Origin of the sequence: Streptomyces sp. NPDC048288 (genome assembly GCF_043201555.1) — a bacterium.
GTDB lineage: Bacteria > Actinomycetota > Actinomycetes > Streptomycetales > Streptomycetaceae > Streptomyces.
This window is the reverse complement of sequence record NZ_JBICZD010000026.1, coordinates 1-57,671: the sequence shown is the minus strand read 5'-3', so window position 1 is coordinate 57,671 and position 57,671 is coordinate 1. Positions and strand designations below refer to the sequence as shown.

Here is a 57,671-nt window from a genome sequence, read left to right as displayed (position 1 = left end):
TACATCGCGCCGAGAAAGCCGGCGCCTATCGCGGCGGAACTCGTGACCAGCGCGGAGACGGCGGACAGCAGGCCGCGCCGGTGCAACGGGACGCGCTCGGCGATGACCGGGCCTAGCGCGGCCTGGAGCGCGGCGACACAGGCCTGCACGAGGCACCAGACGACCAGGATCGACCAGGGCCCGGTGGCCAGGCCGAGCACCGTCATCGCCCCGGCGACTCCGAGGGCGCCGCCGAGGACCCACGGTGCGCGGCGGCCGAGGCGGCTGCGGGTCCGGTCGGAGAGGATTCCCGTGGCCATGCTCACGAAGAGGGCGACCACGGCCGCTGCCGAGGTGACGACGCCGTACCAGCTCTCCTTGCCCGACTCCCCCGCGCTGTCGGCGATGACCGTCGGCAGGAGCACACTGCCCATCGCGTTGATGAGAACGAAGGTGCCCAGGTTGGCGGCGGTGAGACCGATCCCGTTGCGGACGAGGCCGACCCTCGGGGACGGCACCCCGATGTCCTCCCTGTCGGGAGCGGGCGCCAGCAGCGACGCATTCACGGTGACCTCCTTGTCACGCCGTGAAGACCGGCGAGCGACACCGGCAGAACTCAGCGAAGTTCGAGCATCATATGGATTTGGCCCCTCACTTTGAAGATCCCGAGCGAAACAATTGGGTCCAAAATCAAGGGTCACTCAACATTTGAGGGCCGGCGCTCCTCAAGGTGTCCGCAGGACCGCGAGCCGCTCAGCGCGGCGTTCGCGCTGCCTCTTCGGGTCGGCGACCGGGGCCGCCATCTGGAGACGGCGTGTGTACGGATGGACCGGCGCCGTGGCAACCTGTGCGGCGTCCCCCAGCTCGACGATCCTGCCGTCGTTCAGAACGGCTGTGCGGTCGCTGATGTCGTTGACGACGCCGAGGTCGTGACTGATGAAGACATACGCGACGCCGGTCTCGCGCTGGATGTCCTTGAGCAGGGTGAGCACCTTGGCCTGGGTGGTGACGTCCAGGGCGCTGGTCGGCTCGTCGCAGACGATGACCGCCGGGGACAGGGCCAGGGCGCGGGCGATGGCGACGCGCTGACGCTGACCGCCGGAGAATTCGCGCGGGAAGCGTCGGGCGGCGTCCGCGGGGAGGCCGACCGCGTCGAGGAGCTCGCGGATACGCGCGGCGGCGCCCTCGACGCCGGCCGCGTCGAGGGGTTCGACCAGGATGCTGCCCACGGTCATGGAGGGGTTGAGCGACGAGTAGGGGTCCTGGAAGACGACCTGGATGTCGCTGGCGGTCTTCCGCCGGTGGGCGCGGGAGACATTGCTGATGGTCTCGCCACGGAAGGTGATCACGCCGCCGCTGACCGGGGCGAGGCCCAGGATCGCGCGGCCGATGGTGGTCTTGCCGGAGCCGGACTCGCCGACCAGGCCAAGCGTCTCACCAGGGGCGAGGTCGAAGCTGACGCCGTCGATGACGGTCTTGCCGCGGCCCCGGCGTTCGGCGAAGCGAACCACCAGGTTCTCGACCTTGAGCAGCGGGGCGGCGACGGATACGGGTTCGGTCACGGGGTCTCGATCTCCATCAGCTCGACGCGGCGGGAGGCGGAAAGCAGTTCCTTGGTGTACGGCTCGCGCGGTGCGTCGAACAGGTCGTCCACCGCGGCCCGCTCGACGATCCGGCCGTCCTTCATGACGCTGACGGTGTCGCACAGGTCGGCGACCACGCCCAGGTTGTGGGTGACGATGATCATGGCGAGGCCGCGTTCCCGGGCCAGTTCACGCATCAGTTCCAGGACTTCGGCCTGCACCGTGACGTCGAGGGCGGTGGTCGGCTCGTCGGCGACGATCACGTCGGGGTCGGAGGCGACCGCGCCGCAGATCAGGACACGCTGCGCCATACCGCCGGATATCTGGTGCGGGTAGAGCCCCATGACACGCTCGGGGTCCTTGATGCCGACCCGGGTGAGCAGGGCGACGATGCGCTCCCTGGCCCCGTCGGGCCCGAGGTCGGTGGTGGCCCGCAGCCCGTACAGGAGCTGGCGGCCGATGGTGAAGCAGGGGTCGAGGTTGGACATCGGCTCCTGGGGGACATACGCGATACGGCGCCCTCGGGCGGCGCGCATCAGGCGCTCGTCGGCGAGCAGGTCGGCTCCGTCGAGGTGGACGCTGCCCGCCAGGGTGAGGGCCTCACGGGGCAGGATGCCGAGGACCGAGAAGACGATCTGGGACTTGCCCGACCCGGACTCGCCGACCAGGCCGTGGATCTCTCCGCGTCGCACGTCCAGGTCGACTCCGTGGACCACCTCACGCATCTCCTCGCCCTGGGGGTAGGCGATGCGCAGTCCCCGCAGGGAGAGGATGGCCTCCTGTGCGGCGGGGGCCGGCTGCTTCCCCTCGGCAGCCACGCGGGCGAGCGCCGCCCTGCGCTGCCTGGCGGTCACCGGCTTGCTGCGGGCGGATGCCTGCAGGACATCGCTGAGGGCATTGCCGAGCAGGATCAGCGACAGGATGGTGAGGCTGATCACCAGGGCCGGCCAGACGATCCCCACCGGATTGTTGTAGACGTTCTCGAAGGCCTGCTGCAGCACCACACCCCAGGAGCCGGCGTTGGCGTCGCCGAGGCCGAGGAAGGTGACACCGGCCTCGATGCCGATACCGGCGGCGAGGACGAAGGAGCTCTGGATGACGACCGGGACGCGTACCGCCCACAGCACATGGCGCCCGACGATGCGCAGGTCGGAGAGGCCGACGACGCGAGCCGCGTCCACGTACAGCTCGCCGCGCACGCCGACCACGACGCCGCGCACGAGGCGGTAGTAGCCAGGGGCCACCAGGAGGCCGAACACGCTCATGGCGACGGGGATGTCGGGACCGGTCAGGGAATAGAGGGCGATGAGGAGGACGACGCCGGGCAGCGACATCACGACATCGGTGGCGAAGCCGGAGACGGCCTCGAAGCGGCCCCGGTAGAAGCCCGCCACCAGGCCGCTGACGGCACCGACGGCCAGGGAGACACCGAGGACGATGAGGCTGGCGAGCGCACTCTGCCGAGTTCCCCAGATGAGGCGGGAGAGCACATCGCGGCCGGAGGCGTCACCGCCGAGGAGGTGCCCGGAGGAGAACACGGGGGCGTCCACGGCCTTGAGGTCCGTGAAGGTGGCGCTGTACGGGGCGAGGAGCGGCGCGAAGATCGCGACGAGCCCGACGAAGGTCACGAACACCAGACAGATCGCGGCTTGCGGGTTGTGCAACAACCTCACGAGCAGGGGTCGTTCGGTCGAAGAAGCCGAAGCTGCCGCGGCTGCCGCGGCTGCCGGCTCCGGATCGGGCGCGGTCATCGGATTCTCGCCTTCGGGTTGAGGAACATGGTGGCCAGGTCGCCGAGGATGTTCACGACGATCACGATCACGATGGTGACGAGGACCGTTCCCATCACCATGGGCACGTCTCCGGACTGGGCGGAGAGGTTGCCGAGCTGGCCCATGCCCGGCAGGGCGAAGATCTGCTCGACGAAGACGGCGCCGCCCAGCGTGCCGATGAGTTGCAGATTGAGCACGGTGAGGCCGGGACCACCCGCGTTGCGCAGGACGTGCCGGAAGATCACCTGCCGCTCGGGGATACCACGGGAGCGCAGCGTACGGACGTAGTCCCGCCCCAGGTTGTCGAGCACCGCCGCCCGGAACTGGACGGCGGCACCGGCCACGGAGCCGATGAGCAGAGCCAGCACCGGCAGGGTCACGGAGGAGATCCAGGCGCCCATGCCGACCTCGGGTGAGGTGTATCCGGTGGCCGGGAAAGCCCTGAAGTGCACAGCGAAGGCGAAGACCAGGGCGATCGCGACGATGAAGGAGGGGACCGCGGTGCCGAGCACGGAGAGGAACTGCACCACCCGGTCCACCCAGCCACCGCGCACCGCCGCCGTGACGCCGAGGACGACGCTGAGGACGGCGGTGAGGACGAGGGTGAGCAGGGTCAGCGCGAGAGTCACCGGGACTCGGACCTCCAGCGCCCCGGCCACGGACTGGCCGGAGAGGTAGGAGTGTCCGAGGTCTCCGGTGAAGACCCCGTGGAGCCAGTCACCGAACTGGACCAACAGCGGTCGGTCCAGGCCGAGTTCAACCATCCGGTGGCGCACGTCCGAGGCGGACGCGCTCATGCCGAGCGTGGTTCTCGCGACGCCTTCGCCATTCCCGTACATCAGGCAGAAGGTGGAGAAGGTCACCAGCAGGAAGATCCCGGCGGCGCGCGTCAGGTGTCTCAGGAGCAGTGCGGGCATGACAGGGTCCGTTCCTCGTCTTCTTCGGGTTCTGTTCGGCCGCTTCGGATGGGCGCAGTTCGTCGGGTACGGAAAGCCGACGTCTACTGGAAGTCGCGCAGGAGCGGGTGCGCGTCGTTCGGGTCGGTGGACTTGGGGATCTTGACGCTGTCGCTGTACGCGTAGAAGACCTGCGGGTTGACCAGCGGGACGTACCACGCGTTGTCGAGGACGTACCTGCCGATGGCCTGCTGAGCCGTCCTGGACTCGCTGTCGCTGCCCGTGAGGATGGTCTTCCAGTTCTTCTCGACGGTGGCGTCGGACTGGTGGGAGACGTTCCAGTAGCCGGCCGGGATCACACCGATCGAGATGTCCTGGATGGAGTCCGCGCTGGCGCCGACGGTCCACAGCGGGGCCGGGTAGTCACCGCTGAGGAGCTTGCTGATGGCGTCGGCGCCGGTCAGGGTCTTGGTCTTCACCGTGATGTTCAGCTCGGCGAGCTGCTGGGTGACGTACGGCAGCAGCACCGTCCACGCCTGGCCCTCCATGGTGGGCAGGGTGAGGGTGAAGCCCTTCTCGTAACCGGCCTGCTTCATCAGCTTCTTGGCTTGGGCAACGTTGTACGGGTAGGCGTCGCCCGCGTCCTTGACGTAGGCCGCACCCTTCTTGTTGAAGAACTGGTACGTCGGTGACGCGAGGCCCTTGTAGAGATTCTTGGCGATGAGGTCACGGTCGAAGACCATGTTCATGGCCTTGCGGACGCGGACGTCCTTGAGGGCGGGGATCTTCTTGCCTTCGTGGTCGGTGAGCATCATCGCGGTGACGCCGGACTCGATCGCCATGACGTTGACGTTCGCCGACTGCTTGGCCTCGTTGTAGGTGTCGGCGGTGACGACGGTGCCGTCGATCTGCCCCGTCTTCAGTGCGTTGAGAGCAGCGGTGGCGCTGCTCAGGACGCGCAGTTCAAGGGTCTTGTACGGGTACTTCTTGGCGTCGTAGAAGTCGGGGTTCTTCTTGAGGACGTACACCGAGCCGGCGGTGGACGCCTTGGCGTCGTAGGTGTACGGGCCCGAGCCGACCGGGGCGGTGTTCTTGTCCTTGGAGGCGAGGTACTTGGCGGAGGCGAGCTTGGGGTTGCAGACCCGGCTGTTCATCAGCGGCTGCGGGTCGGGCCAGGTGATGGTGACGGTGTGCGCGTCGGGGATGTCGAACTTGATGCCGCCGTAGCGGTCCGAGGCCGTCTTGGCCAGCGGCGCGAAGGTCTCCTTCACGGTCTGGGCGGTCACCGGGGTGCCGTCGGAGAACTTCATGCCCGAGCGCAGATGGGCGGTGAAGGACTTCTTGTCGGCGCTGATCTCCCAGCTCTTGGCGGCGGCCGGAGCAAGGCTCCAGTCCTTGTTGCAGCTCACCAGGGTGTCATAGGCCGCCTCGAAACCCCATGCCTGGTAGGCGGGCTGAGCGGAGGGGTCCCAGCCGGTGATGTCGGCGGTCATGCCGAGGACCAGCTTGTCCTTGGTGGAGCCGCCCGCCGCGCCGGCACCCGAGCCATCGGCGCCCTGGCCCGTGCAGGCGGTGAGCAGGAGGGCCGCCGCGGACAGCGGGGCGACGGCCTTGGCCGCCAGGGGAAGTGCGCGTCTCATCATGACTCCTTAGAAGGAAGTGACGCGAGAGGGAGAACCGCGAGAGGGAAGACGTCACCTTCGCAGCGTGTGTAACGTTTTACGAACGGGACCGTAACTCCGGGCCTCCCGAGCGTCAATAGACTGTGTCGTTCGGAGAAGTCACGGTTCGGGCACGAGGATGCGTGCGCGGGGCTTTCGTGCGTGCGTGCACCGGCCGCCGCGGACGGCCGTGCGGGGCCGGTCGGTGTTCCACTTCCGGGCAGCCTTGAGAGCGGGTCCGCGTCCCAGGTGCGGGTGGTGACACGAACACCGACTGGATTGGATACCTTGCCGGTTCGGTGAGGACGATGGAGCGCCAGAAGGCGTGGCGCCCCCGGCCGGATACTCAGAAGTCCGGCCTGCCTCGGCATCGGTGTGGCCTCCGCTGTCGAGGCCCGCGCCGCGGGGCTCCGGGAAGGGCAAGGTGGGGCAGTGACCTGCCGGCCGGCTTCAGAACGCCTCCGGCCCCGGCGGGGCTCGCACGGACGGGTACGGAGGGCGGGTGCCTGTCAGGGGTGCGGTCGTCGCACACGTGGTCTCCCGGATCCAACGTCGTTGTTGGCAGTGGCCCGGCCCGTCGGAACGGGCCGGGTGATGCGGGGATGGTGCTCGATGAGGGGGTGAAGAGGCGAAGGGGCGAAGGTAGGGGCGGCTGTCAGCCGCCGAGGATGTCCGCGATCCGCTCCTCCAGGGCACCGCCCGGCCGGAAGCTCTCCGGCGGGACGAGCGCCTTCGCGATGAACGCGGCCGGGGCATCGAGGTACGGCTTGACCATGCCCGCCACCTCGGCCTCGCCCCGCGGCGCGACCCCGGTGGCCGCGGCCGCTTCGACGATCGCCGGCCAGCGCTGGGCGTCGTCCAACAGGTCACGGACGGTGACCGGTTCTGGCCGGCCGGCGGATACGACGGGGTCGGCCGACTCCCAGTGGTACGCGCCGTGCCCGACCACGATGGGTTCGTCCCCGCCGGGCAGATGGATCTCGGCACTGGCCCCGACCGGCACCTCCACATCGAGCCGGTATCGCCCGTCCCGACGCGTCCAGGACACGGCGGCCGGTCCGTACGGCGTGACGTGACGGGTGGCGGCATGCGTGAGCGCAGCGGTCGGCAGCGGTCGGACGGTGATGGTCCGGTAGCCGGGCGCCGCCGGTGCGAGCCCGGCCACGGTGCGGTGCAGCCAGTCGGCGACCGCGCCGAGGGCGTAGTGGTTGAAGGAGGTCATGCCGCTGCCGTTGACCCGCCCGTCCGGCAGCATCGAGTCCCAGCGCTCCCAGATGGTGGTCGCGCCCATGGTCAGCGGGTACAGCCAGGACGGGCAGCCGGTCTGCAGGAGCAGCCGGTACGCCACCTCGGTGTGACCGGTCGCGGTCAGCGCGTCGCATACGATCGGCGTGCCGACGAACCCGGTGCCGATCCGGAACCCGCCGGTGCGCACCAGGTCCGCGAGCCGTCGGCCGGCGAGCCTGCGCTGGTGTTCCTCGGGCAGCAGGTCCCAGGCGATGGCCAGCGCGTAGGCGGTCTGGGTGTCGGAGTGCACGATGCCCGCGCCCGTCACGAAGGTGCGGGCGAAGGCGGCCCGCACCTCCTGGGCCAACGCCCGGTACTTCTCGGCGACGCCCGGCTCGTCCAGCAGCGCGGCGGCCTCGGCGAGGATCTGGGCCGAGCGCGCGAAATACGCCGTGGCCACGAGGTCGGGGTCGGTCCGCGCCTCGTACGGATTGGCCTCGGGGGCGGTCGGGTCCAGCCAGTCACCGAACTGGAATCCACCTCCCCACACCCGGTCGGGACCGGCCAGTTCGGTCACCTTGTCCACCCAGGCGCACATGCTCCGCAGTTGACGGCGCAGGATGCCGCGGTCGCCGGTGCGCTCGTACAGGGCCCAGGGGACGAGGACGGCGGCGTCGGCCCAGGCAGCCGTGGCGCAGGTGGGGGTGCACAGGACATCGGGGATGACGAAGGGGACGGAGCCGTCCGGATACTGTTCCGCGGCCAGGTCGGCCAGCCAGGACGTGAGGAAGCCGGCCGCGTCGTGGAGGTAGGTGGCGGTCGGGGCGAAGACCTGGATGTCACCGGTCCAGCCGAGGCGCTCGTCGCGCTGCGGGCAGTCGGTGGGGACGTCGAGGAAGTTGCCGCGCATGCCCCAGACGACGTTCTCGTGCAGGCGGTCGAGCAGCGGGTCCGAGGAGGAGAACCAACCGGAGCGGGGCAGGTCGGAGCCGAGCACCACGGCGTCGAGGTCAGCCGCGTCGAGTCCCGCCACGCCCTGCACCTCGGCGTATCGGAAGCCGTGGAAGGTGAAGGTGGGTTCGAGGGTCTGCTCGGCCACGTCGTCGGCGAGGTAGTAGGTGTCGGCCGCCTTCGCGCCACGCAGCGGAGCGGTCGCCGGCTCGCCGTTCTCCAGGACCTCGGCGTGACGGACCGTCACCTCGGCACCGGCGGCCCCACGCACCCGAAGCCGGACCCAGCCGACCAGGTTCTGGCCGAAGTCGACCAAGGTCCGGCCCATCGGGGAGGTCCACACCTTCTGAGCGGGAACGGTCTCGGTGACACGGATCGGCGGCCCGTCGGGGGCGACCAGGCCGCCCAGATCCGCGTCGACCACCTCGACCGAACCGGTGCGGTGCGGGAAGGCGGGGCCCGCGCGGCGCAGATCGGTGATCTGGCCGTCGTAGAGGTCGTCGGCGAGGATCTCGCTCTCCCGTGCCGTCCAGGAGCCGTCCGCGCCGGTCGTGAACCGATGCATGCTCCCGTCGTCGGTCGTGACCTCCAGCTGGGCGAGCAGGGCGAGCCGGTCCCCGTAGAAGCCCCGCTGCTCGAAGAATCCGATACGGCCGCGGAACCAGCCGTTGCCGAGCGGCACTTCGAGGATGTTCTCCCCTTCCGTCACCAGGCCGGTGACGTCGTGGGTCTGGTAGCGCAGCCGGTGCTGGTACGCGGTCCAGCCGGGCGCGAGGAACTCGTCGCCGACCCGCGTCCCGTTGAGGACCGGCACGTACAGGCCGTGCGCGGTGATGTACAGGCGGGCCTTGCGGATCCGGCCGGGCAGGGTGAACCGTCCGGTGAGCACCGGGGCGGGGTCGCCCTGTCCGCCGAGGCCGTCCGCGGCGGCCGGGGTGATGAACCGCGCGCTCCAGTCCCCCGGTTCGAGCAGGCCGCACTCGGCGACGGCCGGTTCGCTCCACGGACTCCAGTCGCCCCCGTGGGCGACCCGGACCCGCACCGCGGCGGCTTCCCGCGAGCCGAGCGGGGTGGCCGGCCACGGCACGAGCACCTGCTCCCCGCTCTCCACCCGGTAGGCGGCGACGCCGGTCTCCCGGCGCACCTCCACCTCGTACGCGGTCTGTCTGAAATCGGCAGCGGCCGAGGGGAGCGTCCAGCTGAGGCGCGGGGACGGGTTCCCGAGGCCCAGCACCGGGCCGGACTCGGTGCGGTGCTCGAACCGCGGCTGGGCAGGGGCGGCGGCCATCGCCATGCGGGGTACTCCATGGGGTGTCGAGGCCGACCTGCTCGAAGGGGAGGGGCCGACCGGGTCAGATCGGTGAACTGCCGGACGGGGCCAGGATTCCGCCCGGGGCTGGGAGCTCTCGGTCAGGGCCGCCGCCGGCCTCATGCATCGTTATACGGAAGGGGGTGGGTCACCAGGCTGGTGCCCTGGAGCCGGTTGCCGGCCCCGGCCCGTCGGTCGTCACTGGAGGTCGCCGTCGAGTGTCCACTCGTCGCGCCAGTCGATCACCGGCATCCCGTCCTCCGCCCGGAAACGGATCGGGAGCCACACGTAGTCGGCCACCGAGGTGTCCGCCTCGGGCTCGGTGAAGTCCGGCCCGGGCAGGCCCCTTTCCTGCGCGGAGAACATCTCGTCGAAGATCTGATTCTGGTCCGACTCCTCGGGAGACAGATGCGGAAGCCAGCGGTCGGCGAGCGCGATGTAGAGGTCGGGGCGCTCCGGATGCCGGAAGACCGAGCTGACCTGGGTGCGGTAGGAGGTCCCGGCGGGGTCGCCCGGGTGCGGATCGCCGAGGACGGTCCACGGACCGTGCCAGGTGTCGGCCACGGCGACCTGGGAGCGGTTCGGGTAGTAGCTGGTGGTTCCCGACGTGATGAGGTAGTGCCGCCCGTCGCGCTGGAAGTGGGCGGGGGCCTCACGGACGAACGGGGGTCGGCGGAGCGGGAAGTGGGTGGAGTAGTAGCCGGTCACGCCGGTGTAGTCGTCCGTCAGGTCGGCGCAGATCAGCTCGGAGTGGACGCGCTCGAAGTAGTAGTAGCCCTTGCCGTCCCACGGGTCCACGGCCAGGTCGAAGTCACCGGCACTCATCCCGAGCGGCTGCAGCCCGGTGCGGACCACGTCGTAGGGGCCGAGGATCGAGTCGGCGGTGAGGACGGTGGAGCGCTGGACCCCGTCCGCTCCCATGATCTTGATCCAGCAGACGTACTTGCCCGTGCGGGGGTTGCGCAGGATGTGCGGGCGGTCGACCTTCTGGGCGGGGTGCAGGGGGTGGTCCCGGTCGTCGAGGACGGGCGGGACGATCAGGCCGCGGTCCTCCCAGTTGTAGAGGTCGGTGGAGGAGTAGCAGCGGATGCCCGAGGTCCACACGCCGCTGCCCGGCTTGGTGTGCTCCTTGTTCTCGCCGTACCAGTAGCAGACGCCACCCTCGTACAGGACCGAACCGCCGTGGGCCTGGATGCGCTCTCCCTTGGTGTCGAGCCAGGTCTGGCCCGGGCGGAAGGACTTGTACATCACGACTCCTGATGTGTAACGTTCTACGACCATGCGACAGGCGGACGTTAGACGCGAGGTCCCATGGCCGTCAAGAGCCGACCCGCGTCCCGGACAGACCTCCGCTCCTCGCCCGCCCAGCGCCTGCCTCCTGGAACGAGGACCATGCCCGTGCCCCCTTCTCCCGCTGCCCCCGGCACCACGCCCCTGCCCCACCTCGACGCCTCCCTGTCCGCGTCCGAGCGCGCCGAGCTACTGCTGCGGCAGATGACCCTGGAGGAGAAGTGCGGGCAGCTCAGCTCCTTCCTGCCCTGGACCTTCGTCAACCCTGACGGCTCCGTGCTCCCCGGATCCGCTCAGGAACTGCTCGCAAGCTGCCCGCCGGGACACATCGCCCAGCTGATCACCGACGACCCCGCGCAGCTGGCACGCCTGGTCGGCGCGGTACAGCGGCAGTTCCTGACCCGCACCCGCCTCGGCATCCCGGCCCTGTTCCACGCCGAGGCCCTCAACGGCCCGCTGGCCGGCGGTCACATGGTGTACCCGACGGCGATCGGCCTCGGCGCCACCTTCAGCCCCGACCTCGTCCGGGCGATGAGCGACCTGACCCGCCGGCAGCTGCGCCGCGCCGGCATCGCGCATGTCCTCTCCCCGGTGATGGACATCGCCCTCGACCCCCGCTGGGGCCGCGTCCACGAGACGTACGGCGAGGACCCCTACCTCGCCGCCGCGCTCTCCGTCGCTTACACCCAGGGCATGCAGGGCGACGACCTGCGCGAGGGTGTCATCGCCACGGCGAAGCACTTCCTCGGATACGCGGCCTCGCTCGGCGGCCGTAACCAGGCGTCGGTGGATCTCGGTCCGCGCCGCCTGCGCGACCTCTACGCCTATCCCTTCGAGGCGGCCATCCACCTGGCCGGACTCGGCTCGGTGATGAACTCCTACGCCGCCATGGACGGCGTACCCGTGAGTCTCGACCGCTCCGTCCTCACCACCCTGCTCCGGGACGTCCTGGGCTTCGACGGCTTCGTCTCCTCCGACTACGACTCCCTGCCCCTTGCGGTGGACGTCCAGAAGGCCGCCGCCACACCGGCCGAGGCGGCGCGGCTCGCCCTCACCGCGGGCCTCGACGTCGAGTTCCCCGCCCCGTACGGCTACGGGGAGGGACTCGCGGAGCTGGTGCGGAACAAGGAGCTGGACGAGAGTGTCGTCGACACCTCGGTCCTGCGGGTGCTGCGGGCGAAGTTCGCGCTCGGCCTGTTCGAGAACCCGTACCCCCACGAGACGATCGACGTGCGGGCCACCGCCACCGAGGGGCGCGAGCTGTCCCGTGAACTCGCCCGGCGGGCCGTCGTCCTCGCGGCCAACGACACCCGCCTGCTGCCGCTGCCCGCGGACCGGTCCTTGCACGTGGCCGTGCTCGGCCCGCACGCGGACACCGTGCTGCGCCAGTTCCCCGCCTACACCTTCCCGGCCTGGCGGGAGGCGGTCAACGGCGTCATGGAGGGGGCCGCCGGCACCATGGCCGGGGCCCAGACCCCGGAGGCCTCCTGGTTCACCACCGTCCTGGAGGCCGCCGACCCCGAGCAACTCGCCCGAACCCGCTACGGAGCCAGGCCCCTGGGCGAGGAGATCGGCGAGTTCGCGCGGTCGGTGACGGTCGAGCCGGGGTGCGGACTGATCCGCGAGCTGGACGACGAGGCGGCGGCGGTCGCGGCCGCGGTGCGTGCCGCCGAGGACTGCGATGTGGTGGTCCTCGCGCTGGGCGGGGCCAGCCTGTGGTTCACCGGTGACCGGACGGAGGGCGAGGACTCCGACACCGCGGACATCAGCCTGCCCGGCGTGCAGACACGTCTCGCGGAGGCGGTCGCGGCGACCGGGAAGCCGCTGGTCGTCGTCCTCTTCCAGGGCCGCCCGTACACCCTGCCCGACGTGGTGCGCTCGGCGCAGGCCCTGGTGATCGCCCCGTTCGGCGGTCCGTTCGGGACGAGCGCGGTGGCCGAGGTGCTGTTCGGCGCGGTCGACCCGAGCGGCAAGCTGCCGTACAGCGTCCCCCGCCACACCGGCCAGATCCCGGTGTACCACCACCAGCCCGCCGGCACCGGGTACCGCAAGCCGGTCGCCCCGCACAACCCCCACCACTACCTGGACATGACCGCCGCTCCCCTCTACCCCTTCGGACACGGTCTCGGCTACACCTCCTTCGAGCTGAGCGAGCTGTCGTACGAGGCCGAAGTGGCCACGGACGGACGGCTCACCGTCTCGGCCGTCGCCGCCAACTCCGGTGCTCGGTCCGGCGCGACGGTGGTCCAGTTGTACGTGGGACTGCGCACGGCGGGACTGACCCGGCCGGCCCAGCAGCTCGCCGGGTTCGAGCGCGTCGAGCTGGCGCCGGGCGAGCGACGGCGGGTCACGTTCACGGTGGACGCCTCCCAGCTGGGGTGCACCGGGACCGACGGGGCGTTCGCGGTGCGGCCGAGCGCGGGTGAGCTGTTCCTCGGGCTCGACTCGGACGACAAGCGGCTCACCGGGGAGTTCACCCTGGCGGGACCGGTGCGGACGCTGCGCAGTGCGGAGCGGGCGTTCCTGTCCGAGACGGGGTCGACGGCGGTGACGACGGGCTGATCCTCGCTGGAGCCGGAACGCCCTGGGGCCCGTGCACATCGCGTGCGCGGGCCCCGAAGCGTTCCACGGCCGGCTATCACGTCAGCTCATAGGTGCCGCCCCGGAGTTCGACCGGTTCGTGCCCCGGCAGCCGTACGGTGGCGAGCGTGCCCTCGGGGACGGTGACGTGAACCGTCCACCGCTCCCCCGCCCGCTGCCAAGCGGCACGGATCTCGCCGTACGGGGTGCGGTGGGTGGTGTCGGCCCGGGTGACGCGGTCGTCGTGCGGCGGGCTCACGTCGAAGGTCCGCCACCCCGGGGCGGTGGCTGACAGGCCTCCGACGCGCTGCTGGATCCAGGCGGAGACCGATCCCAGGAAGAAGTGGCTGCGGGAGCGGGCATCGAGGCCCCACGCCTCCCACAGGGTGTCGCTGCCCGCCTGTCGCCACACGTCCCAGCCGGGCCGGGTCGGCCGGGTGAGGACGGTGACCGCGAGATCGAGACGTCCGTGGGAACCGAGAACCTGCGGAAGGTACTTGACGCCGATGGCCCCGCAGTCGAGGTGCCCGTCCGTGCGCTGCTCCAGGTCTTCGGTGAGCGACCGGAACACCGTCGCGACGTGCTCGGCGGGTACGGCGTCGAAGGCGAGCGGCAGGATGTTCATGGTCTGCCGGTATCCCACACCGGACACCGGCGCTGTGTAACAGCCGCTCGCGGGGTCGAAGTAGGCCGCGTGGTAGGCCGAGCCCAGGGCGCGGGAGGCGGACTCGTACCTCGACCGGGCCTCCTCCTCGCCGAGTTCGGCGCAGATCAGGGCCATTCGGTCGGCGAGGAGCTTGACCATCATGGTGCCGGTCGGCGCCGCACCCTCGGGGGCGAAGGCATGGCCCGGCGCCAGCCAGTCGGTCCAGCTGTGCAGGGGCCACAGCCGGCCGGCACCCTCGGCGATCGCGAGGACATGGTCGGCGTATGCGCGCAGAGCGGGAAACTGTCGGCTCAGCAGCTGCCGGTCGCCGTACTCCCAGTACAGGTTCCACGGAACGAGAACGATCGAGGCGCTCCACGCCGGATCGAGGCCACGGCCCCAACCCGGCGTGGGGACGATCGTGGGCACGGTGCCATCGGCGTCCTGGGCGTCGACATGGTCGTCCACCCACTTGGCGAAGGTGGTGCGGAGATCGAAGTGGTGCAGGAGGGCTTCCGTGGCCAGATGGGCGTCGGCGGTCCAGCCGTTCTTCTCGTACACGGGGGTGTCGGTGGGGATGCCGTGCAGGTTGTTCAGGAAGGTACGGGCGGTGGCGGCGTCGATCCAGGCGAGGGTGGGTTCGTCGCAGTCGAAGGAGCCGATCCGCTGGACATCGGTGTGCAGGGGCACGGCGGCGACGCTCTCCACGCGTGCCGCCGCGCCGACGACCCGGACACTGGCGTAGCGGAAGCCCTTGTAGGTGAACTCCGGCTCCCAGAGTGCTTGTTGCTCGGTACCGGTGGTCACATAGCGGTCGGTCTGGGCCTCGCCCGCCGCGAGGATGTTGTCGCAGAACACGGCGCCGTGCGCGTCCAGGGTCTCCCCGTACCGGACCACTATCTCCGCGCCAGCATGGTCCGAGGTCAGGGTGAGCGCCGCCCGCCCGGCGATCGTCACCCCGAAGTCGTACACCGTGCCGTCGGTCGGATGCGAGGTCACTGACACCGGCACCAGCGGAGCGAAGCGGCGGATCGGCGGCAGTTCGGCGGGGACAAGGCGTCCGCCCGGCCCGGTGACCACCGCGGCCGCCGTCCAGGGCGCGCGGGCCGCGGCTGCCGGGTCGTGAGTGACGCCCGTGTAGAGGACATCACTGACCACCTCGCCGGCGGCGGTCTCCCAGCTGTCGTCCGAGACCAGTCGTCCGGTTCCGCCCTCGCTGTCCGACCATTCGAGCTGGGCGAGCATCATCGGCTCGCGGTGTGCGGGGGCCAGGTTCCAGCCCCAGGTGCTGCCGCCGCGCGCCGCGAAGAAGCCCCGGCCGAGGGCGGCCTGTATCTCGTTCCGGCCCTTCCTCAGCAGTGCGGTGACGTCGTACTCCCGGTAGAGCACCGTCTTGTCGTACGCCGTCGGAGCCGGCTCCAGTACGGCATCGGTGACGGGGTGTCCGTTGACGGTGAAGTGGCCGTAGCCCAGGCCGACCGCGTACAGGCGTGCTGCGGAGGGTTCGATGTCGAGGGTGAAGCGACGGCGGAAGACCGGGTCGGGTGCGGGCACGGTCTCGACGCCGACGCATCGGAGTCCGCCCTCGGGCAACCCGTCACGGCAGGCGGCGCCCGTCAGCGGGGTCGGCGACACGCCGTCGTCCGCGGCACCCGCCGGGACCTGCGCGAACCCGCGCCAGCCGATCCTGCCCGAGACCGACCGCAGGTGCAGCGTGTACGTGCCGGGCGGAAGCGGCGGCTCGAAGGCGAGGAAGTTGGTGAAGCGGTCCCATACGGCGATGTGGTCGGTGCCGACGGTGGTGGAAGCGATCGGCTTGCCGACCTCGTCACACAGTTCGATCTCGGCCACCGGGCTCTCCGCGTCCGGCCGCACCGCGTCCACATTGACGGCGGTGACCGGACCTGGAGCGGTGAAGGACTGCGACAGGGTGTGTCCCGGTTCGGCCCAGGCGATGTGGTCACCGTCGACGGCACGCAGGACACGCTGCCCGGACGGTACGGGCCTGGCGATCCACTGGGCGGTCCAGTGCGGTGCTTTGTGGTGCGGGTTGCTGTGCGGCGCGTGGGTCACGGCTTCCTTCATGGTGTGAGCACAGTTCGTGCAACGTTATACATAACGCTAGAGAACCCCCGCACCCGTGTCAACGAGAGCCGCGGCGCGCTCGGGAGGCGATTCCCTGAAAGGCCTCCCTTGCCCACTGCGGCCACGCCGCCTTCTCAGGGCTCGACGGGCGGCGGGGCCGCAGCGGTGGAGCGCGGGACGAGTCGTGGCGCGATGACGTAATGCACGGGCCTCTCGCGGCCCTGGATGCGCTCCAGCAGCAGTCGGGCGCTCACCGACCCCGTCAGCGGCCCCGACTGGTCGACGGTGGTCAGCGAGATCCTGCCGATCCGGCTGGGCATGATGTTGTCGTAACCCACGATCGACACATCGCCGGGGACGGACAGACCCCGTTCCTCGGCCGCTCGCAGGACACCCAGGGCCGCGACGTCGGCTCCGGCCAGGATCGCCGTCGGCGGTTCGACGCGGGAGAACAGTTCTCGGGCGGCCGCGTATCCGCCTTCCTCGCTGTAGGAGGTGACAACGACGTCCGGCTCCAGGCCGCGACGACGCACAGCCGCCTCGTAGCCGTGCCGACGCGCCGTGTGGGACAGCACGAAAGGCTCCCGGAACGGGCCGTCGGGCATGGCGGTGTGAGCGATCCGGCGGTGGCCGAGAGCGGCCAGGTGATCGACGAGCAGCGCGGCGCCCAGCCGGTCGTCACTGGTCACCGTGTCGAAGTTCTCCGGAGCGCCGTGCAGTGCGACGGCCACGACCGGGACGCGGACAGCCAGTTCCTCGACCCAGGCCACCTCGACCCAGGGAGCGACCAGGACGAGCCCGTCGACATGGCGGTCCACCAATGCCTCGACGGCCCTGCGCTGCACCTTGGGCTCGACGCCGCCCAGCGCGATGATCTCCTGGAAGGCCGTGTCGCCCAGCTCTTGGCTCACGCCGTGGGCTACCTCGGTGGGGAACGGCGAGGACAGGTCGGGAAGCACCACGCCCACCGTGAAGGTGCTGCCGCGCATCGCCCGCGCCCCGGCGTGCGGACGGTAGCCCAGGCGCTCGATCGCCACGTTGACACGGTCACGCATGTCCGGGCTGACCCCGTAGGCATCGCGAACAACCTTGGAGACGGCCGATACGGAGACGCCCGCTTCCCGCGCCACATCCTGCATGGTGGCCCGCCGAGTGCGGACCGGCGACTGCGCCCGCGCGATGATGCGTTCGTCCCCCGCAGTGTTCATGCGGCGCATCCTAAGACAGTTATGGCGAACGTTCTACCAGCCTGGATTCGCGCCTCGAACCGCGCATGCACCCCGGTCTCTCGATGAAGCCCAAGAGTCAGTCGCGTTACGGGATCGTAACCATTTGAGATGCCCCCCGACCCTTGACGCTTCACCGGGCGACTCCATACGTTCCCGGCGTAGAACGTTGCATATCCTGCTCCTCTCGCCCGCCTGCACGACTGTGCACACCCCTGGGCGCAGGACAGCGCGACGAACTCACACCACCCCCGCATCCGCACCCGGCGCCGTCCGTACAAGGGAGAAATATCATGCTCAGACCTGATTCGTTCGGCATCCCGAACCGGGCTCCGGCGTGGTCCCGGCGTCACTTCGTACGGAACACCGCGGTGGGCTCCGCCGCCGTGGTCGGCGCCTCGGCGCTCGGCACGCAAGCCGCGTCCGCGGGCGCACCAGCCGCCTCCTCGGGCTCCTCCAGCGCCACGGCGTACGAGATCGACCCGGCGTACGCCAACCCCGTGATCGACACCACTGACGACCTCACCTCACCGGTCCCCCACCGAAGGGTGACCGGTCATTTCGAGGGCACCGACAAGAAGTTCACCTTCTGCTTCCCGCCCAAGCGCCAGTGGCGCGGCCGGTTCTTCCACAAGGTCTACCCGTCGATCAGCGAGACCCCCTCCGACACCGCGGTCGCGTTCGGCGCCGACAGTGGCGCCTACACGGTGCAGTGTGCGAGTGGCGGCGGGTTCGCCGCCGACGCGGCGGCCGCCGTCTTCTCCCGGAAGGTGGCCGCCGACTACTACGGGACCACCCGCCGTATCCACGGCTACATCTACGGCGGCAGCGGCGGCTCCTACCAGACGATGGGCGCGCTGGAGAACACGACGGGTGTGTGGGACGGCGGTGTGCCGTTCATCGTGGGTGCGCCGACGGCGATCCCGAACAACTTCCACGTACGGATGATGGCCTATTACGTGCTGCGGGCGAAGGCTGATCGCATCGCCGACGCGCTGCGGCCCGGCGGCAGCGGCGACCCGTACGCGGCACTCGACGCGGCCGAGCGTGTCGCCCTCGAAGAGGTGACGCGCATGGGCGTCCCCGCGCGTGCCTGGGACGATTCCGGCCATGTCATGGGCCTGGACAACCGGGTCATCCTCACCAACTTCAACTACATGGCGAAGATGTTCGACCCGACGTACGCGGACGACTTCTGGAGCGCCTCCGGTTACCTCGGCACCGAGAAGTCGGCGCTGGGCGAGCGGTTCCGCGAGGGGCTTGTCGACGACACCGTCGCGATCACCAAGGTCGTCCTCGACTCCGACAAGGCCCCGACGAACCTCACCCTCGCCACAGCCCCGTCGAAGGACGTGACCGGCGCGGACCTCACTCTGTACGCCGCCGACGGTACGAAGATAGGCGCGCTCCAGGGCTCCCTGGATGCCGACACCCGCACCGTCACCGTGGCGAGCGGCAACGACAGCACGGTCCTCGCCGGCATCGCCGAGGGTGCCCGGCTACGGATCGACAACCGCTGGTTCCTCGCCCTGTGCTCCTACTACCGGCATCAGATCCCGAGCCGCGCCGGGTTCCACGTCTGGGACCAGTTCCTGAACGCGGACGGCAAGCCGCGCTACCCGCAGCGCTCCGTCGAGATCGCCCCGCTCATCTCGAAGGGCGCCGCCGGCGGCGGCGGTTGGACCGGTCTGCTGAACGCGAAGACCATCGTCGTCGCCAACCTGATGGACTCCGACGCCTTCCCCTGGCACGCCGACTGGTACGACCAGCAGGTGCGGACCCAGCTCGGCGACGCCTACGACGACACCTTCCGCCTCTGGTACAACGACTACGCGGACCACCAGGAAGACACCCCCATGACGCCCGCGCGTCAGACGCACTTCATCGACTTTCCGCTGATCGTGCAGCAGGCGCTGCGTGACGTGAGCGCCTGGGTGGAACGCGACACCAAGCCGCCCCGGTCCACCAACTACACCGTTTCCGACGGCCAGGTGAGCGTTCCCGCGCGTGCGTCGGTCCGCCATGGTGTGCAGCCGGTGGTCCACCTGAGCGTGGGTGACGGGGACCGCGTCGAGGTCAGTACGGGACAGCGGGTCGTCTTCCGCGCCACGGTCCAGGTGCCGCGGGGTGCGGGCGAGCTGGTGTCCGTCGAGTGGGACGCGCGAGGTACGGGTGCGTTCGTACCGGTGCCGTTCCATGCGGGGCGCGACGACGTGGAGCTGCACCGTACCCATGCCTACTCCGAACCCGGCACCTACTTCGCGGTCCTGCGCGCCACCGTGCAACGCGAGGGAGATGCGAAGACCCCGTTCGCACGGGTGCAGAACCTGGGTCGCGTACGCGTCGTCGTGCACTGACCCTCTGACCGACGGCCGCGCTCAGCGCCGTCTCACCGGTGCAGGGCGGGCGGACCCGCTCGGCCTCCCCGCTCGGGGCTCCGCCTGCCCAGCACTTCGTCCTTCCCTCAGCAGGAGACTGACCTTGAAGTCCTACGGCCCCGATTCCGTACTGCGCGATGTGCTGCGCAATGACCAGGCCGCCGCTGTGGTCCACAAGTATCTGCCCGGCATCGAGGAGGACTGGTCGCGCGTCCAGTTCCTGCGCGGCACCCTGCGCCAGGTGACAGGCTTCGCGTTGCCCACCCGCATCGATCCCGCGGTGTGCGAGGCACTGTTCGCGGAGTTGGCGTCCGTGCCGGTGGCGCCGGCCGTCGAGCCGGTCCCGGAGGAGCAGGTTCCCACCCCGTCCTCGGGCTACGAGGCCACGAACGTGGCAGCGGGCAGCGCCCGCACGGTGTTTGCGGAGAGCGTGCCCAAGTGGCGCGTCTTCGAGTTGGAGTTGCACGGGCCTTCACACGGCAACCCCTTCACCGACGTGGACCTGAGTGTCGAATTCCGTTGCGGGGAGCGGACGGTGACGGCCCACGGCTTCTACGACGGTGACGGCGTCTACCGTGTCCGGCTGATGCCGGACGAGGAGGGCATCTGGTCGTTCCGTACCGGCAGCAACGCCCGTTCGCTCTCCGGGATTTCGGGCACCTTCCACTGCGCGCCCGCCGCCCCGGCGGACCACGGACCGGTCCGCGTCCACGACCGTTTCCACTTCCGGTACGCCGACGGCACCCGGTATCTGCCGCTGGGCACGACCTCGTACGCGTGGACACACCAGAGCGAGGCGCTGGAGAAGCAGACGCTGCAGTCGCTCGCCGACGGCCCGTTCAACAAGATCCGGATGTGCGTCTTCCCGAAGTCGTACATCCACAACACCGAGGAGCCCGAGCGCTACCCGTACGCGGGCTCGCCCGAGGAAGGCTGGGACTTCTCGCGCTTCGACCCCGGCTTCTTCCGTCATCTGGAGGACCGGATCGAGCGGTTGGGGCAGCTGGGCATCGAGGCCGACCTCATCCTGTTCCACCCGTACGACCGCTGGGGCTTCTCCGACATGGGCCCGGCCGCCGACGAGCGCTATCTGCGGTACGTGGTCGCGCGTCTCGCCGCGCACCGAAATGTGTGGTGGTCGCTGGCGAACGAGTACGACCTGGTGTGGTCCAAGGACGCCGACCACTGGCACCGCGCGGCGGCCGTGATCCGCGAGACCGACCCGCACGCGCACCTGATCGGCAACCACAACTGCGTCGACCTGTACGACAATTCGGCGGAGTGGGTCACCCACTCCAGCATCCAGCGGCCCCCGGAGCGCACCGCGCAGTGGCGTGAGGAGTGGGCCAAGCCGGTCACCCTGGACGAAATGGGCTACGAGGGCGACGTCGAGTGGGGCTGGGGCAATCTCACGCCCCAGGAGATGGTGCGGCGCTGCTGGGAGGGTGTGGTGCGCGGCGGTTACGTCACGCACGGCGAGTGCTTCCTCGACGGCGAGAACGACGTGCTGTGGTGGTCCAAGGGCGGTCTGCTGAAGGGTGAGAGCAGCGCGCGCCTAGCCTTCCTGCGCACCGTGATGGAGCAGATGCCGGACGACGCCAGTGGCATCGATCCGCTCCCGTCGGACTTCGACTTCCCCACCGGTGGTGTCGCGGGCCGCTACCTCCTCACGTACTTCGGCCTGGGACAGCCGGGCGTGCGCACCTTCTTCCTGCCCGCGGGGCAGCGTTGGAGCGTCGAGGTCATCGACACCTGGAACATGACGATCACCGAGGTGCCAGGCTCGCACGAGGGCACCGTCACGGTGACGCTGCCCGGCCGCCCCTACCTGGCGGTACGGCTGAGGGTACTGGAGGAGGACACCGCCTGAGCGCGTCTTCACACCGTCCAGGCATCGACGAACTGTCGTAGTTCGGCGCGGAAGTCCACGGGCGTCGCACCGAGCAGCCACTCAGCTGAAGCCCGTCGAGCAACGCGATGAGCATGCGGACGAGGGCAGCCGGATCGGCGCTTGGGCGACGCTTCGCCCGTAGCGCTCCTTGAAGTAGGTGTGCGCCAGGGGCCACGGGTCGGTGGCCTCGGCGGACAGGACGCAGTGCAGGGCGGCGGATGTCCGGTTCCGCAGGATGTAGTCGACCGTCTACAACAGATGTTCGGGCAGCGGGAGTTCATCGCCGTCGGAGCTCCGGACCGGGGACCGGTCGTCCCAGCAGCGCAACACCGAGATCAGGATGTCCTGCTTCCCCGGGAAGTGGTGCATCAGCCCCGGCTGGCTGATGCCCACGCCTTCGGCGATCTCTTTCATCGTCGTGGCCCGGTAGCCGTTGGCGGCGAAGAGCTGCAGGGCCACGTCGAGGATGTGCTCGACGCGCCCGGCCGTCTTCGCGTACGGACCACGCGTGACCGCCGTACGTTCAATACCTAAATGATTTCAACTTTTGGTGGTGTGGCGCATGTTCGACCCACAAACCGTGGCCGCTCTCCTGACCCTGGACGAGAAGGCCTCCCTGGTCGCCGGCGACACGGTCTGGACGACGGCCGCCGTGACACGGCTCGGTGTCCCCGCGCTCCTCCTGACGGACGGGCCGCACGGGGTACGCCGGCTGGCCGAGGACGCCGCACCCGGCGACCTCTACAACTGCCTACCCGCCACAGCCTTTCCGACTGGTGCGGCCATGGGGTCGTCATGGGATCCCGAGCTCATCGAGGAGATCGGCGAGGCACTCGCCGCCGAGAGCCGGGATCTTGGTGTCGACGTACTGCTCGGCCCGGGCCTCAACATCAAGCGCACTCCGTTGTGCGGACGCAACTTCGAGTACTTCTCCGAGGATCCGGTGCTGTCCGGCCACTTGGCCGCGGCCTGGGTGCGCGGGGTGCAGCAGGCCGGAGTGGGCGCCTCACTCAAGCACTTCGCGGCCAACAACCAGGAGACCAACCGGATGCGGGTCAGCGCCGAGGTCGACGAGCGCACCCTGCGGGAGATCTACCTGGCGGCGTTCGAGTACGCCGTACGGAAATCCGCACCGGCCACCGTGATGGCCGCCTACAACGCCGTCAACGGCGTGCCCGCCGCACAGAACCCCTGGCTGCTCACCGAGGTGCTGCGCGAGGAGTGGGGCTTCGACGGCTTCGTCGTCTCGGACTGGGGTGCCGTCGCCGACCCGGCGGCCGCGATCCCGGCAGGGCTCGACCTGAGGATGCCGGGCACCGGCGGCCGCGGAGCGACGGAGATCGCCGCGCTGGTCAAGGAGGGAACGCTCGACGAAGCCGACCTCGACCGCGCCGTCGGGCGAATCCTGCGGGTCGCCGCCGGCCTCCACGCACGGCGCACCACCAGTGCACCCGCGGTGGACCACGAGCACCACCATCGGCTGGCCCGCCGCGCGGCCGCGGAATCGGCCGTCCTGCTCACCAACGAGGATGCGTTCCTTCCTCTGGACGCCTCGGGCGGCGGCCTCGCGGTGCTCGGTGAGTTCGCCCGCACCCCGCGCTTCCAGGGCGGCGGCAGCTCACACGTACAACCGACCCGTCTGGAAACGGCGTTGGAGGAGCTGACCCGGGCGGTCGATGGCCGACGTGACATCACCTTCGCCGCGGGCTTCCGCCTCGACAGCGCTCCGTCCCCGGAGCTGCTCGACGAGGCCGTGGCCGCCGCCCGGAACGCCGACGACGTCGTCGTCTTCCTCGGCCTGCCGGAGGCGGCGGAGTCCGAGGGCTTCGACCGTACGTCGCTCGATCTGCCCACCGTCCAGCTCGACCTGCTGCGCGCCGTCGCCGCCGTCAACCCGCGGATCGCGGTCGTGCTCAGCAACGGAGGCATCGTCGTCACCCATGAGGTCGAGAAACTCGCCCGTTCCGTCGTGGAGTTGTGGCTCGGTGGACAGGCCTCCGGCGGCGCGGCGGCCGACGTGCTGCTCGGCCGGGCCGAACCGGGCGGCCGCCTGGCCGAGACGATCCCGCTGGCCCTGTCCCACACCCCCGCACACGTCAACTTCCCTGGCACGCCCGAGCAGGTGCTGTACGGCGAGCGCCTCTACGTCGGGTACCGCTGGTACGACAGGACGGCCCGCGACGTCGGCCATCCCTTCGGCCACGGTCTCTCCTACACCACCTTCGCGTACACGGACATGGAGGTGCGGGTGCCCGACCCCGGCCGCAACGCGGCCGTCGTGGCGTTCACACTGACCAATACCGGGCAACGAACGGGCAGCGAGGTCGCCCAGGTCTACGTCACCGACGTGGAGGCGTCCGTCGACCGGCCCGAGCGGGAACTCAAGGCGTTCCGGAAGATCCGCCTCGCTCCCGGCGAGAGCCGCCGCATCGAACTCGCCCTCGGAGAGCGGCACTTCGCGTTCTGGGACGAGCGGCGGCGCGCCTGGACGGTCGAGCCTGGCACCTTCCGCATCTCGGCGGGTGCCTCCTCCCGCGACCTGAAGCTCACCGCCACCGTCGACCTCGCCGTGGCACCCCAGGAACTTCCCCTGACGCTCGACTCGGCGGTGGAGGAGTGGATCAGCCGTCCGCGGGCCCGCGCGGCACTGCGCCGCGTCCTGGCCGCCGCCTCCCCTCCCGGCGCCCGCGACTTCGACAGCGACGAGACCGGGCTCCTGCTGATGGGCTCCATGCCGCTGCGCCGGATACTGACCCTCGGTAAGTCCGACGTGTCCGCCCAAGCCCTCGCCGACCTGCTCACAGACGCCAACGGCGGGGCGTGACCGCGACGCACGGTCACGCCCACACGCCCCCTGTGCCACTCCCCATGTCCGACAGTGCGAGCATCCGCTTCCGTCAGATCAAGAGGTCACCGTGGCCGTCATCCCCGATCCGGCACCCGCCGGGGCCCCCTACGAACCATCGGCCGCTCAGGCGCCCGCGTCCGACGAACCCGGCGCCCCGGCCGGCACCGCCTATGTCCGGCTGCCGACCATCGCCCAGTTGAGCGTGTACATGACCCTGGTCACCCCCATCGGGCTGTCCCTGTCGATCCGGGTGTCACGCCTGGCACCCCATCACGAGGAATACCTCGGCTATGTGACGGGGGTGGGGGGCTTCGTGGCCGTCGTGGCCCCGCCGGTGGTCGGTCGCCTCAGCGACCGTACGCGTAACCGGTTCAGCCGTCGCCGTCCCTATCTGGCCGCGGCGACGGTCGTGGGGGTCGCCGCCCTCGTCGTGCTGGCCGAGGCCCCCGGCCTCCTGGTCCTCGGCCTCGGCTGGGCCATGGCCCAGCTCGGCTGGGGCACCGTAGTGGTACTGCTGGCCTCCCAGGCGGACCGGCTACCCACGGATCAGCGGGGCACGGTGTCGGGGCCTGGGCGAGGTGGTCACCCAACTCGCCCCGTCGTCGGTGTCCTGATCGCCGGCAGCCTGCCGGACAACAAACTTCTGCTGTTCCTCGCACCCGGAGTGCTCGGTGTGCTGGGCATGGCTGTCTTCGTCGGCCGTCTGCGCGAGCCGGACAACCGCGCGACGCGGCCGGTGGGCGAGCCGTTCTCCCGGACGTCACTGGTCGCCGACTACATGTTCAGCCCGCAGGAGAATCCCGACTTCGCGTGGAACTGGCTCGGCAAGTTCCTGGTCATGTTCGGCCTCAGCCTGACCTCGACGTTCACGGCCTTCTTCCTGGCGGACCGGCAGAACGTGAACGTGCACGACGTCGCCCGCACGGTCGTCGCCCTCTCCGGCGGCAGCATGATGGCGCTGGCGCCGAGTTCCGGTCCTCTTCGCCGGAGCGCTGCTCAGCAACCTCGGCGTCGGCCTGTTCCCGGCCGTCGACCAGGCACTGGCCCTCGACGTGCTACCCGACCGCGACACCCATGCCGGCCGCTGCACCGGCATCTACAACTTCGCCACCATGGTCCCGCAGGCAACGGCACCGCTGATCGCGCCGCTGCTCCTCTCCCTCGGCGCCGACGACGGAGACAAGGACTACACGCCCCTCCATCTCGCCACCGCCGCGTTCACCCTCGCCGGGGGCCTGGTTGTGATGCGGCGCGTCAGGTCAGCCCGTTGACACCCGCCCCTGCCGAACGCCCAGCATCGCCCCCGGAATCCGTCGGGCCGAGGAAGGAAGCATGACCGGACCGAGTACTTCCAGAGGCCACGGCGGGAGCGCACGCAGCCGGATAGGCATCACGGACGTGGCGCGTGAAGCCGGTGTCTCGCTCGGCACCGTCTCCAATGTGCTCAACCGTCCGGAGATCGTCTCGGAGACGACCCGGACACGGGTCCTGACCGTCATCGACACCTTGGGATACGTACGGGCCGAAGGAGCCGGGCAACTGCGCGGCTGGGCGTCCCGCGTGCTCGCCGTCATGGTCCTCGACCTGGCCAACCCCTTCTGCGCGGCTCTCGCCTCCGGCGTCGAGCAGGCCGCTCGCGAAGCCGGCCTCGGTGTCATGGTGTGCACCGGCGCGCGGGACGCCACGGAGGCCGCACGCCACATGGCGCTGATGTCCTCGCACCAGATCCGCGGAGCCGTACTGTCCTCCGGTGAAGGGATCGGCAGAACCGTATCGGCGTTCCGCCGGAACGCAATTCCCTTCGTCATGACCGACCAGAACGCCCCACAGCCCTCCGCCTGTTCCATCGGAATCGACGACATCTCCGGAAGCCGGGCCGCCGTACAACACCTGCTCCGACAAGGCCACCGCTCCATCGCGTACGTCAGCGGCCCCGACCGTCTTCAGCAGGTGCGGGACCGGCGCCGGGGCGTCGCCAGCGCCGTCGACCTGGCCGGACTCCCCGCGGCGAGTCTGCGGGAACTGCCCTGTCACGACCTGACCGTCTCGGCCGGCAAGGACGCCGGGGACCGCATCCTGGGTCTGCGGCAGCGGCCCACGGCCGTCTTCTGCGCCAACGACCTGCTCGCCCTGGGAGTGATGCAGGCGCTGTACGAGGCCGGACTGCGGGTTCCCGAGGACATCGCGATCGTGGGATACGACGACATCGAGTTCGCGGCGTCCGCCGTCGTACCGCTCACCTCGGTACGACGGCCCGCGACCATGATGGGACTGCAGGCCGGTCGGCTGTTGATCGAGGAGACGGCGCCCGGCGCCCGGCACGAGCACACTCACACGGTTCTGCAACCGGAACTGGTGGTGCGCCGCTCGACCACGGGAATGCTCCGGCGGGGCGGCCGCAGCTGAGCGTCCGCGTCGAAAGGAGTCAGGACCCGGCTCGGAATACGGGCAGTTGTCGAAGATGCCGAGAGCGCTGCCCAGCCGTCCCCCGACCTGGCGCTACGACCACGGCGGCACCCATGCCCCGGGCGACACGCAGTCCGCCGCAACCGGGAGACCGGTCACCGGCCTTCGCCAGGCTTCGTCGGCACAGTGGTCAGCGTCAACCGCGCTCCGTCGACGCCGCCGAGCCGGATCCGTTGGGCGGTGCGTTCGCCTCGCGTGGCGAGCCACGGGTTGTCGTCGGTGCCGGGGTGGAGAACGAATTCGGGAAAGTCGCTGCTGTGGAGGTGCAACCGAAGGTGATGGCCAGGGCGGAGGCGGTAGCCGGTATGGCCGAGGGAGAGCGTCAGCCGGCGCTGCGGGGTGGCGATGTGGACGCGTCCGTGGGCGACGAGTTCGGCCTCACCGTCGGGGTGGACGTCCAGCAGTTTGGCGAAGAGGTCGGTGGACGGGCCGGTGGTGGTGAGGTCGAGGTCCAGGAGGACCGGGCCGGCCAGGTCCAGAGGTTCGGCCGTCGGTTCGGCGTCGAAGACGAGGACGTCCGGGCGCTTGGACCAGTCGTGCAGACGTGGGTTCGTCTGGAGATAGGCGAAGGCGTTGACGGCTGCCGACGGCACCGGATCCACGGGGTCGTGCGTCCAGCTCCCCATGCTCGATTCGGTGACCGGTACCGGGGTGAGCAGGCCTGAAGCGTCCCCGTCGGCCGTGCGCCGGTCCGGGTCCGGACTCAGGAAGAGAGTGCTCGTGCGGCGGTGGGCCGGTGGCCAGACACGGTCGGTCCGGAAGCCGTCCTCGCCGCCGTGCACGAGGTGCCAGCGCACGCGAGGTAGATCGGCGGGGCTGCCCTGTCGACGCAGGAAGACGTCGAAGAAGTCCAGGGCGGGATCAAGGTAGCCGGGCAGCAACGCGCGGAAGGCGTCCTGACTGGCCAAGTGGTCGCGTGACGCGTCGTCGTACGGGGCGCCGGACAGGTGATAGTTCTCGTGGTCGATGGCGTCGATCAGCAAGTACTGCTGGTTCGCCCAGTCCGGCCGACGGGCCAGCTCCTCGACGTCGAGCCAGTGCCAGGGGGCACAGTTGTCGTACCAGCCGATCGTGTGCAGGACCGGAACGGCGCGATGGTCAAAGGGGTGCCCTTCGGGCCAGCGGCGCAGCCGTACCTCCTGAGGGAAGGCGACGTCGAAGGACGGGGAACGGCGGCCGAGTGCCTGGAAGAACTCCTCGAAGGGTGCGATCAGCGGGCGGCGTGCCGGGTCCGGCTCCCACTCGTAGGTGTCCGGCCCCACGAAGTGGGTGGCCAGGTAGCCAAGACGGTTGCCCATCTCGACATCCCGGGTGCCGTCGGCGTTGTCCACGACCTGCCCCAGTTCGGTGCCGGTGACCCGAGGGGCGATGGCGCGCAGGGCCCGGTGCCCGCTCGCCACGGCCGCCCACTGGGTGTAGCCGTAGTACGAGTCCCCCCACATGCCGACGACGCCGTCGGACCAGGCCTGATGGGTGATCCATTCGAGGGTGTCGTAGCCGTCGTTCACCTCGTTGACGAACAGCAGGGTCTCGCCCTCGGAGCGGAACTTCCCGCGCACATCCTGGGCCACGACCCGGTAACCGCGCCCCGTGAAGTACCGGGCGATGAGCGGGATCGCGGCGTAGGTCCCGGACTTGTCGTACGGCAGCCGAATCAGGATGGCCGGGCCGGGCTCGTCGGTCGGCAGGCCGGCAGGAAGGTAGACATCGGTGGCCAGCCGTACACCGTCACGCATCCGGACCCGAAAGGGCCGAGCCGCAGGGTCGGCGGGCGCGGGGGTGACGGTCTCGAAGAGCGGGTTCACGGAGCAGCCTCACAGGGGATCGAGCCAAGGCGCGGTCGGGAAGCCCGACGGCCGTCGGCACACACTGGCACCTCTGCATTAGTTTTTCAATGCCGACAAACAAATGCTGGATCCAGAGGCCCGAACGGTGCGATGTGCGATGCTTCGGGCCATCAAACACTCGGATCGCAGGGGAGGCACATCAGCCATGGGGCGCCGGAGTCTGGCCGCCGAGCGGCGACAGCAGGTAATGGAGGCGGCGAGCCGATGCCTGGCCCGGCACGGGATGGCCGGCACCACCCTGGAGAAGATCGCCGAGGAGTCCGGACTGAGCCGCAGCCACATCCGGCACTACGTCGGAAACCGGGACGACCTGCTGCTCGCCCTCGTCGAATGGGTGCAGGAACGCGACGACCGCGCCTTCGCCGCCGCTGTCGAGCAGGCACCGCCCGAGAGTCGCCTCGCGGTGGCGATGGACCTTCTTTTCGGACCCTGGTTCCTGAGCGGCGACGATGAGGGTGCCGTCGTTCTGGAGCTCATCAAGGCAGGTCAGAGCGATGAGACGCTGCGCGAGGCCGTAATGTCCGGCTACCGGCTGATGCTGGGTGCGATCGATGCGGGACTGGCAGCCGAGTTCCCGGACAGCGCTCCGGCCCACCGGCGCAGCACGGCCTACGGCCTGCTCTGTCTGGCGATGGGCAACGCCATGATCTCGGAGCTGGACCGGCGACTCGCCTCCGGCGGGCTCATCCGGGTGGCCGGGGAAGCACTGGTCGCACGGTTCGGAGCAGTCACCCACGGCGAGGCGCCGCTACCTCGGGACTGATGCCGGGTGCGGAGGGCAAGGCGGGGGCGGAGTGAACGGGAAACCTGGCCGTTACTTTGTCTTCATTGACAAGATATTGGTGCCCTGTCACTGTCGGGGAACCGCGGCGAGCGGAACCGGCTACCTCGCCCCGCCCTCATGCCGCACCACCCTCTCTGGGAGGCTTCCGTGTCCCCGAAGAACCGCGCATTCCGCTGGCCGTTTCTGGCCGCCGCTCCCTTGCTGGGGCTCACGGCGTGCACCGGCGCCCAGCCGTCCGCCGCCGGCAGCTCCTCCGGGGCTTCGCCCACCGTAGGCGTGACCACACCGGCCGCCAAGGGTGACGTCGATACCCTGAACTGGGACATTCCTTCGGGCGAGCCCGGCAGCCTGGACTACGCGCACGCCGGGGACTACAGCTCCAACGTGATCGTCGCCAACCTCTGCGACACCCTCGTCCGGATGAAGGCCGACCTCAGTTACGCACCCGGCCTCGCGACCTCCTGGAGCAGTCCCACCCCGACCACGCTGGTCTACAAGATCCGCGCCGGGGTGAAGTTCTGGGACGGCTCGGCCCTCACCGCCGCCGACGTGGCCTACAGCCTCAACCGCAACATCGACGACAAGGTCGCCTCCAACAACTACCCGAACTTCGTCGACGTCTCCTCGATCAAGGCCACCGGTCCGCTCGAAGTGACGGTCACGTTCAAGCAGCCCGACGAACTGTTCAACAAGGAGATGGCCGCCACCTCGGGCGTCGTCGCCAAGGCCGACTTCATCAAGGGCAAGGGCTCCTCGTACGGCAAGGGCGCGAACGGCGTCATGTGCACGGGCCCGTTCAAGCTCGCCGACTGGAAGGCCAACACCAGCATCGAGCTGGTGCGCAACGACGCCTACTGGGACAAGGCGTTCCGCGCGCACGCGGCCAGGGTCGACGTCTCCTTCGTCACCGACACCACCAACCTCACGCTCGCCCTGAAGTCCGGACAGCTCGACGGCGCCTTCGCCGTCCCCGCCGCCGCGATACCGGCCCTGACCGGCAACACGACGGGCGCCATCCACCAGGGCTCCGGGCTCAGCTCGTACCAGCTCGCCCCGAACAGCACAGCCGCGGGCAAGGACGAACACATCCGTCTCGCCCTGTCCGAGCTGATCGACCGGAAGGCCCTCGCCACCGCCGTCTTCAAGAACAGCGCCAGTCCTCTGTACACCTTCATCCCGCCCTCGGGCTGGGACCCGGAGGCCAAGGCTGTCTATCGGTCCGCGTACGACGCCCTGGACACACCCGGCCCCGACGGCGACGCCGAGGCGGCGAAGAAGGAACTCGCCAGGAGCCCGCTGAAGGACTCCACCGTGACCATCGGCGTCCAGGCCGGAAACACCACCGAGGTCACCGCCGTCACCCTGATCCAGGAGCAGGCCCGCAAGATCGGCCTCAAGGTCGTCATCAAGCAGCTCCAGCCATTGCAGTTCAACACCGCCTTCTACGACCCCAAGGCGCGCGCCGGCCTGGACTTCCTGCTCACCGAGGGCTTCCTCAGCGTCACCGACCCGCTCGACTACCTGGCCCTCGGCCCGGTACCGGACGGCCAGTTCAACTGGATCGGCTGGAACGACGCCACGACCGCGCAGCTGATCTCCAAGGCCCGGCAGACCACCGACGCCACCCGGCGTGCCCGGTACATCGTCCAGGCACAGGCCCGCTACGAGGCGGTCGCCTGGACCGTGCCGCTGCTGAGCATCAACGAGGTCACCTACCTCAACAAGCGCGTCACCGGCGCCCCGCTCACCACCGCCGCGATCTTCCAGCCCTCGCTCGCCGTCATCGGCTCGGCGAAGTAGCCGGCGGAGAGAGGGATCATGCGTTCCGTACTCCGCACCGCTCTGGGCGCCCTGCTGACCCTGCTGGTCTCCAGCGCGGCCATCTTCGCCGCGCTGGCGGCCTCCCCCGGCGACGCCGCGTCCCGGCTCGCCGGCCCGAAGGCCACGGCCGCGCAGATCGCGGTGATCCGCCACGCGAACGGCCTCGACCAGCCGATGCCGTTGCGCTACCTGCACTGGCTGGAAGGATGTCTGCACGGCGACTTCGGCACATCGCTCCAGTACCAGCAGAGCGTCGCCTCGCTCCTCGCACCCCGCGTCGGCCAGACGCTGGCCTTGGTCGGTCTGACGGCACTGCTCATCGTGGTCGGCGGGCTGGGCGCGGGGATCGTCGGGGCCGTCAGCCGTCGCGGCTCCGCCGCGCTGACCGTGCTGTCGGGGATCGGGGTGGCCGTGCCTTCCTTCGTCGCGGCAGCCCTGCTCATCCAGGTGTTCGCCCTGTCGCTGGGCTGGCTGCCCGCGATCTCCACCGGCGTCGGCGGGCTGCGCGGACTGCTCCTGCCCGCGCTCGCGCTGGCCGTGTCCTGGGCGGCCTACCTGGCCCAGGTGGTCCGCGCGTCCCTGCGGGAAGCACTCGGCGAGGAGCATGTGGCCATCGCACGCTCCCGGGGGCTGAGCCCGGCCGGTGTCTTCCGGCGGCACGTGCTGCGCAACGCGGCACCCGAGATCACCACGGTGTCGGGGCTCGCGGTCGCGGGGCTCATCGCGGGCACGGTCGTGGTGGAGCAGGCCTTCGGCATCGGCGGCATCGGCTCCTTCCTCGTCCAGTCCGTCGCCTCGAAGGACAGCAACGTCGTCCTGGCCATCAGTCTGCTGATGGTCCTGGCCTTCATCGTCACCACCACCGCCACCGACCTCCTGCATCGCGCACTCGACCCGCGTATCCGCGGCGCAGCCGACTCCCGTGAAAGGCAGGCCCGATGACGGCGACCGCCCTCGCTCTGCGTACCGCGGCCCGTGTCCGCCGCCGGCGTCCGGACGCGGTGTCCACCGCCCTCGGCACGGCCCTACTCCTGCTCGCCCTCGCGGCCGTACTCGCCCCGCTGATCGCCCCGTACGATCCCGCGGCCACCGACATCCTCGCGGCCAACTCCGGTCCTTCGCCATCGCACTGGCTGGGCGCCGACGACCTGGGCCGTGACGTGCTGTCCCGGCTCCTGTACGGCGCCCGGCTCAGCCTGCTCGGCCCGACGCTGATCATCGCCGTGGCGACGGTCACGGGCACGGCTCTGGGGATCGCGTCGGCCTGGCTGGGCGGCTGGTTCGACCTCGTGACCAGCCGCGTCCTGGACTTCTTCTTCGCCTTCCCCGGGCTGCTGCTGTCCGTCCTCGCCGTGGCCATGATCGGCACGGGTTTCGTCGCTCCGGTGACGGCGTTGGCCCTTGCGTACACGCCGTACATCGCACGTGTCACCCGCACGATCGCCCTGCGTGAACGCAGCCTCGCCTACGTCGAGGCCCTGCGCACCCACGGGCTGAGCGGCTGGGCGGTCTGCGTGCGCCACCTCGCTCCGGCCGTGTGGCCGGTGATCCGGGCCCAGTCCGCGATCGCCTTCGGTTCGGCGCTGGTCGACCTGGCGGCGGTGTCCTATCTGGGCCTCGGTGTCCAGCCACCGTCCGCCGAATGGGGGCTGATGGTGTCCCAGGGACAGTCCGGGCTGCTGAGCGGCGCGCCGTGGCAGTCCCTGTCAGCAGGACTGCTGATCATCCTCGTCGTTCTCGCCGTCAACACGATCGGTGAGCGGGCGAGCGGCCCGAACACCGCAGGAGTACGCCCATGAGCACCTCGATCCCGGAAGAGAAGCCGGCGGGACGGAACCTGTTGGACATCACCGGCCTCCGCGTCGACCTCCCGTACGGCAGGACGACGCGCACGGTCCTGCACGACGTGTCGTACAGCGTGCCGTCCGGCGGGGCCCTCGGCCTGGTCGGGGAGTCCGGCTCGGGCAAGTCCATGAGCCTCAGGACCGTGCTGCGCATGCTGCCCGCCGGAGCCCGTACGACGGGGGACATCACCTTCGACGGGCTCTCCGTCACCGCGATGAACGCACGCGAGCTGCGCGCCTTCCGTGCTGCTCGCATGGCGATGATCCCGCAGGACCCGCGTGCCGCGGCGAACCCGGTGCGCACCGTCGGCGACTTCCTCACCGAGACTCTGGTCCGGGCCCGCGGCCTGGCACGCGCCGAAGCCGCCGACCGGGCCGTGCGGCAACTCGCCGATGTGGGCATCCCCGACGGGGAGCAACGCCTGCGCCAGTACCCCCACCAGCTCTCCGGCGGCCTGCTCCAGCGGGTCATGATCGCCTCCGCGCTCCTCGCGGGCCCCGGGCTGCTGCTCGCGGACGAGCCGACCACCGCACTCGACGTCACCACCCAGCAGGAGGTGATGGCCATCCTCGACGAGCAGCGCCGACGCCACCGCCTCGCCCTGGTCCTGGTCACCCACGACCTGGATCTCGCCGCCGCGGTCACCGACACGATCGCGGTCATGTACGCCGGGACGATCGTCGAACTGGCCCCTTCCAAAGGCCTGCACCGCACCGCCCGGCACCCTTACACCGCGGGACTGCTGCGCTCCCGTCCGGCCGTCGGCACGCGAGCGCGTCTCCTGAGCCTGCCCGGCAGACCGGTGTCCGCCTTCGAGACCGGCCCCGGCTGTGTCTTCGCCGAGCGGTGCGCCTTCACCGAGGAGCGCTGTCGCTCGGTCCGGCCGCGCCCCGAACCGCACGGCACCCATCTGGTCGCCTGCCACCGCACGGCGGAACTCGCCTCCACCGGACGCCTTCTGGAGGCGACATCATGACCACGCCCGTGCTGGAAGCCATCGGTCTGCGCAAGGAGTTCCCCGGCAGCCGGGTCGCCGTCGACGACGTGTCGTTCACGCTCCCGGCCGGAGGATCGCTGGGCGTCGTCGGGGAGTCCGGCTCCGGAAAGACCACCGTCGCGCGCATGCTCGTAGGCCTGGAGGCGCCCACGGCCGGAACGATCCGCATCGACGGAGAGACCGCCGCGACCTCGAAGACGGCCCGCCGGACCCGCGCCCAGCGGGTGCGGCACGCCGGCCGGATCCAGCTCGTGTTCCAGGACCCGTACGCCTCCCTCGACCCGCGCCAGACCGTCGGCAACGGCATCGAGGAACTGCTGCGCCTGCACGAACCCGATCGCGACCGGCGGCAGCGGCGCGCCGCCGAGCTGCTCGAACAGGTGGGCCTGGACGAGCGGATGGCCGCCTCGACGCCGAACGCACTGTCCGGAGGCCAGCGCCAGCGGGTCGCCATCGCCCGTGCCCTCGTGTCCCGGCCCAGGATCCTCATCCTCGACGAGGCGGTCTCCGCACTCGATGTCTCCATCCAGGCCCAGGTGCTCAATCTGCTCGCCGACCTGCGCGGCGAACTCGGCATCAGCTACCTCTTCGTCACGCACGACCTGGCCGTCGCCCAGCAGGTGACCGACGAACTGGTCGTCATGCGCCAGGGACGCATCGTCGACCGCGGCGCCACGGACCGGGTATTGACCGATCCGGAGCACCGGTACACCCGTGACCTGCTCGCGGCGGTACCCCGCGAGGGCTGGCAGCCGACCCGGCGTCGGTGACACCACAGGCCCTGGGCAACTGCCGCCGCGCTCCGCGGGACCTGACCTCGTGTTCCCGAGCCTGTGTTTGATACTCGCGCCTCGATGTTGACGCAACGTCTCATGTTTGGCATAACATCCCACCCAAGGAGTGAGCCATGACGGTGGACGCGAACACGGGGCTGTCTCTCGCGAGCAAAGTCGCGATCGTGACAGGAGCGGGACAGGGGCTCGGCCGGGACATGGCGCTCGCCATGGCCCGGGCGGGTGCGCGGGTGGCCGTCGTGGACCTCAATCCCGAGACGGCGCAGAAGTGGGGCGGGATCGACCTTCTCGTCGACAACGCGCACAACCTGGGCGCCGTGCAGGCCCGTTTCATGGACACCGACGACGAGCACCTGCTGCGGCACCTGAACAGCGGCCTCTTCGGCACCTACTACTTCCTCCAGGAGTCCTACGAGTACCTGAAGGCGCGCGGGGCCGGGTCGTCAACCTCGGTTCGGGCGCGGGTGTCTCCGGACGCCAGGAGCACTTCTCTTGGGGACCCAAGGGCATCAGGGTCAACACCATCTGCCCCGCCGCCTACGACACCCCCGCCATGAAGCGGTTCCTGTCGAACGCGGACGACGAGCAGACGGCTGCCATGACGGCCCAGATCCCGCTCGCCCGTTTCGGGGGCGGGGACGAGGTGGCTTCCGTGGCGGTGCTCATGGTCGACGGCGGAGCAACGATGGACGCCGGCCGCTGAACCCGTACTTCCAGGCCCCCGCACCGGATTCGCGACGAATGCCGTACCGGTGAGGCATCCGTCGGGGTGCGGGAGCGGCCTGCCCCGCCGGGATCGGGCACGTCGAAGGAAAGACGGAGGGTGATCATGAAGCTTGCGCCGGGACAGGTGGCGGTCGTGACGGGTGCGGCCAGCGGGATCGGGCTGGGACTGGCCGACGCGTTCGCCGCGCGCGGGATGTCGGTGGTGCTGTCCGACCTGCGCGCCGAGGAGGTCCGGGCCAGCGCGGACCGGGTGGGCCGCGACCACGGTGTGCCGACCGTCGCGGTGACGACGGACGTCAGGGACCCGGCGGCCGTCGAGGCGCTCGCCGAGACGACGACGGACCGCTTCGGCCGGGTGGACGTCGTCTGCAACAACGCGGGTGTCATGGGGCCGACCGGACCGAGCTGGGAACTCGACCCGGCCGTCTTCCGCTGGCTGATCGATGTCGCACTGCTCGGCGTCGTCCACGGCGTGCGGGCCTTCGTGCCCCGGATGATCGCGGCGGGTCACGGCCATGTCCTGAACACCGCGTCGATGGCAGGGCTCATGCCGCTGCCGGGGATCACCCCCTACGGGGCCGCGAAACACGGCGTCGTAGGGTTCACCGAGTCGCTGCGGGCCGAGTTGGCCCTGCACGCACCGAACGTGGGCGCGACCGCCCTGTGCCCCGGTTACGTCCCCAGCGACATCGGCATCAGCTCCCGCCAGGTCAATCCGGCCGACGTCCCACTCGCTCCGCTGGACGAGGCGAGGGCGGGAGGGCTGGGCCTGCCGCAGGAGGGCCTGACGATGGACGACGTCACCTCGGCCGCACTGGCCGGCATCGAGGCCGACCGCGCCCACGTCATCGTCTACCGGGGCGGCACCTACGAGGCCGGCATCCGCACGAGGGTCCAGGGCGTACTCGACGACCTGCGGCCCTGAACTCGCGGGCACCTTCCGCGCCTGGCCGCGAGGGACGGGGAAGCGCGGCCGACCCGGGGTGCGACCGGGTCGGCCCGCACGGTGACCGGCCCGACCACACGCGGCCGTCGCCAGGATCCCGGAGCTGTACGGCCTCCGAAGCGGCCCGGCCTACCGGGGAGTGAACGTGGCCAGCGCCTCGTCGAGGAGGACGGTCAGGTCGACGCGGCCGTCCAGCGCGGTCCAGCGCTCGACGGCGATGGTCACACAGTCGATCGCGGCCGCCGTGAGCACCAGAAAGCCGATGGTGACCTCTCCGGGCTCGCCGGCCCGTTCGGCGAGGACGCCCGCCAGGATGTCTCGCCAGCGGGACATCATCTCCAGGCGGCGCGCCCGCAGCGCGGCGGACTCGTCGATGAGGCGGGCCAGAGCGAGACTGTCGGCCGCGCTGTCGTAGTAGGGCCGGATGAGCGCGCTCATCGCATACCGCAGGGCCGTCCAGGCGTCCTCGTCGAGGGGCCGGGCACGCAGCACGGCCGCGGCCTCGCCGCAGTTCGGCTCGAACGCGCTCAGGACCGCTTCCTCCTTGGTCCCGAAGTACCGCAGAAACGTGCTGCGTGACACACCGGCCGCATCGGCGACCTCACTGGCGGTGACCTTGTCGAAGCCTTCCCGGCGAAAGAACTCCACAGCCACCCGGGCCAGGCGCTCCCGCACGGCGGCTCGCGCGATGTCCCTCGTCGTCACTGGTGCTTCGGTCACGGGAGGGATCGTACCTCCGCGTGGTCAGGGAGCTCACGGTCGAGCACGTGCCCCACGCTCAGGACGATGTATCAGGCGTGGAGGTAGGTTTCCCCGAAGGCCGTCAGGAACTCCCGGGTCGCCGACGGGTCGCGGGTGCCGCTGGAGACGACCACCCACGTCGCCCCGGCCTTCTCGATCTCGGCGAAGGCCGCCCGGTGGCGGTCGGTGTTCGCCGCCGGTGCGGCGATGGACCGGTCGGGGTAGGAGAAGACCACGTCGAGCGGCTCGGCGCGCCCCGCGGACTCGGCAGTCGCGCGCATCTCGGCTGTCTGAGCGGCGAGTTCGGCGAGCGAGCCGAGGGCCGGCGTGCGCGCGGTGGCGGTGAGCTGCGCCGGCCCTGACATCGGCATCCAGCCCTGCGCCCGCTCGGCCGCCCGCCGGCGCGCCAGGCGTGAGTTTCCTCCGATCCATACCGGGATGGGATCCTGGACCGGACGCGGGCGGGCGATCACCTGCCGCGCGTCGAAGTGCCGTCCCCGGTAGCTGAACGACTCGCCGCTCCAGTGCAGCGGAAGCACTTCCAGTGCTTCGTCGAACAGGGCGTTGCGCTCGGCGAGTTCGACCCCGAGCGCGTGGAACTCGCTCTTCTGGTAGCCGGCGCCGAGCCCCAGGGTGAGCCGCCCGCCGGAGAGCACGTCGAGCGTCGCGGCCGCCTTGGCGAGCAGCAACGGGTTCCGGTACGGCGCCACCGCCAGATAGGTCACGAGGCGCAGGTGCCGGGTCGCGGCGGCGGCGTACGACAGGGCGACCAGCGGATCCAGGGTCTGGTGGCCGCCCGAGGCCAGCCAGCGCTCCCCGGGCGCCGGATGCTCGCTGAGCGAGAAGCCGTCGAACCCCGCGCCCTCGGCGGCGGCGGCGATCTCGTGCAGTGGTCCCGCCGCCAACGCGTCGGCCTCGGGACCGGTTCCCTCGGGGTAGTGGAAGATGAAGCGCAGTCGCGTGCTCATGTTCGGAACTCCGTCCATCGAGAGCGAAGATGCGGGTGGGCCGAGGCAGGATGTGCCGTCGTCGCCCCCCGCGGTTGCGCCGCCGGCGCAGGCACACACGCCGGAACATCAGGAGGTCCGCCATCGATTCGGAAACCAGGATCCACCGTTAGGAGAATTGCATTCTCGCGGGAGTGTGGTCAATCCGTGTGAGGACTTCGGCCCCTCAGGCGGCCGCGGCGGCCGTCTCCACCGGCGCGGTCAGTCCGCCCGGGACGGTGACGCAAGACGCGCGCGCCACGCACCTGACCCGATGAGCCGGGCCGCCTCCTCCTTGATGACGCCGCTGACCCGGGTGGCCAGTCCGGTCGGAAGGTCGAGCTTCGACGTCACCGAGAGCCGCAGCGGACGGGTGAGCACGGGATCGGAGAGGGAGGCATGGCAGAGCCGCTTCGCGGCGATTTCCCGCGCGCACGAGGAATAGGGCAGGACCGCGAACCCGTGACCCGCCACGACGGCTTCCTTCGTGAGTTCGAGCGAGTCCGTCGAAAGATGGGACGAGAGCTGCGTCTTCAGCCGGAGCGCCGCGTTCTCCAACGCCGTACGCACCCCCGCCCGTGAGGCCGGAAGGACGAGCGGCCAGGCACAGAGTTCGACGAACGACACCGCCGCGTCCGCGTTCAGCCCACAGTCCTGGGCGCCCACCACGACCAGGTCCTCGACGACCAGGTCCTCCTGGAACAACCGGCCGTCCTGGATGGGGTCGAGAAGCGCCATGTCGAGCGAGCCGTCGAGCAGGCGCGCCACGAGGTGCTCCGTCGGCGCGGCGCTGACCTGGAAGGTCGCTCGCGGGAACACCTCGCCGAGCACTCCCAGAAGAGGGATGGCCAAGGCGACGGCGGCCGTCTCCGGCATACCCACGTGCAGTCCGCGCTCGACCCGCGCCAAAGGCGATCCGGCGTAGCGCACCGCGAGTTCGAGACGGCGCAGAGGTCCGGCGACGGCGGCGCGCAGCCGCTCGCCCTCCTGCGTGAGCCGGACACCGCGCGCGGTACGGCGAAAGAGCTGGACGCCGAGATCCTCCTCCAGCAGGCGAACCTGGCGGCTGAGCGCGGGCTGCGCGATGCCCAGGACACCGGCCGCTCGATTGATCGAGCCTTCCTCGGCGACCCGCAGGAAATAGGAGAGCCGATGTGTGTCCACGTCCTTCACGGTAACGGCGAGCTATACCGGAAAGGTATATCCGTGCGCCGAAATTTGTATTGGCTGATCACGAGAACGTAGTTCTAGCATCACGGAAGGGAAGTTTCCCCCGGGGAGACCACACAGCAGAAAGGGACTCCGTGAACGCCCAAGAGCCGCACTGGGACAGTGTCATGGGCATGGACCGCCTGCCCACCCACATCATCGACAAGTCCGTCCCCGAACTCCTCGACCTCACCGGACGCAAGGCCATCGTGACGGGCGCCGGCGGCGACGGGCTGGGGCAGGCCACCGCGCATCGGCTCGCCGGCTGCGGCGCCGATGTCGCCCTCATCGGGCGAACGCTGGAGAAGGTGGAGCGGAGGGCAGCGGAGGTCGAGAAGAAGTGGGGGGTACGGACCGTCCCGATCCTCGCCGACCTGTCGGACTGGGACGAGGTGCACCGTGCGGTGCGCGAGAGCAAGGACGCGCTCGGCGGCCTCGACATCATGGTGAACAACCCGGTGATGTCCGTCGCGGGCGCCTTCGAGCAGCACACCAAGGCGGAGATCGACATGACCGTCCTCGGCAGTCTCTCCATGGTGATGTACGGCGCCCACGCGGCGCTGGAGCACATGGTGCCGCAGGGCCGCGGCCGCATCATCAACATCAGCGCGGTCGGCGGCCGTGTCCAGCAGAAGGGTCTGACCACGTACTGCGCCTGCAAGGCGGGCGTCATCGGCTTCACCCGCAACCTGGCCCACGAGTTCGCGCCCCGTGGCATCAACGTCCTCGGAGTCGCCCCCGGCATCATGGTCAAACCGGACATGCGGCGCTACGTCGCCGAGCCCCGCGACGACCGGGAGCGCGCCGCCCGCACCTCCATCGCCACCTCGCTGGAGCGGTATGTGCAGCTCGGCCGGGTGGGGCTCCCCGAGGAGGTGGCCAACATGGTCGCCTATCTCGCCTCCGAGGCGGCCGACTACATGTGCGGCCAGACCATCGACGTCGCCGGCGGAATCTGGATGGGCTGAGAGGGCCGACACGATGCGCGGACTGGAAGGCAAGACGATCATCGTCGCCGGTGGCGCCACCGGCATCGGGGCCGGGGCGGCGATCCGGCTCGCCGAGGAAGGCGCCCGCGTCGTCGTCGGCGACATCAACCTGCCCGGCGCCGAGGCGACCGCCGAGCGCGCGGCGAAGGCCGGCGGTGAGGCCGTCGCGATCCCCTTCGACCTCGCCGACGAGGCGACGGTGGCGGCCCTCGTCGAGACGGCGATCCGTGAATTCGGCGCGGTCCACGGCCTGTTCAACGTCGGCGCCGACCTGTCCCCCGGCAACCTCGGCCGGGACAGGACGATCCTCGACACCGATCTGACCGTCTGGCAGCGCACCCTGGACGTCAACGTCCTCGGGTTCGTCCGCACCACCCGTGCCGTACTGCCCCACCTGCTGGATCACGGTGGCGGGAGCATCGTCAACACCTCCTCCGGTGCGGCCGTCAGCAGCGGAGACCCGTGGCGTCCCGCCTACGCCGCCTCGAAGGCCGCCGTGAACTCCCTCACCCGGCACATCGCGGTCAACTGGGGCCGGCAGGGCGTGCGGTGCAACGGGGTGATGCCCGGGCTCGTCATGGGCGAGCTGCAGCGCGAACAGAACGACGTCGCACTGCAGAAGCGCTTCCTCGACGAGGTGCCCACCACCCGGCTGGGTCGCCCCGGGGACCTCGCCGCGACCGTCGCGTTCCTGCTCTCCGACGACGCCGAATGGATCAACGGCCAGGTCTGGGCCGTCGACGGCGGCGCCAACATGCGCGCCTGAAGCGGGGGTTGCGGCTCCCGTCCGTCCTCCCACCCGCCCGACTCCGAAGGGCCCACCATGTCACCGCACGACGAACTGCTGAGCGCTGCCCGCGAACAGACCGGCCTCGACGACTTCGGCGACGACTCCTTCCGTGAGGGCCTCGAACTCCTCGTCCGCGACCTCCGGGACCACGCGCGCCTCAACTCCACCGGTCAGCGCTCCATCCCCGCACTCCTCGTCCAGCTGCTCGGCCAGCGTCTCCAGATCGAGGGCTGGTACCGACGCCATCCGGAGATCGACGACGAGCCGGTCACCGCGCCGCTCATCGGCATCGGCCTTCCGCGCACCGGCTCCACCGCCCTCTCCTTCCTCCTCGCCGAGGACCCGAACGCCCGCTCCCTGCGCCGCTGGGAGGCGAACGAGCCCTGCCCGCCGCCCGGCACCGTACAAGGTGAGGACCCTCGCATCGAGACCGGCAAGGCGCAGATCGCCGAGATCACGCGGCTGTCACCGCGCACCCTCTCCATGGTCCCCGGCAGCCCCACCGGCCCGATGGAGTGCCTGCCCCTGCTCGGCCTGTCGTTCGCCTCCCACTACTTCCAGGCCTTCGCCCAGGTGCCGAACTACTCCCGCTGGCTCCTGCACGACGCCGACCTCTCGGCTGCCTACGCCTACGAGCGACGCGTCCTCAAACTGCTGCAGTGGCGCCGCCCGGCCAAGCCCTGGCGGCTGAAGACCCCGTCCCACCTGCTCTGGCTCGATCACCTCGACACCGCGTTCCCCGACGCGCGCTTCGTGTGGACCCACCGCGACCCGGCCGCCGTCATCGTCTCCGTGGCCGACCTGTGCACGGAGGTCGCCGGCCGCTTCAGCGACGATGTCGACCCGAAGGCCATGGGAGCGCTCAACGTGGAGCACTGGTCCACCGGCATGGCCCGCGCCCTCGCCTTCCGCGAGAAGTCCGAGGCACGCGGCGCGGACCGCTTCCATGACATCGACTTCCGCGCGATGCAGCAGGACCCCGTCGCCGAGGTGCGCCGTCTGTACGCCTGGCTCGGCGAACCGGTCACCGAGGCCTTCGCCGACGGCATGGCGGCCTGGTGGGAGGAATCCGCCGCCCACCGGGAGCGGGCGGGGCACCCCGAGCCCGCCGCCTTCGGCATCGAACCGGACCGCATCGCACCGCTCTTCGCCGACTACACCGCCCGTATCCCCCAGTGGACCCGGCACTGAGCCGAGAGGACTCCCGTCATGGCCATCGACCTCACCGGCGGACTGCCCGACACCCGCGAGGATGTCTTCGCCGACGTCCCCGTGGACCCCGAGATGCGCGACTCCGTGAGCATGTGGATCTCCGACGACCGTGGCGAGATCGGCCTGCCCCGGTTCGCCATCGAGGCCTACGCGCCGCAGTGGGAGGCGCACGGCATCCAGTTGAACCTCGCCCTCCCCGACGGCCGGGTCTACCGGCTGCGCGAGACCGGCAAGACCCACCCGGCGCTCGACGAGCAGGGCCGGCCGAGGATCATCGGGGCGGGTCCACTCGCCTTCCGCTGCGTGGACCCGTTCCGCCTGTGGACCGCCGACTTCCGGGGCACGGCCGTGCGCACCACGACCGCCGACCTCGTCGAAGGCCGGCACGACGGCCCCCGGGCCGAGGTGGAGTTCCACATCGAGGCCCGCCCCGCCGTACCGCCGTGGATCCAGGGCGCCCTGCTGCCCGACGCCGCCGAGAAGCTCACGACCGGCGTCGAGCAGGGCTTCATGGGCGGACCCCGCTACGAACAACTGGTCCGCGCCACCGGCTCGGTACGTGTCGAGGGCGAGGAGCACGCCTTCACCGGCAGCGGACTGCGCATCCGCCGCCAGGGAGTACGGCAACTCGCCGGGTTCTGGGGCCACTGCTGGCAGTCGGCACTCTTCCCCGACGGCCGCGCGTTCGGCTACATCACCTACCCGCCGAGCCCCGACGGAAGCCCCACCTACAACGAGGGTTTCGTCTTCGACGGCGACGGTGCGCTCGTCCCGGCCCGCGTGGTCCGGGCACCCTTCCTGCGTACCCTGCGCGATCGGGGCGAGGACGTGTCCGTCGTCCTGGAGACCACCGACGGCCGTACCGTCCGGATCGAGGCCGAGACCGCGTTCTCCGCCCACGACACCGCCTTGCGCCCGACCATGCCCGGCTTCCCCGTCCTGCATCAGTCCGGCGTCCGTTACCGCTGGGACGGCAGCGAGACCTACGGCATGATGGAGCGCTCGACCGTGCGCGAGGCCATCGAGTGGCCGCACGGCGTGGACGCCCAACTACGCGATTCCGCAGCGGAGTTCTCTGTCGGCGACTACCGCCCCGGGAACACGCCGTGACGGCACTCGGCCATCTGGAGCGCCTGGAGGCGGAGAGCATCCACATCCTGCGCGAGGCCGTCGCGGAGAGCGAACACCCGGTGCTCATGTACTCCGTCGGCAAGGACAGCACCGTCCTGCTGCATCTGGCGCGCAAGGCTTTCCACCCCGCTCCGCCGCCGTTCCCGCTCCTGCACGTCGACACCACGTGGAAGTTCCGGGCCATGTACGCCTTCCGGGACAAGGCCGCGGCCGAGTCCGGCATGGAACTCATCGTCCACCGCAACCCCTACTGCATGGCACAGGGCATCAACCCCTTCGACCACGGCTCCGCCACACACACCGACCTGTGGAAGACCGAAGGGCTCAAACAGGCCCTGGACCAGTACAAGTTCGACCTCGCCTTCGGCGGAGCCCGGCGCGATGAGGAGAAGTCACGCGCCAAGGAACGCGTCTTCTCCATCCGTTCCGCCCGTCACCACTGGGATCCCAAGGACCAGCGCCCGGAACTGTGGCGGCTCTACAACGCCGCCCGCCGCCCCGGCCAGAGCGTCCGGGTCTTCCCCCTCTCCGACTGGACCGAACTCGACGTCTGGCTCTACATCCACCGCGAGAACATCCCCGTCGTCCCGCTGTACTTCGCCGCTCCCCGGCCCGTGGTCGAACGCGACGGCGCCCTGATCATGGTCGACGACGACCGGATGCCCCTGCGCCCCGGCGAGCGGCCCCGGACGCGCTCCGTGCGCTTCCGCACGCTCGGCTGCTATCCGCTCACCGGCGCCGTCGAGAGCCGCGCGAAGACCGTCACGGAAATCATCCAGGAGATGCTCCTGACCACCAGCTCGGAGCGGCAGGGACGGGCCATCGACCACGACGCGGCGGGCTCGATGGAGAAGAAGAAGCAGGAAGGGTACTTCTGATGGCTCACCGACCGCCGGGGACAGACCTCGCCGCGTCCGACATCGACGCCTACCTGCGCCGGCACGAGGAGAAGTCGCTGCTGCGCTTCCTGACCTGCGGCAGCGTCGACGACGGCAAGAGCACGCTCATCGGGCGCCTGCTCTACGACTCCAAGCTGATCTTCTCCGACCACCTCGCGGCCCTGGAGAGCGACTCGCGCACCGCGGGCACCCAGGGCGGCGCACTCGACCTCGCCCTGCTCGTCGACGGCCTGGCGGCCGAGCGGGAGCAGGGCATCACCATCGACGTGGCCTACCGCTTCTTCACCACCGAGCGCCGCAAGTTCATCGTGGCCGACACCCCCGGGCACGAGCAGTACACGCGCAACATGGTGACCGGCGCCTCCACCGCCGACCTCGCCGTCATCCTCGTCGACGCCCGCAAGGGAATCCTGACCCAGACCCGCCGGCACAGCCATCTCGTCGCGCTGCTCGGAATCCGCCATGTCGTCCTCGCCGTCAACAAGCTGGACCTCGTCGGTTACGACCGCGAGGTCTTCGAGTCGATCGCGGACGACTACCGGCGCTTCGCGGCGGGCATCGGCCTGACCGACGTCCAGTGCATCCCGGTCTCCGCCCTGAGCGGCGACAACATCACCGAACTCAGCCCAACCACACCGTGGTTCAGCGGCCCCACGCTCATCGGGCACCTCGAATCCGTGGACGTCGACAGCTCCGCCGCCGGTGGTCCCTTCCGGCTGCCGGTCCAGTGGGTGAGCCGCCCGCACCTCGACTTCCGGGGCTTCTGCGGCAGGATCGCCGGTGGCGGCGTACGCGTCGGAGACCGCGTCCGGGTGCTCCCCTCGGGCCGGGAGAGCACGGTCGCGCGCATCGTGACGGCCGACGGCGACCTCGGCACCGCCACCGCGGGTCAGTCCATCACCCTCACGCTCGACGACGAGATCGACGTCAGCCGTGGCGACGTCATCGCGTCCGCGTCCCAACCCCCGGAAGTCGCCGACCAGTTCGAGTGCCACCTCGTATGGATGAGCCCGGAGCCCATGCTCCCGGGCCGCCCATATCTGCTGAAGCTGGGGACGCGCCTCGTCGGCGCGAACGTCTCCCGCCCCAAATACAAGATCAACGTCGACACCCTGGAACGGACGGCAACCCGCACCCTCGCGCTCAACGACATCGGCGTGTGCACTCTCGCCCTCGACCGGCCCGTCCCCTTCGACCCCTACACCGACAACCGCGAGATGGGCGGCTTCGTCCTCATCGACCGCGTCACCCGCAACACCATAGGCGCCGGCCTGCTGCGCTTCGCGCTAAGGCGGGCGCACAACATCCACTGGCAGCACACCGAGGTGACCCGCTCGGCCCGTGCGGAGCGCAAGGGCCAACGGCCGGCAGTCGTCTGGTTCACCGGACTGTCCGGCGCCGGCAAGTCGACCATCGCCGATCTGGTCGAACGCCGCCTGCACGACGAAGGGTTCCACACCTTTCTCCTCGACGGTGACAACCTGCGGCATGGTCTGTGCCACGACCTCGGATTCACCGACGCGGACCGCGTCGAGAACATCCGGCGTGCCGCCGAGGTCGCCCGGCTGATGACGGACGCGGGCCTCATCGTCCTCGCCTCGTTCATCTCCCCGTTCCGCGCCGAACGCGACCTGGTCCGCTCCCTGCTCCCGGACGGCGAATTCATCGAGATCCACGTCGACACACCGCTAGCGGTCGCCGAGTCCCGCGACCCCAAGGGCCTCTACACCAAGGCCCGCCGCGGCGAACTCCCCCACTTCACCGGCATCGACTCCCCCTACGAGACACCGCACCACCCGGAGCTGCGACTCGACGCAAGTGGCCCGCTCCCTCCCGAGACACTGGCCACCTGCGTCGTCGACTACCTGCGCGCGGCTGGACGCCTCGGCGCCTCGGAACCGACCGACAACAACTGACCAAGGTCGTTCCGCAGTCGCGAACCGCACCACAACGTCACTGGTAGTAAGTGCTCGAATCGTCGATCGGGAGGATCTCGTCCAGCCGACGCATCAGCGCGTGCCGGGCGCTCCCGGCCGCAGTGCCGCGCCGTAGCGTCATCAGCCGGACGCGGTCACCGTTCGCGGTGAACCCCACAGCGGCCGCCCTCAATGTCTGGCGAGCTCTGTGCAGTTCCATGCAGGACGATTCGCGCGACTACGTCGGCGTGGGCGGACCGTGCTGATTGACGGCGCTCGCGGCGATGTGCAGGAAGGCAGTCAGTTCCCCGACGAATACGGTCGGCCTGCGGCGGTGGACGATGCTGATCCGGCGGGCCGGGATATGCCCTTGCAGGTCGTGGACCGAGACGCGGCTGTGGTCGGCACCAGCGAGCACGCTCTCGCAGCTTCCTCTCAGACCTCAAGGCTTGGCCTGGTGGGCGTCGACTTGCTTCACTGGAAGGCGCATTAGGGGTCCATCCCGAAGGGGGAGCGCATGTCCGACTTAGAGGAAGCCGCAGCCGCATTCGCGCGCCGGCAGCTCCAAGCCGCCGAATCCGAAGCAACCCGTAATGCCGAGGCAGAACGAGCAGAGCAGCAGGACGCCGCGCTCCTGCGTGAGCGGGCCCGAGAGTTTTTCGTCTTCGCCCACGGCCATGGAGCCAGCCTGATGCGCCGCTACGACGCTCACGCGAGTCGGCACAGTGTCGGCGACTACCGTTACACCCGTACCGGTGAGATGTGCGTTGCTGCAGCCGCCTTCAGCCGCATCGGGACCCGCGGTCTGGGCTGGGCCGTCACCTCCGACGGCAAGATCTATCAGGGTGCGAGCGCCTGTCAGCGGGGCGATGTGCGCAACGCATGGCGGAAGGGCATCCGCGACAACGTCTTCGTCGCTGTGGACACACATCGTCACCAAAAGTATGGGCACAGCAGCTACACCAGAATGAATCCCGCCTTTGTGGCTGCCGCAGCAGCACTGCTCACCCCTGTCTCCGTGAGTCCCCATTTCCCGAAGGTGGTGACTGGCGTTCAGCCCGACGGATCAATCGGGTACATGGTGTAAGCGAACAGGGCAGAGGAGCAGGCTCGGCGTAAGCCGCGCGGTGCCCGGTTCGTGGCGAACCGCCAGCTCAACGGCGCTCCCGGAACAGACCATGGAGTTCTCTACGCCTCGCGGGCATCCGCAGGTCGGACCCGAGGAAGTCCCGGACCTGCTTGAGCGGCCGGCCGCACCATCGCCGCAGGAGCGGGGAGCAGCTGGCCAAGCCGTCGCCCGGCAGGCAGCGTGGGGACCATCCCCGCGCCCGTGGGGGTTCCCATTCCGTACGCCGAGGCCCGGTTCTCCCGAGGCTGCGACGAATTGACAAGTAGCTCTCAGCGGTCAAACGGATCGTACTCGTTGAAGCTTCATGCTCCGTCACGTTTTAATCACCAGATCCCCACAACTCTTACAGCGCTCTCACCTGCACCGTTACGGTCATCCCTCCACGAACACCTCAGGGGGGACTTATGTCGTACAACCAGCCGCCGCCACAGGGGCCTTCTTGGGGGCAGGTGCCGCCGCCCCCGATGCCGCCGCAGATGCCGGTCCAGCCGGACGGCCGCCCGAAGTGGGCCCGCAAGAGGATCGTCATCCCCGCCGCCGTGCTGCTGTTCTTCATCGGTGTCGGCATCGGCTCCTCCGGCAGCGACCAGAAGACGACCGCCGACGCCAAGCCGGCGCCGCGGGCCACCGTCACCGAGACCGCCAAGGCCAAGGCCGAGCCCGCGCCGACGGTGACCGTCACGAAGACCGCGAAGGCCAAGGTGGCCAAGGCCACGCCGAAGAAGGCCGACAGCGACACGAGCGGCACGGTGGACGCCGCCGGCAAGGTCGTGTTCAAGGTGTGGGGCACCGCGCCGGCCGGCGCGCTCGGCGGCCTCGACATCACCTACGGCTCCGACACGGACAACCGCAAGGGCACATTCCGGAACGGCAAGTTCCAGGCGACCCTGCAGCTGAAGGATGACGCCATGTACTTCAACGTGATGGCGCAGCTTCAGGGTTCGGGCGACATCAGCTGCAGTGTGACCGTGGACGGTGAGACGAAGACCGCGCACGCCTCGGGCGGCTACAACATATGCAACGCGCAGCTCAGCAGCGACTTCCTCGGCGGCTGGAGCTAGACACGACAAACAGCGCCCCCACTCCCCCGCCCGGAGGCGGCAGGCGCAGGGGCGCTGTCACGTGGGCTGGTCGTCAGAATCGAGTTCGCGGGCGGCTTCTCTTCGCCGGGCGCGTTTCTCCCGACCCCGCTGGGTCTTCTTGTTGACGGCTCCGTCGCGGCAATCCGGTCCGGCACGACCGTGGCGGCGCGGCAAGTCACGCTCGGCCAGGTGGAGCGAGGCGGCGTGCCAGGAGTCCGCTAGCGGCGCCACAACGCACTGACGCGCCAGTCAACAGGATTACGGACGTTCAGGATTCCGATCCGACCGCACCCGCCGCCGGTTACCGTGCGCACCGTGCGCGGCAGCGGGCCTCAACGGACCAGAGACACGTGCTAGTGCCGCATCAACCAAGGTTCGCCCTGTAGCACCGCGCCATTCGAAGAGGGCAACGATGCCCGTCTCCGAGGCCAACCGGCCTCAGGAGGCTCCTCTGTCTCGCCGCTGTCGCCGCAGGGCAGCTACCAGGAATTCGCCTTCTGGCATTGCTTCTCGGCCGGTCCCTTACCTCCGATCCGGGCGCACGCACGCTGGCTAATGTCCGCCCTCACAGATCCACGACCAAGATCCGGACCATACGCGGACCAAAATCCGCCGGCTCCTCCGCGAATCACGCATCCACCCTGCTCAAGGGCATGCAACGGCTGTACCACCAGCAGACCAAGAACCTACTCGTGTCGTACTCGCCGAAGAAACTGGGCTTCTTCTAGACGCACGTGAAAAGGGCGCCTGAACTGGGAAATCACCCGTCAGGCGCCCTTCTCGGCAACGGCCTCAGACAGCAAAGCGAAGCGATGCCTTGCTCCCGATCTGCCCCACCGATGCCCCAGCGTTTCCCACCTGGTCCGGAATCCTTCCGGACCATCGACTCCTCGATCAACTAGTTGGCATGGTCTCGGGTCCCGGCCAGGAACTTCGCGTAGCAGCGGAAGAGAACCTGGATGCTCTGGCCCGCCCTGCGAGCGCACTCGGCGGGATCCATACCGGAGGCCGGCCAGAAGGAAATTCCGGCGTGGCGCAGGTCGTAGGGCCGCTTGGCGAGGTTCAGCGCGTGCTCGTCCAAGGTGAGTGTGGCTTCCCTAGGGCTGTCCCGCAAACGATCTCCCTCTCAGGGTCGTCGCGGGTAGTCAGGGTGATCGGCGTAGGGCGAGGCGAGGTCGAGCAGGTCGTCGCATGGCCAGGTCTCGCCGTCGTACTGGCAGTCATCGCGGTTGTCCCACGGCATTTCCGGGTCACCCGTAGCCGGACTGAGTACATGGCGGGCGAGCACGCGTCGCTTGGCTTCGACCTCCCGCAGAACGCGAGCCGGGTCATGCAACGCCACATGTATGGCGATCGTAGAGTGGAAGCCGGGAAGCTCTCCCTGGCAGAAGTCGACTGTGTGCCCGTGAGCGGTCCACTCCCCGCAACCGTCACCGTCACAGCGCCGGGCCAGCTCGGCCTCCTCATCCAGGCGTGCTTGGAGGAACGTCACCAGGTCTTGGCTCATGGGGTCATCCTCGATGATGCGCCGAGGCAGGTCGCCTGATTTCCATGGTGCAGGCAAGGCTCGGCCGACTGGCCGACAGTGGAACGATCTTGCCGTGGCTGGTGTGATCACGGCGTCGGAACCGTCCTGGACAGCCCCGTTCACCGGGCTGAGCGAGCGCACGTTCGGCAAGTTGGTGGGGCAGCTGCGACGAGAGGGTGTGGACAGGCCGGACCGGGGCCGGCCGTGGAAGCTGCCGCTGGAGGACCGGGTGCTGCTGGTGGCTGTGTGGGGGCGGAGGAATCTCACGCTACGGCAGCCGGCCCCGCTGTTCGGGGTGTCGAAGTCGGCGGTCGCCCGCGTGCTTCCCCACCTTGGGCCGAAGCCGGGAAGCTGAGGTCGGCCGCCGTTCACTACGGCCGACCGTAGCAGCGTGACCACTCCCCTCTCGCCGGAGCGGCGGGCCAGCTTGCCGGTGAAGGACTCGGCTGCGTCCGCGACGTCGTCGGCCGTTCCCCTGCGCGAGCCGAGGGGGCTGGCGTTCTGCACGAGCCGGCGGAGCGGGGCGTCGACCTTGCTCTCGGTGAAGTAGCCCGCGCCGTCCGTCACGGTCGGAACGACTACGTTGACCGTGACCCCTCGTTCGCCGATCTCCTGGGCACGCATTCCGGCCAGGAAGCTCGCGGGCAGCTTGCTGGAGGTGCAGAGGCCGAAGCCGGCGGTCGGGCGGAGGGTGGAGGGTGGAGGGTGGAACTGGAGCCGATGTGGACGAGTCGTATTCGGCTTCCGTGACGTCCAGCACCGGGCCGAGGCCCTCGTCAAGGCCGGCGTTCGCCATGACGATGTCCAGCCGGCCGAACCGGCTGCGCGCCGTGTCCAGGAGCGCCTCGATGTCGTCCGGCTTCGGCACGTACGCCTGAACGGCGATGGCCTTGGGGCCCGCGTCTTCGATCGCCGCGACCGTTGCTGCGGCGCCGGACGCGCCCCGCGCGTAGTTGACCATCGCGCTTGCGCCGAGGCGGCCCTGGCGGATCGCGACCGCCTGCCCGATCCCCCGGCCGGCGCCGGTGACGACGGCTGCCTTGCCCGTGAGATCCGTCATGGCTGATTCCCCTGCGCTCCTCGTTTTCGGCGTCCCGCCGCTTCCGTGCGGGTGCGGGAGCGGCCCGGGGTCCGGGCCGCTCCTGTTTCAGGCGCCGGCGCCGCCGTCGACGGGGACGATCGCGCCGGTCACGTACGAGGCTCGGTCGCTGAGCAGCCACGCGGCGGCCTCGGCGATCTCCCGGGGCTCGCCCATCCGGCCCATCGGGATCCTGGCGCTCATCCCTTCGATGATTCCGGGAGTCGCCGCTTCCCATTCGTCGATCATTTCGGTGGCGGTGCCGCCGGGGGTGATGCCGTTCACCCGGATGTTGGCGGGAGCCAGATCGACCGCGGCGGTCTCGGTGAGGCTGTTGAGTGCGCGCTTCATTGCCCCGTAGGCGGGCAGGCCGGAATTGGCGCGGCGGCTACCGATGCTGGAGGTGTTGACGATGGCCCCGCCGCCGCCCTGCCGCATGAGCGCGACCTCGGCGTTCATGGCGGTCCAGTGCGAGCGGAAGTTCACGGTGAACTGCTCGTCGATGTCCTCATCGCTGGTGGCGTCGACCGGACCGGGCCGCTGGATCACGGCGCCGTTGTTGAAGGCACCGTCCAGTCGGCCGTGCAGTTCCTCGACACGGTCGACCGCAGCGCGGATGCTCGCACGGTCGGCCAGATCCAGGGTGACGGCGTCGGCGACGCCGCCGTCCGCGCGGATCTCCTTCACCAGGCGGTCGAGGGCGTCGGTGCTGCGGGCGGCGAGCACGACCGCGGCGCCCTCGGCGGCGAAGAGCCGGGCCGCGGCCGCGCCGATGCCGCGGCTGGCGCCGGTGATGAAGACGACCTTGCCGCTGAGCAGGCCGACGGGTGCGCTGTCGATGGTGTGCGTGTTGTTCGTCATGAGACCCAGCGTCCGGCCGGCCCCGGACCGGATACAGGCACAGGCTGTACCAGGATCCGCCGCGGCGCCTCGCGCACACTGGGCGTATGGACAAGCAGGAACTCGGGGTGTTCCTCCGCAGCCGCCGCGAGCGGCTCCGCCCGCAGGACGTCGGCCTCCCCACCGGACCGCGTCGCCGCACACCAGGTCTTCGCCGCGAGGAAGTGGCCGTCCTCGCGCACATCTCCACCGAGTACTACATCCGCCTCGAACAGGGCAGGGCGCCACGCCCCTCAGGCGACGTCCTGGCCGCGATCGCGGGCGCGCTGCGGCTCACCGACGCCGAATCCGCCCACCTGCACGTCCTCGCGGGCACCGCGCCGAACCGCACCGGGCTCCACCGGCGCGACGTCCGCCCCAGCATCCACGCGCTCCTGCAGCGGCTGCCGCAGACGGCCGGCTTCGTGATGTCCGCCGCGTGCGAGGTCCTCGCCTGGAACGACCTCGCCGCCGCGCTCATGGAGGACTTCGCCGCGCTGGCCCCCACGGACCGTAACCTCGCACGCCGGGCCTTCCCCGGCCCGCAGCGCACCGATACGGCGCTCTACGGGATCTCCGACGCCGCCGACTTCCGGCTGGGCGTCGTGATGCAGCTCCACGTCACCCTCGCCCGCTACCCCACCGATCCCACGGTGACCGGCCTCGTCAACGAACTCCGCGACACCAGCCCCGACTTCGCTCGGCTCTGGGAACGACACGACGTGCAGGCCGCGCCGATGCTCACTAAGACCTTCCGCCACCCGACCGTCGGCGACGTCACCGTCGACTGCGACACCCTCACGCTCACCGACCGCGACCAGTACCTCGTGCTCTTCACCGCTCCGCCGGGATCCCCTGGCGCCGAGGCCCTCGCCCTGCTGAACGTCCTGGGAGCAGAGGCCAGTCACTACCCGCGGTAGCGCCGCAGCCGACCGCCGCGAGCACCGAAGCCGACACGACAGGGGCGACGTGCATGTTGGACGGCGGTTTGATGCCACGGTGCACGATGCCGACCGCGTGCAGGTCGGCCGACGTTCCGCCGTCGGCGTAGGTCATGACGAAGTACGGCCGTCGGAGAAGTACGGCAACTGGCGAGGTGTCCATAGCCAGCTGCGGACGGGGGCTGTCGACGGCACCTGGATGCGGGTGTTCACCGCCCTGGTGGCCCAGGCCGACGCGACGAGGATCTCGACTGGGCCGTCTCGATGGACTCCACGATCGTACGTGCTCACCAGCACGCGGCCGGGGCCTGCAGAAGGGAGCCCCGGCCGGCGCACCGGACGACCATGTCATCGGCCGGTTCCGCAGGGGACCGACAACAAAGATCCACCCCGCTGCCGAGGCCCGCTGCCGACCCCTCGCGTTCGTTCTCACCGCAGGCCAGACCGGTGACGCGCCTGCCTTCGGGGATGTCGTGGTCCGCCTGCGCGTACCCCGTAGGCGAGGGCGACCACGCACCAGGCCGGACCTGGTCCTGGCCGACAAGACACCCCATCAGCCGTCCGTGGTCCCAGCCCTGCCCAGAGTCCTCGCTCTCGTGAAGAGCTCGAAGGCTCTGGCCAATTGGGAGGTGGCTCCGGGAACGGCTCGAATCACGGCACGGTACGGCGACAGGAGTCGACATGGCAGGGGCCTGAACCGCGTCCGTCTTGTCGAAGCACTCCTCGCGCCGCGTATATCCCAGACGTCTCGCTCTGGCCCCTGCCCGGACTGACCCAACGGCCAACCCACAGTGCCTATTAGGCGTACTCCTCCCCCGCGATCCGCGAGCACCTGCGCAAGCGCGGCATCCGGGCAGTGATCCCCGTCGCCGCTGACCTACGCGGACACCGGCTTCGCCGCGGCAGCCCAAGTGTTGGGCCACCGGCGCCGGATTGCACATCGCGGACGTCTCCTTCTGGTCCGCCCGACGACCCGAACGAGTCTGCCTGGGCTGACTGGGCGAACTCCTCGCCGCCTATAGGGAGAACGAAGTGGCCGTTGACACTGTCCTCGGTCGATGACCTGTCGTTCAGCGGCCGATGCTGTTCAGTTCGCCCAGATCTTCGTCTGCGAGGGAGAGACGGGCGCCTGCGATGTTCTCGTAGAGGTGGGCGGTGGACGAAGTACCGGGGATGAGCAGGATGTTCGGTGAGCGTTGCACCAGCCAGGCCAGCGCGATCGACATGGGCGTCGCCCCCAGTCGGTTCGCGACCTGCGAGAGGGCCTCGGACTGGAGCGGCGTGAAGCCTCCCAGGGGGAAGAACGGCACGTAGGCGATGCCGTCGGCGGCGAGGTGGTCCACGAGGTCGTCGTCGTGGCGGTGGGCGAGGTTGTACATGTTCTGCACGCACACGATCGGGGCGATGCCGCGCGCCTCGGCGACCTGCTCCGCGGTGACATTGCTGACGCCGAGGTGGCGGATCAGGCCCTCGTTCTGAAGGTCGACGAGCGTCTCGAATGCTTCGGTGATCGAGCAGGGCCGGGGGCCTTGAGCGTCGCCCATGCGCATGTTGACCAGGTCGAGGGTCTCGACGCCGAGGGATTCGAGGTTCTCATGGACCTGTTTGCGCAGGTCTTCGGGGCGCCGGGCCGTGGGCCAGCCGCCCTGCGCGTCGCGGGTCGCACCCACTTTGGTGGCGATGAACAGCGGCTCCGGGTAGGGGTGCAGCGCTTCACGGATCAACTCATTGGTGACGCGCGGTCCGTAGGCGTCGCTGGTGTCGATGTGGGTGATCCCGAGGTTGACCGCCGTGCGCAGCACGGCCAGGGCACCGTCGTGGTCCGCGGGCGGCCCCATGACCCACGGGCCGGCGAGCTGCATTGCGCCGTAGCCGAACCGGGTGACGGAGGAGTCACCCAGCGTCCAGGTTCCGCCGGGAAGGGGTGCGGAGGGCGTGTTCATCGTGGCGCCTTTCACTTCGTGCCAGGGGTTTCGTGCCAGGGGTGGTGTCTCCAGCCCCCTTGCACCAGTGTTGGAGAGGAACTTCATGTCGGGAAGTAGGCACCCTGAGGTGCGTAACGACCCAGAAGGTGAGAGGCGAGATCAGTGACGACGACGAGGGCCGACAAGAAGGCGCAGGCCAAGGCGGAATACAACGCGTTCCTGGCGGTGTGCCCCAGCCGCCAGCTCCTTGACCGGATCTCGGACAAGTGGGTCGTCCTGATCCTGTGCGCACTGGGCGGTGACGCACCCGAGCGGCCCGGCGCGTCCCATGCCCCCAAGGCGATGCGGTACTCCGAGCTCGCCCGGCTACTGGCCGGCGTCAGCCAGAAGATGTTGACCCAGACCCTACGGGCTCTCGAACGCGACGGCCTGCTCATCCGTACCGTGACCCCCACGGTCCCCGTCACGGTCACGTACGAGCTGACCGACCTCGGCCTCTCACTCCACCACCTGACACGCGGGCTCAGGCAGTGGGCCCAGACCCACATGGGACAAGTCCTCGTCAATCGCGAGAGTCACGACGCACGAGCTTCCTAGCGCGGACAGCGTTCTCCGTCGCTGCCGCGGGCTGAGTGGACGTCAAGTCCCATCTTCCTTTCTTCCTTTCTTCCTTGGTTCGTGATCACTCGAGCCGTACCCCAGCCACTTGCCGGACGAGCGGTGGGCATTGATCGAGCCGATGATCACAGCCTGGAAGCAGGACAGGGTGGCACGGTCGGCGACCGGAGATCCCGGGTCCTGCGATCTGCGGGGTCGGGAACGTGATCTTCTGCAAGAACCGGACGGGCCGTCAGCAGTGCTGTCCGCCCCACGACTTCCCGGCCTGGTCAGCGGTGTTCTACTGCTTCGGCCTGTGGCGCGAAGACGGTCTTGACCAGCGGGTCCGGGAACTCCTGCACTGCCAGGTACGGGAGAGGGCCCGGCAATCGGATGACCCGTCCCTGGTGATCATCGGCACCCAGTCCGTCCGCGCGGTCGCGGGTGTCCCGAAGGCCGCGACGGGACTGGACGCCACGCCGGCAAGAACATGCCGGCAAAAAGGGGTCGGGGCGCAAGCGGGGACCGGCCCTCGACGCTCCGGGGCTGGTCATCGGCGTCGTGGTGCCGGCCGCTTCCGGCCATGACAACGCCGCCGGCACCACCCCCCCTCGATCAGGCGGCCGAGCGGTGCGGGATGCGTCTGGAGAAGGCCCTGGCGGACCAGGGCTTCAAGGACGAGATCCTCATCCACGGCGCCCTGCTGGACATCGACGTCGAGGTCAGGTTGATCTTGGTCGACGACTCGTCTACCAGGAGCTTCACATTTTCACGCACGCGGAGCCTTGCTGCCGTGCGACCTGACCTGGGCCGGGGGCTTCGCATCGGTCTTCAGAGTGCAGGAAGCGGAAGCGTCACCCGTCGTCCCAGACCGCATTCCTCGGCCTCGTCGTTACTGACGAACGCAACTGCTCCCGCAGGGACGCCGGGCAGCGTGGCCACGCGGGACGCCACTGCCAGGAGATCCCTCTCGCCGGCTCCGGTGACGAAGAAGACGTAGACGTTCCCGTCCTCGTCTCCCTCATCGAATACTTCCACGTCACCCTGGTCTTCGAGATCGGACAGGAAGTCCTCGACCTCCTCGATCCAGGGAAACGGGTAGGAACCGTCCAGCGGGTCGGGCGTCGGCAGCAACGGCACGTGGATCTCAACAACCATGGTGGGCACGGATGCATCCTGCCCTCAGTGCCTCCACCAGGCTCAACCGGGGGCGAGCCGAGTCAGCAGTCATGCTGAGGTGGAAAGGGCTCAGTAGCCGAACTTCCACAAGTTAGTGCCGTTGGGGTTGCAGCCGGTCGCATGGGCATCACCGTTCCCGTCGGCATAAAGGCACCAATGCGCCCCGTACGACCAGTCCGGGTCCTTGAGTTGGAACTTGTCCCAGCTCGACCCTACTGCTTCCCAGATCTGCTGTTGATAGTACGGGTCAGTGGAAGGGAAGTACACCTGAGTGAACGGGGTGGTTTGCGCCCACCAGAGGTATCTCCCGGTCGCCACATTGTAAATTTTGACCTGGCCGTAATTTACGTGACTGTCGTAGACGATGACCCATTTCTGATAATTGTTTCCCTCTTGGCAGGGGTTTGTGTAAAGATCCCCAGCCGCGTTGCTGTCCAGGCATACGCCGTAGTTCCAGTTGCGTATGAAGTTCGGCCCCATGGTCGACCACGCCGATGCCGGGCTGGCGCTGAAGAGCGAGAACGCCAGGGAGAAGGCCAGGGCGAGAGAGCCTGCCTACCCGCGACGCGCGAAACTCCCGGAAACCCGGGGTTCCGACTCCGTCGCTTCACCCTCCGGAGCCTTGCCCGGCCTCCAGGTTTTGAACATGACCAACTCCATTATTTGGACTTTTTATTTCACATGCGGCCGACCTGTCAGCGGGTCCGAATCGTTGTCCTGAAGGATCAAAAACGGTGACGCCATACCCACTGGCTGCCGCGGGTCACGATGCTGGCAGATGTGATCAGCCGTTTCGGCCGTGTGGGCCGTTCGCCGGCTAAGACGCCATTTCAGTTGGCGTGATCTTGCGGCAGTCTGGGGTGATGACTGCTGCGCTTGTCGAGCGGATGGCGCCGGAAGAGCTGTGGACGT

At 69.6% G+C, this 57,671-nt stretch carries 48 protein-coding genes and 3 pseudogenes (1 of these 51 running past the window's edge); 27 read left to right on the top strand and 24 right to left on the bottom strand.

The features are described 5' to 3' along the window. The 7 genes from ACGFZS_RS48425 to ACGFZS_RS48395 form a co-directional block, all read right to left on the bottom strand. A protein-coding gene (locus ACGFZS_RS48425) for an MFS transporter (RefSeq protein ID WP_393800609.1) crosses the window boundary here: on the bottom strand, window positions 1-545 show its start. The gene continues 739 nt to the left of window position 1, outside the view; 545 of the gene's 1,284 nt are visible here — the first part of the coding sequence; its start codon is at window positions 543-545; its stop codon lies beyond the left edge, outside the window. Window positions 546-704: 159 nt separating this feature from the next. After that, on the bottom strand, window positions 705-1,541 hold the full coding sequence (locus ACGFZS_RS48420; protein ID WP_393800608.1) for an ATP-binding cassette domain-containing protein: 837 nt from the start codon (window positions 1,539-1,541) through the stop codon (window positions 705-707). After that, window positions 1,538-3,235 carry a dipeptide/oligopeptide/nickel ABC transporter permease/ATP-binding protein gene (locus tag ACGFZS_RS48415; RefSeq protein WP_393800607.1) on the bottom strand — a complete coding sequence of 566 codons (1,698 nt, stop codon included), beginning with the start codon at window positions 3,233-3,235 and terminating at the stop codon, window positions 1,538-1,540. Before ACGFZS_RS48415 ends, ACGFZS_RS48420 begins: the two co-directional genes overlap by 4 nt. Window positions 3,236-3,309: 74 nt before the next feature. After that, a complete protein-coding gene (locus tag ACGFZS_RS48410) occupies window positions 3,310-4,251 on the bottom strand; it encodes an ABC transporter permease (protein WP_393800606.1) in 942 nt (313 codons plus the stop codon). Between the two features lie 83 nt (window positions 4,252-4,334). Further along, window positions 4,335-5,870 carry an ABC transporter substrate-binding protein gene (locus tag ACGFZS_RS48405; protein WP_393800605.1) on the bottom strand — a complete coding sequence of 512 codons (1,536 nt, stop codon included), beginning with the start codon at window positions 5,868-5,870 and terminating at the stop codon, window positions 4,335-4,337. Between the two features lie 676 nt (window positions 5,871-6,546). Next, window positions 6,547-9,363, bottom strand: a complete 2,817-nt coding sequence (locus tag ACGFZS_RS48400; RefSeq protein WP_393800604.1) for a family 78 glycoside hydrolase catalytic domain — start codon at window positions 9,361-9,363, stop codon at window positions 6,547-6,549. Between the two features lie 213 nt (window positions 9,364-9,576). Continuing rightward, on the bottom strand, window positions 9,577-10,626 hold the full coding sequence (locus ACGFZS_RS48395; protein ID WP_393800603.1) for a family 43 glycosylhydrolase: 1,050 nt from the start codon (window positions 10,624-10,626) through the stop codon (window positions 9,577-9,579). A 150-nt stretch (window positions 10,627-10,776) separates the two neighbouring features. Here ACGFZS_RS48395 and ACGFZS_RS48390 point away from each other — a divergent pair, with 150 nt between their 5' ends. Further along, on the top strand, window positions 10,777-13,230 hold the full coding sequence (locus ACGFZS_RS48390) for a glycoside hydrolase family 3 N-terminal domain-containing protein (RefSeq protein ID WP_393800602.1): 2,454 nt from the start codon (window positions 10,777-10,779) through the stop codon (window positions 13,228-13,230). A gap of 76 nt (window positions 13,231-13,306) precedes the next feature. On the opposite strand, the gene ACGFZS_RS48385 is transcribed toward ACGFZS_RS48390, so the two are convergent. Then, on the bottom strand, window positions 13,307-15,979 hold the full coding sequence (locus tag ACGFZS_RS48385; protein WP_393800601.1) for a family 78 glycoside hydrolase catalytic domain: 2,673 nt from the start codon (window positions 15,977-15,979) through the stop codon (window positions 13,307-13,309). A gap of 134 nt (window positions 15,980-16,113) precedes the next feature. Next, entirely contained in the window at window positions 16,114-17,187 is a 1,074-nt protein-coding gene (locus ACGFZS_RS48380) for a LacI family DNA-binding transcriptional regulator (protein ID WP_393800600.1), read from the bottom strand. A 311-nt stretch (window positions 17,188-17,498) separates the two neighbouring features. Between ACGFZS_RS48380 and ACGFZS_RS48375 the strand changes: the two genes are divergently transcribed. Both ACGFZS_RS48375 and ACGFZS_RS48370 read left to right on the top strand, forming a co-directional pair. Further along, window positions 17,499-19,562 carry a Tat pathway signal sequence domain protein gene (locus ACGFZS_RS48375; RefSeq protein ID WP_393800599.1) on the top strand — a complete coding sequence of 688 codons (2,064 nt, stop codon included), beginning with the start codon at window positions 17,499-17,501 and terminating at the stop codon, window positions 19,560-19,562. Between the two features lie 124 nt (window positions 19,563-19,686). Further along, window positions 19,687-21,453, top strand: a complete 1,767-nt coding sequence (locus tag ACGFZS_RS48370; protein ID WP_393800598.1) for a DUF5605 domain-containing protein — start codon at window positions 19,687-19,689, stop codon at window positions 21,451-21,453. A 270-nt stretch (window positions 21,454-21,723) separates the two neighbouring features. Here the strand turns inward: ACGFZS_RS48370 and ACGFZS_RS48365 are convergent, their stop codons facing one another. After that, complete coding sequence (locus tag ACGFZS_RS48365) at window positions 21,724-21,933, bottom strand: helix-turn-helix domain-containing protein (protein ID WP_393800597.1); 210 nt, start codon at window positions 21,931-21,933, stop codon at window positions 21,724-21,726. Window positions 21,934-22,036: 103 nt separating this feature from the next. On the opposite strand from ACGFZS_RS48365, the gene ACGFZS_RS48360 reads away from it, so the two are divergent. From ACGFZS_RS48360 to ACGFZS_RS48350, 3 genes are all read left to right on the top strand, one after another. Next, window positions 22,037-24,298 carry a glycoside hydrolase family 3 N-terminal domain-containing protein gene (locus ACGFZS_RS48360; protein ID WP_393800596.1) on the top strand — a complete coding sequence of 754 codons (2,262 nt, stop codon included), beginning with the start codon at window positions 22,037-22,039 and terminating at the stop codon, window positions 24,296-24,298. Window positions 24,299-24,389: 91 nt separating this feature from the next. After that, entirely contained in the window at window positions 24,390-25,658 is a 1,269-nt protein-coding gene (locus ACGFZS_RS48355; RefSeq protein WP_393800595.1) for an MFS transporter, read from the top strand. Then, window positions 25,655-26,728, top strand: a complete 1,074-nt coding sequence (locus tag ACGFZS_RS48350) for a LacI family DNA-binding transcriptional regulator (protein WP_393800594.1) — start codon at window positions 25,655-25,657, stop codon at window positions 26,726-26,728. Before ACGFZS_RS48355 ends, ACGFZS_RS48350 begins: the two co-directional genes overlap by 4 nt. Window positions 26,729-26,883: 155 nt before the next feature. Here the strand turns inward: ACGFZS_RS48350 and ACGFZS_RS48345 are convergent, their stop codons facing one another. Then, window positions 26,884-28,593 carry a CocE/NonD family hydrolase gene (locus ACGFZS_RS48345; protein WP_393800593.1) on the bottom strand — a complete coding sequence of 570 codons (1,710 nt, stop codon included), beginning with the start codon at window positions 28,591-28,593 and terminating at the stop codon, window positions 26,884-26,886. 187 nt (window positions 28,594-28,780) lie between these two features. Here ACGFZS_RS48345 and ACGFZS_RS48340 point away from each other — a divergent pair, with 187 nt between their 5' ends. The 9 genes from ACGFZS_RS48340 to ACGFZS_RS48300 all read left to right on the top strand — a co-directional run bounded on the left by ACGFZS_RS48340 (window position 28,781) and on the right by ACGFZS_RS48300 (window position 36,527). Further along, entirely contained in the window at window positions 28,781-29,398 is a 618-nt protein-coding gene (locus ACGFZS_RS48340) for a TetR/AcrR family transcriptional regulator (protein WP_393800592.1), read from the top strand. A gap of 168 nt (window positions 29,399-29,566) precedes the next feature. Next, window positions 29,567-31,219, top strand: coding sequence for an ABC transporter substrate-binding protein (locus tag ACGFZS_RS48335; protein WP_393800591.1), 1,653 nt, complete (start codon window positions 29,567-29,569; stop codon window positions 31,217-31,219). 18 nt (window positions 31,220-31,237) lie between these two features. Beyond that, entirely contained in the window at window positions 31,238-32,182 is a 945-nt protein-coding gene (locus ACGFZS_RS48330) for an ABC transporter permease (RefSeq protein ID WP_393800590.1), read from the top strand. Further along, window positions 32,179-33,039: an ABC transporter permease gene (locus ACGFZS_RS48325; RefSeq protein WP_393800589.1), complete on the top strand. Its 861-nt coding sequence runs from the start codon at window positions 32,179-32,181 to the stop codon at window positions 33,037-33,039. Before ACGFZS_RS48330 ends, ACGFZS_RS48325 begins: the two co-directional genes overlap by 4 nt. Next, a complete protein-coding gene (locus tag ACGFZS_RS48320) occupies window positions 33,036-34,061 on the top strand; it encodes an ABC transporter ATP-binding protein (protein ID WP_393800588.1) in 1,026 nt (341 codons plus the stop codon). The genes ACGFZS_RS48325 and ACGFZS_RS48320 overlap by 4 nt, the downstream gene beginning before the upstream one ends. After that, a complete protein-coding gene (locus ACGFZS_RS48315; RefSeq protein WP_393800587.1) occupies window positions 34,058-34,852 on the top strand; it encodes an ATP-binding cassette domain-containing protein in 795 nt (264 codons plus the stop codon). Before ACGFZS_RS48320 ends, ACGFZS_RS48315 begins: the two co-directional genes overlap by 4 nt. 137 nt (window positions 34,853-34,989) lie before the next feature. Beyond that, entirely contained in the window at window positions 34,990-35,433 is a 444-nt protein-coding gene (locus ACGFZS_RS48310; RefSeq protein ID WP_393800586.1) for an SDR family NAD(P)-dependent oxidoreductase, read from the top strand. Beyond that, a complete protein-coding gene (locus ACGFZS_RS48305; RefSeq protein ID WP_393800627.1) occupies window positions 35,385-35,579 on the top strand; it encodes an SDR family oxidoreductase in 195 nt (64 codons plus the stop codon). The genes ACGFZS_RS48310 and ACGFZS_RS48305 overlap by 49 nt, the downstream gene beginning before the upstream one ends. Window positions 35,580-35,705: 126 nt before the next feature. Beyond that, window positions 35,706-36,527: an SDR family oxidoreductase gene (locus tag ACGFZS_RS48300; protein ID WP_393800585.1), complete on the top strand. Its 822-nt coding sequence runs from the start codon at window positions 35,706-35,708 to the stop codon at window positions 36,525-36,527. A gap of 150 nt (window positions 36,528-36,677) precedes the next feature. Here ACGFZS_RS48300 and ACGFZS_RS48295 read toward each other — a convergent pair whose 3' ends face one another. From ACGFZS_RS48295 to ACGFZS_RS48285, 3 genes are all read right to left on the bottom strand, one after another. Continuing rightward, on the bottom strand, window positions 36,678-37,268 hold the full coding sequence (locus ACGFZS_RS48295) for a TetR family transcriptional regulator (RefSeq protein ID WP_393800584.1): 591 nt from the start codon (window positions 37,266-37,268) through the stop codon (window positions 36,678-36,680). 71 nt (window positions 37,269-37,339) lie between these two features. After that, entirely contained in the window at window positions 37,340-38,257 is a 918-nt protein-coding gene (locus ACGFZS_RS48290; protein WP_393800583.1) for a TIGR03619 family F420-dependent LLM class oxidoreductase, read from the bottom strand. A 240-nt stretch (window positions 38,258-38,497) separates the two neighbouring features. Beyond that, the gene (locus ACGFZS_RS48285) at window positions 38,498-39,439 is read right to left on the bottom strand and encodes a LysR family transcriptional regulator (protein ID WP_393800582.1); all 942 of its coding nucleotides are present in this window, start codon (window positions 39,437-39,439) and stop codon (window positions 38,498-38,500) included. Window positions 39,440-39,579: 140 nt separating this feature from the next. Between ACGFZS_RS48285 and ACGFZS_RS48280 the strand changes: the two genes are divergently transcribed. From ACGFZS_RS48280 to cysN, 6 genes are read left to right on the top strand one after another with little or no spacing between them, the layout of a single operon-like run. Next, window positions 39,580-40,452, top strand: a complete 873-nt coding sequence (locus tag ACGFZS_RS48280; RefSeq protein ID WP_393800581.1) for an SDR family NAD(P)-dependent oxidoreductase — start codon at window positions 39,580-39,582, stop codon at window positions 40,450-40,452. Window positions 40,453-40,465: 13 nt separating this feature from the next. Continuing rightward, window positions 40,466-41,239 (top strand): SDR family NAD(P)-dependent oxidoreductase, encoded by a 774-nt coding sequence (locus ACGFZS_RS48275; RefSeq protein ID WP_393800580.1) that lies wholly within the window; start codon window positions 40,466-40,468, stop codon window positions 41,237-41,239. Between the two features lie 57 nt (window positions 41,240-41,296). Then, window positions 41,297-42,454, top strand: coding sequence for a sulfotransferase family protein (locus tag ACGFZS_RS48270; RefSeq protein ID WP_393800579.1), 1,158 nt, complete (start codon window positions 41,297-41,299; stop codon window positions 42,452-42,454). Between the two features lie 18 nt (window positions 42,455-42,472). Then, a complete protein-coding gene (locus ACGFZS_RS48265) occupies window positions 42,473-43,585 on the top strand; it encodes a hypothetical protein (RefSeq protein ID WP_393800578.1) in 1,113 nt (370 codons plus the stop codon). Beyond that, entirely contained in the window at window positions 43,582-44,484 is a 903-nt protein-coding gene (cysD, locus tag ACGFZS_RS48260) for a sulfate adenylyltransferase subunit CysD (RefSeq protein WP_393800577.1), read from the top strand. Before ACGFZS_RS48265 ends, cysD begins: the two co-directional genes overlap by 4 nt. Beyond that, window positions 44,484-46,421 carry a sulfate adenylyltransferase subunit CysN gene (gene cysN, locus ACGFZS_RS48255; RefSeq protein ID WP_393800576.1) on the top strand — a complete coding sequence of 646 codons (1,938 nt, stop codon included), beginning with the start codon at window positions 44,484-44,486 and terminating at the stop codon, window positions 46,419-46,421. The genes cysD and cysN overlap by 1 nt, the downstream gene beginning before the upstream one ends. A 37-nt stretch (window positions 46,422-46,458) precedes the next feature. Here cysN and ACGFZS_RS48250 read toward each other — a convergent pair whose 3' ends face one another. Continuing rightward, window positions 46,459-46,599: a hypothetical protein gene (locus tag ACGFZS_RS48250; RefSeq protein ID WP_393800575.1), complete on the bottom strand. Its 141-nt coding sequence runs from the start codon at window positions 46,597-46,599 to the stop codon at window positions 46,459-46,461. A 60-nt stretch (window positions 46,600-46,659) separates the two neighbouring features. Next, entirely contained in the window at window positions 46,660-46,839 is a 180-nt protein-coding gene (locus ACGFZS_RS48245; RefSeq protein ID WP_393800574.1) for a hypothetical protein, read from the bottom strand. 99 nt (window positions 46,840-46,938) lie between these two features. Here ACGFZS_RS48245 and ACGFZS_RS48240 point away from each other — a divergent pair, with 99 nt between their 5' ends. Together ACGFZS_RS48240 and ACGFZS_RS48235 are read left to right on the top strand one after the other, a co-directional pair. After that, entirely contained in the window at window positions 46,939-47,508 is a 570-nt protein-coding gene (locus ACGFZS_RS48240) for a hypothetical protein (protein ID WP_393800573.1), read from the top strand. Window positions 47,509-48,014: 506 nt separating this feature from the next. Beyond that, a complete protein-coding gene (locus tag ACGFZS_RS48235) occupies window positions 48,015-48,611 on the top strand; it encodes a hypothetical protein (protein WP_393800572.1) in 597 nt (198 codons plus the stop codon). Between the two features lie 919 nt (window positions 48,612-49,530). Here the strand turns inward: ACGFZS_RS48235 and ACGFZS_RS48230 are convergent. Further along, window positions 49,531-49,731, bottom strand: a pseudogene (locus ACGFZS_RS48230) (integrase); the annotation flags it as partial. 27 nt (window positions 49,732-49,758) lie between these two features. Next, window positions 49,759-50,139: a DUF6221 family protein gene (locus ACGFZS_RS48225; RefSeq protein ID WP_393800571.1), complete on the bottom strand. Its 381-nt coding sequence runs from the start codon at window positions 50,137-50,139 to the stop codon at window positions 49,759-49,761. Window positions 50,140-50,233: 94 nt separating this feature from the next. Here ACGFZS_RS48225 and ACGFZS_RS48220 point away from each other — a divergent pair. Continuing rightward, window positions 50,234-50,500: pseudogene (locus ACGFZS_RS48220) on the top strand (transposase family protein); the annotation flags it as partial. On the opposite strand, the gene ACGFZS_RS48215 reads toward ACGFZS_RS48220, so the two are convergent. Together ACGFZS_RS48215 and ACGFZS_RS48210 are read right to left on the bottom strand one after the other, a co-directional pair. Then, window positions 50,429-51,220: an SDR family NAD(P)-dependent oxidoreductase gene (locus ACGFZS_RS48215; RefSeq protein WP_393800570.1), complete on the bottom strand. Its 792-nt coding sequence runs from the start codon at window positions 51,218-51,220 to the stop codon at window positions 50,429-50,431. The pseudogene ACGFZS_RS48220 and the gene ACGFZS_RS48215 sit on opposite strands and share 72 nt — an antisense overlap. Window positions 51,221-51,307: 87 nt before the next feature. After that, window positions 51,308-52,099 (bottom strand): SDR family NAD(P)-dependent oxidoreductase, encoded by a 792-nt coding sequence (locus ACGFZS_RS48210; RefSeq protein ID WP_393800569.1) that lies wholly within the window; start codon window positions 52,097-52,099, stop codon window positions 51,308-51,310. Between the two features lie 86 nt (window positions 52,100-52,185). Between ACGFZS_RS48210 and ACGFZS_RS48205 the strand changes: the two genes are divergently transcribed. Further along, window positions 52,186-53,037: a helix-turn-helix transcriptional regulator gene (locus ACGFZS_RS48205; protein ID WP_393800568.1), complete on the top strand. Its 852-nt coding sequence runs from the start codon at window positions 52,186-52,188 to the stop codon at window positions 53,035-53,037. Window positions 53,038-53,860: 823 nt separating this feature from the next. Further along, a pseudogene (locus ACGFZS_RS48200) lies at window positions 53,861-53,992 on the top strand (IS5/IS1182 family transposase); the annotation flags it as partial. 136 nt (window positions 53,993-54,128) lie between these two features. Here the strand turns inward: ACGFZS_RS48200 and ACGFZS_RS48195 are convergent. Beyond that, window positions 54,129-55,001, bottom strand: a complete 873-nt coding sequence (locus ACGFZS_RS48195; RefSeq protein ID WP_393800567.1) for an aldo/keto reductase family oxidoreductase — start codon at window positions 54,999-55,001, stop codon at window positions 54,129-54,131. A 144-nt stretch (window positions 55,002-55,145) separates the two neighbouring features. Between ACGFZS_RS48195 and ACGFZS_RS48190 the strand changes: the two genes are divergently transcribed. Beyond that, the gene (locus ACGFZS_RS48190; protein ID WP_393800566.1) at window positions 55,146-55,580 is read left to right on the top strand and encodes a winged helix-turn-helix transcriptional regulator; all 435 of its coding nucleotides are present in this window, start codon (window positions 55,146-55,148) and stop codon (window positions 55,578-55,580) included. A 615-nt stretch (window positions 55,581-56,195) separates the two neighbouring features. On the opposite strand, the gene ACGFZS_RS48185 is transcribed toward ACGFZS_RS48190, so the two are convergent. The 3 genes from ACGFZS_RS48185 to ACGFZS_RS48175 all read right to left on the bottom strand — a co-directional run bounded on the left by ACGFZS_RS48185 (window position 56,196) and on the right by ACGFZS_RS48175 (window position 57,239). Continuing rightward, complete coding sequence (locus tag ACGFZS_RS48185; RefSeq protein WP_393800565.1) at window positions 56,196-56,345, bottom strand: hypothetical protein; 150 nt, start codon at window positions 56,343-56,345, stop codon at window positions 56,196-56,198. 66 nt (window positions 56,346-56,411) lie between these two features. Then, complete coding sequence (locus tag ACGFZS_RS48180; protein ID WP_393800626.1) at window positions 56,412-56,738, bottom strand: hypothetical protein; 327 nt, start codon at window positions 56,736-56,738, stop codon at window positions 56,412-56,414. Window positions 56,739-56,828: 90 nt separating this feature from the next. Further along, window positions 56,829-57,239, bottom strand: coding sequence for a hypothetical protein (locus tag ACGFZS_RS48175; RefSeq protein ID WP_393800564.1), 411 nt, complete (start codon window positions 57,237-57,239; stop codon window positions 56,829-56,831). Between the last annotated feature and the right edge of the window lie 432 nt (window positions 57,240-57,671).

Excerpts from the sequence above, each read along its gene's own strand:
- ACGFZS_RS48410 (WP_393800606.1), bottom strand. The coding sequence starts at position 4,251 with ATGCCCGCACTGCTCCTGAGACACCTGACGCGCGCCGCCGGGATCTTC.
- ACGFZS_RS48405 (WP_393800605.1), bottom strand. The coding sequence starts at position 5,870 with ATGAGACGCGCACTTCCCCTGGCGGCCAAGGCCGTCGCCCCGCTGTCC.
- ACGFZS_RS48400 (WP_393800604.1), bottom strand. The coding sequence starts at position 9,363 with ATGGCGATGGCCGCCGCCCCTGCCCAGCCGCGGTTCGAGCACCGCACC.
- ACGFZS_RS48395 (WP_393800603.1), bottom strand. The coding sequence starts at position 10,626 with ATGTACAAGTCCTTCCGCCCGGGCCAGACCTGGCTCGACACCAAGGGA.
- ACGFZS_RS48385 (WP_393800601.1), bottom strand. The coding sequence starts at position 15,979 with ATGAAGGAAGCCGTGACCCACGCGCCGCACAGCAACCCGCACCACAAA.
- ACGFZS_RS48380 (WP_393800600.1), bottom strand. The coding sequence starts at position 17,187 with ATGAACACTGCGGGGGACGAACGCATCATCGCGCGGGCGCAGTCGCCG.
- ACGFZS_RS48375 (WP_393800599.1), top strand. The coding sequence starts at position 17,499 with ATGCTCAGACCTGATTCGTTCGGCATCCCGAACCGGGCTCCGGCGTGG.
- ACGFZS_RS48360 (WP_393800596.1), top strand. The coding sequence starts at position 22,037 with ATGTTCGACCCACAAACCGTGGCCGCTCTCCTGACCCTGGACGAGAAG.
- ACGFZS_RS48350 (WP_393800594.1), top strand. The coding sequence starts at position 25,655 with ATGACCGGACCGAGTACTTCCAGAGGCCACGGCGGGAGCGCACGCAGC.
- ACGFZS_RS48340 (WP_393800592.1), top strand. The coding sequence starts at position 28,781 with ATGGGGCGCCGGAGTCTGGCCGCCGAGCGGCGACAGCAGGTAATGGAG.
- ACGFZS_RS48330 (WP_393800590.1), top strand. The coding sequence starts at position 31,238 with ATGCGTTCCGTACTCCGCACCGCTCTGGGCGCCCTGCTGACCCTGCTG.
- ACGFZS_RS48325 (WP_393800589.1), top strand. The coding sequence starts at position 32,179 with ATGACGGCGACCGCCCTCGCTCTGCGTACCGCGGCCCGTGTCCGCCGC.
- ACGFZS_RS48320 (WP_393800588.1), top strand. The coding sequence starts at position 33,036 with ATGAGCACCTCGATCCCGGAAGAGAAGCCGGCGGGACGGAACCTGTTG.
- ACGFZS_RS48315 (WP_393800587.1), top strand. The coding sequence starts at position 34,058 with ATGACCACGCCCGTGCTGGAAGCCATCGGTCTGCGCAAGGAGTTCCCC.
- ACGFZS_RS48310 (WP_393800586.1), top strand. The coding sequence starts at position 34,990 with ATGACGGTGGACGCGAACACGGGGCTGTCTCTCGCGAGCAAAGTCGCG.
- ACGFZS_RS48300 (WP_393800585.1), top strand. The coding sequence starts at position 35,706 with ATGAAGCTTGCGCCGGGACAGGTGGCGGTCGTGACGGGTGCGGCCAGC.
- ACGFZS_RS48290 (WP_393800583.1), bottom strand. The coding sequence starts at position 38,257 with ATGAGCACGCGACTGCGCTTCATCTTCCACTACCCCGAGGGAACCGGT.
- ACGFZS_RS48275 (WP_393800580.1), top strand. The coding sequence starts at position 40,466 with ATGCGCGGACTGGAAGGCAAGACGATCATCGTCGCCGGTGGCGCCACC.
- ACGFZS_RS48270 (WP_393800579.1), top strand. The coding sequence starts at position 41,297 with ATGTCACCGCACGACGAACTGCTGAGCGCTGCCCGCGAACAGACCGGC.
- ACGFZS_RS48265 (WP_393800578.1), top strand. The coding sequence starts at position 42,473 with ATGGCCATCGACCTCACCGGCGGACTGCCCGACACCCGCGAGGATGTC.
- cysN (WP_393800576.1), top strand. The coding sequence starts at position 44,484 with ATGGCTCACCGACCGCCGGGGACAGACCTCGCCGCGTCCGACATCGAC.
- ACGFZS_RS48240 (WP_393800573.1), top strand. The coding sequence starts at position 46,939 with ATGTCCGACTTAGAGGAAGCCGCAGCCGCATTCGCGCGCCGGCAGCTC.
- ACGFZS_RS48235 (WP_393800572.1), top strand. The coding sequence starts at position 48,015 with ATGCCGCCGCAGATGCCGGTCCAGCCGGACGGCCGCCCGAAGTGGGCC.
- ACGFZS_RS48225 (WP_393800571.1), bottom strand. The coding sequence starts at position 50,139 with ATGAGCCAAGACCTGGTGACGTTCCTCCAAGCACGCCTGGATGAGGAG.
- ACGFZS_RS48215 (WP_393800570.1), bottom strand. The coding sequence starts at position 51,220 with ATGACGGATCTCACGGGCAAGGCAGCCGTCGTCACCGGCGCCGGCCGG.
- ACGFZS_RS48210 (WP_393800569.1), bottom strand. The coding sequence starts at position 52,099 with ATGACGAACAACACGCACACCATCGACAGCGCACCCGTCGGCCTGCTC.
- ACGFZS_RS48205 (WP_393800568.1), top strand. The coding sequence starts at position 52,186 with ATGGACAAGCAGGAACTCGGGGTGTTCCTCCGCAGCCGCCGCGAGCGG.
- ACGFZS_RS48195 (WP_393800567.1), bottom strand. The coding sequence starts at position 55,001 with ATGAACACGCCCTCCGCACCCCTTCCCGGCGGAACCTGGACGCTGGGT.
- ACGFZS_RS48180 (WP_393800626.1), bottom strand. The coding sequence starts at position 56,738 with ATGGTTGTTGAGATCCACGTGCCGTTGCTGCCGACGCCCGACCCGCTG.
- ACGFZS_RS48175 (WP_393800564.1), bottom strand. The coding sequence starts at position 57,239 with ATGGGGCCGAACTTCATACGCAACTGGAACTACGGCGTATGCCTGGAC.